Annotated in this window: 49 protein-coding genes (1 of these 49 running past the window's edge); 21 read left to right on the top strand and 28 right to left on the bottom strand. The window is 70.8% G+C overall.

Going from position 1 to position 57,347, the window contains the following annotated elements; all coding sequences use genetic code 11:
* The 3 genes from ACWCV9_RS26315 to ACWCV9_RS26305 all read right to left on the bottom strand — a co-directional run.
* Positions 1-837, bottom strand: partial view of an amidohydrolase family protein gene (locus tag ACWCV9_RS26315; RefSeq protein WP_450790109.1) — the 5' portion only. 270 nt of this gene lie to the left of the window's left edge; 837 of the gene's 1,107 nt are visible here — the first part of the coding sequence; it begins with the start codon at positions 835-837; the stop codon falls past the left edge of the window.
* A gap of 144 nt (positions 838-981) precedes the next feature.
* Positions 982-1,302 (bottom strand): hypothetical protein, encoded by a 321-nt coding sequence (locus tag ACWCV9_RS26310; protein ID WP_450790107.1) that lies wholly within the window; start codon positions 1,300-1,302, stop codon positions 982-984.
* 58 nt (positions 1,303-1,360) lie between these two features.
* A complete protein-coding gene (locus tag ACWCV9_RS26305; RefSeq protein ID WP_450790106.1) occupies positions 1,361-2,332 on the bottom strand; it encodes a heme o synthase in 972 nt (323 codons plus the stop codon).
* A 412-nt stretch (positions 2,333-2,744) separates the two neighbouring features.
* Between ACWCV9_RS26305 and tkt the strand changes: the two genes are divergently transcribed.
* From tkt to ACWCV9_RS26275, 6 genes are all read left to right on the top strand, one after another.
* Positions 2,745-4,832, top strand: coding sequence for a transketolase (gene tkt, locus ACWCV9_RS26300; protein ID WP_450790104.1), 2,088 nt, complete (start codon positions 2,745-2,747; stop codon positions 4,830-4,832).
* Between the two features lie 33 nt (positions 4,833-4,865).
* The gene (gene tal, locus ACWCV9_RS26295; RefSeq protein WP_450790102.1) at positions 4,866-5,984 is read left to right on the top strand and encodes a transaldolase; all 1,119 of its coding nucleotides are present in this window, start codon (positions 4,866-4,868) and stop codon (positions 5,982-5,984) included.
* Between the two features lies 1 nt (position 5,985).
* Entirely contained in the window at positions 5,986-7,524 is a 1,539-nt protein-coding gene (zwf, locus tag ACWCV9_RS26290) for a glucose-6-phosphate dehydrogenase (protein WP_450790100.1), read from the top strand.
* Positions 7,521-8,597 carry a glucose-6-phosphate dehydrogenase assembly protein OpcA gene (gene opcA / locus ACWCV9_RS26285; RefSeq protein ID WP_450790099.1) on the top strand — a complete coding sequence of 359 codons (1,077 nt, stop codon included), beginning with the start codon at positions 7,521-7,523 and terminating at the stop codon, positions 8,595-8,597. The genes zwf and opcA overlap by 4 nt, the downstream gene beginning before the upstream one ends.
* The gene (pgl, locus tag ACWCV9_RS26280; RefSeq protein ID WP_450790097.1) at positions 8,594-9,376 is read left to right on the top strand and encodes a 6-phosphogluconolactonase; all 783 of its coding nucleotides are present in this window, start codon (positions 8,594-8,596) and stop codon (positions 9,374-9,376) included. Before opcA ends, pgl begins: the two co-directional genes overlap by 4 nt.
* Before the next feature lie 130 nt (positions 9,377-9,506).
* Positions 9,507-10,001 carry a lamin tail domain-containing protein gene (locus ACWCV9_RS26275; RefSeq protein WP_450790095.1) on the top strand — a complete coding sequence of 165 codons (495 nt, stop codon included), beginning with the start codon at positions 9,507-9,509 and terminating at the stop codon, positions 9,999-10,001.
* A gap of 25 nt (positions 10,002-10,026) precedes the next feature.
* Here the strand turns inward: ACWCV9_RS26275 and ACWCV9_RS26270 are convergent, their stop codons facing one another.
* From ACWCV9_RS26270 to ACWCV9_RS26250, 5 genes are all read right to left on the bottom strand, one after another.
* Positions 10,027-10,860 carry a carbohydrate ABC transporter permease gene (locus ACWCV9_RS26270; RefSeq protein WP_450790093.1) on the bottom strand — a complete coding sequence of 278 codons (834 nt, stop codon included), beginning with the start codon at positions 10,858-10,860 and terminating at the stop codon, positions 10,027-10,029.
* Positions 10,857-12,215: an ABC transporter permease subunit gene (locus tag ACWCV9_RS26265; protein ID WP_450790091.1), complete on the bottom strand. Its 1,359-nt coding sequence runs from the start codon at positions 12,213-12,215 to the stop codon at positions 10,857-10,859. Before ACWCV9_RS26265 ends, ACWCV9_RS26270 begins: the two co-directional genes overlap by 4 nt.
* Positions 12,216-12,227: 12 nt before the next feature.
* Entirely contained in the window at positions 12,228-13,553 is a 1,326-nt protein-coding gene (locus ACWCV9_RS26260) for an ABC transporter substrate-binding protein (protein WP_450790089.1), read from the bottom strand.
* A gap of 28 nt (positions 13,554-13,581) precedes the next feature.
* The gene (locus ACWCV9_RS26255; protein WP_450790087.1) at positions 13,582-15,192 is read right to left on the bottom strand and encodes a glycoside hydrolase family 13 protein; all 1,611 of its coding nucleotides are present in this window, start codon (positions 15,190-15,192) and stop codon (positions 13,582-13,584) included.
* A 145-nt stretch (positions 15,193-15,337) separates the two neighbouring features.
* Positions 15,338-16,609, bottom strand: a complete 1,272-nt coding sequence (locus ACWCV9_RS26250) for an ABC transporter substrate-binding protein (protein WP_450790085.1) — start codon at positions 16,607-16,609, stop codon at positions 15,338-15,340.
* 130 nt (positions 16,610-16,739) lie between these two features.
* Here ACWCV9_RS26250 and ACWCV9_RS26245 point away from each other — a divergent pair, with 130 nt between their 5' ends.
* From ACWCV9_RS26245 to ACWCV9_RS26235, 3 genes are read left to right on the top strand one after another with little or no spacing between them, the layout of a single operon-like run.
* Positions 16,740-17,246 (top strand): PadR family transcriptional regulator, encoded by a 507-nt coding sequence (locus ACWCV9_RS26245; protein ID WP_450790083.1) that lies wholly within the window; start codon positions 16,740-16,742, stop codon positions 17,244-17,246.
* A complete protein-coding gene (locus ACWCV9_RS26240; protein WP_385843122.1) occupies positions 17,243-17,995 on the top strand; it encodes an ABC transporter ATP-binding protein in 753 nt (250 codons plus the stop codon). The genes ACWCV9_RS26245 and ACWCV9_RS26240 overlap by 4 nt, the downstream gene beginning before the upstream one ends.
* A 25-nt stretch (positions 17,996-18,020) precedes the next feature.
* Complete coding sequence (locus tag ACWCV9_RS26235) at positions 18,021-20,315, top strand: FtsX-like permease family protein (RefSeq protein WP_450790082.1); 2,295 nt, start codon at positions 18,021-18,023, stop codon at positions 20,313-20,315.
* A gap of 40 nt (positions 20,316-20,355) precedes the next feature.
* Here ACWCV9_RS26235 and ACWCV9_RS26230 read toward each other — a convergent pair whose 3' ends face one another.
* The 11 genes from ACWCV9_RS26230 to uvrC all read right to left on the bottom strand — a co-directional run bounded on the left by ACWCV9_RS26230 (position 20,356) and on the right by uvrC (position 32,769).
* Positions 20,356-21,165, bottom strand: coding sequence for a hypothetical protein (locus tag ACWCV9_RS26230; protein WP_450790080.1), 810 nt, complete (start codon positions 21,163-21,165; stop codon positions 20,356-20,358).
* A 91-nt stretch (positions 21,166-21,256) separates the two neighbouring features.
* Positions 21,257-22,909: a glucose-6-phosphate isomerase gene (pgi, locus tag ACWCV9_RS26225; protein ID WP_450790079.1), complete on the bottom strand. Its 1,653-nt coding sequence runs from the start codon at positions 22,907-22,909 to the stop codon at positions 21,257-21,259.
* Between the two features lie 205 nt (positions 22,910-23,114).
* Positions 23,115-23,450, bottom strand: coding sequence for an RNA polymerase-binding protein RbpA (locus ACWCV9_RS26220; protein ID WP_010352468.1), 336 nt, complete (start codon positions 23,448-23,450; stop codon positions 23,115-23,117).
* A gap of 205 nt (positions 23,451-23,655) precedes the next feature.
* Positions 23,656-23,886 carry a preprotein translocase subunit SecG gene (gene secG, locus ACWCV9_RS26215; protein ID WP_385843305.1) on the bottom strand — a complete coding sequence of 77 codons (231 nt, stop codon included), beginning with the start codon at positions 23,884-23,886 and terminating at the stop codon, positions 23,656-23,658.
* 114 nt (positions 23,887-24,000) lie between these two features.
* Positions 24,001-24,777, bottom strand: coding sequence for a triose-phosphate isomerase (tpiA, locus tag ACWCV9_RS26210; RefSeq protein ID WP_450790076.1), 777 nt, complete (start codon positions 24,775-24,777; stop codon positions 24,001-24,003).
* Positions 24,778-24,783: 6 nt separating this feature from the next.
* Positions 24,784-25,995, bottom strand: a complete 1,212-nt coding sequence (locus ACWCV9_RS26205; protein ID WP_450790074.1) for a phosphoglycerate kinase — start codon at positions 25,993-25,995, stop codon at positions 24,784-24,786.
* A 144-nt stretch (positions 25,996-26,139) separates the two neighbouring features.
* On the bottom strand, positions 26,140-27,147 hold the full coding sequence (gene gap, locus ACWCV9_RS26200) for a type I glyceraldehyde-3-phosphate dehydrogenase (protein ID WP_385843115.1): 1,008 nt from the start codon (positions 27,145-27,147) through the stop codon (positions 26,140-26,142).
* A gap of 405 nt (positions 27,148-27,552) precedes the next feature.
* Positions 27,553-28,542 carry a DNA-binding protein WhiA gene (gene whiA / locus ACWCV9_RS26195; protein WP_030605113.1) on the bottom strand — a complete coding sequence of 330 codons (990 nt, stop codon included), beginning with the start codon at positions 28,540-28,542 and terminating at the stop codon, positions 27,553-27,555.
* Positions 28,533-29,624 carry a gluconeogenesis factor YvcK family protein gene (locus ACWCV9_RS26190; RefSeq protein ID WP_385843113.1) on the bottom strand — a complete coding sequence of 364 codons (1,092 nt, stop codon included), beginning with the start codon at positions 29,622-29,624 and terminating at the stop codon, positions 28,533-28,535. The genes whiA and ACWCV9_RS26190 overlap by 10 nt, the downstream gene beginning before the upstream one ends.
* Positions 29,621-30,685: an RNase adapter RapZ gene (gene rapZ / locus ACWCV9_RS26185; protein ID WP_450790072.1), complete on the bottom strand. Its 1,065-nt coding sequence runs from the start codon at positions 30,683-30,685 to the stop codon at positions 29,621-29,623. The genes ACWCV9_RS26190 and rapZ overlap by 4 nt, the downstream gene beginning before the upstream one ends.
* Entirely contained in the window at positions 30,682-32,769 is a 2,088-nt protein-coding gene (gene uvrC / locus ACWCV9_RS26180; protein WP_450790070.1) for an excinuclease ABC subunit UvrC, read from the bottom strand. The genes rapZ and uvrC overlap by 4 nt, the downstream gene beginning before the upstream one ends.
* Before the next feature lie 369 nt (positions 32,770-33,138).
* Here uvrC and ACWCV9_RS26175 point away from each other — a divergent pair, with 369 nt between their 5' ends.
* A complete protein-coding gene (locus ACWCV9_RS26175) occupies positions 33,139-34,086 on the top strand; it encodes a hypothetical protein (RefSeq protein ID WP_450790068.1) in 948 nt (315 codons plus the stop codon).
* Between the two features lie 78 nt (positions 34,087-34,164).
* Here ACWCV9_RS26175 and ACWCV9_RS26170 read toward each other — a convergent pair whose 3' ends face one another.
* Entirely contained in the window at positions 34,165-34,590 is a 426-nt protein-coding gene (locus tag ACWCV9_RS26170) for a Rieske (2Fe-2S) protein (RefSeq protein WP_450790067.1), read from the bottom strand.
* Positions 34,591-34,846: 256 nt separating this feature from the next.
* On the opposite strand from ACWCV9_RS26170, the gene ACWCV9_RS26165 reads away from it, so the two are divergent.
* The gene (locus tag ACWCV9_RS26165) at positions 34,847-35,950 is read left to right on the top strand and encodes a LacI family DNA-binding transcriptional regulator (RefSeq protein ID WP_450790065.1); all 1,104 of its coding nucleotides are present in this window, start codon (positions 34,847-34,849) and stop codon (positions 35,948-35,950) included.
* A complete protein-coding gene (locus ACWCV9_RS26160; RefSeq protein WP_450790063.1) occupies positions 35,931-36,842 on the top strand; it encodes a carbohydrate kinase family protein in 912 nt (303 codons plus the stop codon). The genes ACWCV9_RS26165 and ACWCV9_RS26160 overlap by 20 nt, the downstream gene beginning before the upstream one ends.
* 211 nt (positions 36,843-37,053) lie before the next feature.
* Here the strand turns inward: ACWCV9_RS26160 and uvrA are convergent, their stop codons facing one another.
* Complete coding sequence (uvrA, locus tag ACWCV9_RS26155; protein ID WP_450790061.1) at positions 37,054-40,080, bottom strand: excinuclease ABC subunit UvrA; 3,027 nt, start codon at positions 40,078-40,080, stop codon at positions 37,054-37,056.
* Between the two features lie 225 nt (positions 40,081-40,305).
* On the opposite strand from uvrA, the gene ACWCV9_RS26150 reads away from it, so the two are divergent.
* The 5 genes from ACWCV9_RS26150 (at position 40,306) to ACWCV9_RS26130 (ending at position 44,535) form a co-directional block, all read left to right on the top strand.
* A complete protein-coding gene (locus ACWCV9_RS26150) occupies positions 40,306-40,992 on the top strand; it encodes a maleylpyruvate isomerase family mycothiol-dependent enzyme (protein WP_450790059.1) in 687 nt (228 codons plus the stop codon).
* Between the two features lie 44 nt (positions 40,993-41,036).
* Positions 41,037-41,693, top strand: a complete 657-nt coding sequence (locus ACWCV9_RS26145) for an MBL fold metallo-hydrolase (protein ID WP_385843102.1) — start codon at positions 41,037-41,039, stop codon at positions 41,691-41,693.
* Between the two features lie 294 nt (positions 41,694-41,987).
* Complete coding sequence (locus ACWCV9_RS26140; protein ID WP_450790057.1) at positions 41,988-42,872, top strand: ABC transporter substrate-binding protein; 885 nt, start codon at positions 41,988-41,990, stop codon at positions 42,870-42,872.
* Complete coding sequence (locus tag ACWCV9_RS26135) at positions 42,869-43,780, top strand: amino acid ABC transporter permease (RefSeq protein WP_450790055.1); 912 nt, start codon at positions 42,869-42,871, stop codon at positions 43,778-43,780. Before ACWCV9_RS26140 ends, ACWCV9_RS26135 begins: the two co-directional genes overlap by 4 nt.
* Positions 43,777-44,535, top strand: a complete 759-nt coding sequence (locus ACWCV9_RS26130; RefSeq protein ID WP_450790053.1) for an amino acid ABC transporter ATP-binding protein — start codon at positions 43,777-43,779, stop codon at positions 44,533-44,535. The genes ACWCV9_RS26135 and ACWCV9_RS26130 overlap by 4 nt, the downstream gene beginning before the upstream one ends.
* Before the next feature lie 91 nt (positions 44,536-44,626).
* Here the strand turns inward: ACWCV9_RS26130 and aroQ are convergent, their stop codons facing one another.
* Positions 44,627-45,100: a type II 3-dehydroquinate dehydratase gene (gene aroQ / locus ACWCV9_RS26125; protein WP_450790051.1), complete on the bottom strand. Its 474-nt coding sequence runs from the start codon at positions 45,098-45,100 to the stop codon at positions 44,627-44,629.
* Between the two features lie 209 nt (positions 45,101-45,309).
* On the opposite strand from aroQ, the gene ACWCV9_RS26120 reads away from it, so the two are divergent.
* Complete coding sequence (locus ACWCV9_RS26120) at positions 45,310-46,581, top strand: MFS transporter (protein ID WP_450790318.1); 1,272 nt, start codon at positions 45,310-45,312, stop codon at positions 46,579-46,581.
* Here the strand turns inward: ACWCV9_RS26120 and ACWCV9_RS26115 are convergent.
* Positions 46,571-47,671, bottom strand: a complete 1,101-nt coding sequence (locus ACWCV9_RS26115; RefSeq protein WP_450790049.1) for a calcium:proton antiporter — start codon at positions 47,669-47,671, stop codon at positions 46,571-46,573. The two genes, ACWCV9_RS26120 and ACWCV9_RS26115, sit on opposite strands and share 11 nt — an antisense overlap.
* Before the next feature lie 193 nt (positions 47,672-47,864).
* On the opposite strand from ACWCV9_RS26115, the gene ACWCV9_RS26110 reads away from it, so the two are divergent.
* Positions 47,865-48,389: an EF-hand domain-containing protein gene (locus ACWCV9_RS26110; protein WP_450790047.1), complete on the top strand. Its 525-nt coding sequence runs from the start codon at positions 47,865-47,867 to the stop codon at positions 48,387-48,389.
* Positions 48,390-48,396: 7 nt separating this feature from the next.
* Here ACWCV9_RS26110 and ACWCV9_RS26105 read toward each other — a convergent pair whose 3' ends face one another.
* The 5 genes from ACWCV9_RS26105 to ACWCV9_RS26085 form a co-directional block, all read right to left on the bottom strand.
* Entirely contained in the window at positions 48,397-49,386 is a 990-nt protein-coding gene (locus tag ACWCV9_RS26105) for a TerC/Alx family metal homeostasis membrane protein (protein ID WP_450790045.1), read from the bottom strand.
* A gap of 222 nt (positions 49,387-49,608) precedes the next feature.
* Entirely contained in the window at positions 49,609-51,528 is a 1,920-nt protein-coding gene (locus tag ACWCV9_RS26100) for a TerD family protein (RefSeq protein ID WP_450790043.1), read from the bottom strand.
* Positions 51,529-51,592: 64 nt separating this feature from the next.
* On the bottom strand, positions 51,593-52,171 hold the full coding sequence (locus ACWCV9_RS26095) for a TerD family protein (protein ID WP_385843089.1): 579 nt from the start codon (positions 52,169-52,171) through the stop codon (positions 51,593-51,595).
* Between the two features lie 168 nt (positions 52,172-52,339).
* Positions 52,340-54,487 (bottom strand): excinuclease ABC subunit UvrB, encoded by a 2,148-nt coding sequence (gene uvrB, locus ACWCV9_RS26090; RefSeq protein ID WP_450790040.1) that lies wholly within the window; start codon positions 54,485-54,487, stop codon positions 52,340-52,342.
* An 84-nt stretch (positions 54,488-54,571) separates the two neighbouring features.
* Positions 54,572-55,450 (bottom strand): MHYT domain-containing protein, encoded by an 879-nt coding sequence (locus tag ACWCV9_RS26085; protein WP_450790038.1) that lies wholly within the window; start codon positions 55,448-55,450, stop codon positions 54,572-54,574.
* A 279-nt stretch (positions 55,451-55,729) separates the two neighbouring features.
* Here ACWCV9_RS26085 and ACWCV9_RS26080 point away from each other — a divergent pair, with 279 nt between their 5' ends.
* Entirely contained in the window at positions 55,730-56,713 is a 984-nt protein-coding gene (locus ACWCV9_RS26080) for a glycerophosphodiester phosphodiesterase (RefSeq protein ID WP_450790036.1), read from the top strand.
* Complete coding sequence (locus tag ACWCV9_RS26075; protein WP_450790034.1) at positions 56,644-57,198, top strand: methylated-DNA--[protein]-cysteine S-methyltransferase; 555 nt, start codon at positions 56,644-56,646, stop codon at positions 57,196-57,198. The genes ACWCV9_RS26080 and ACWCV9_RS26075 overlap by 70 nt, the downstream gene beginning before the upstream one ends.
* Positions 57,199-57,347 lie beyond the last annotated feature (149 nt).

Genomic DNA, 57,347 nt, shown 5'->3' with positions numbered 1-57,347 from the left:
ATCGGCGTACACATGCGGGAAGACGCCGGCCAGGTGGGCGGCGTGGCGGTGGTACGGATAGCCGTGCAGCAGGACCAGATCGGTGCCGAGGCCGGCCGTGGCCCGGACGAAGTCGGTGAGCAGCACCGGGTCGGTCCGGTCGATCCGGGAGCCGGACTCGCCGAGTCCCGCGTGCAGCTGGAGCGGGAGGCCGCAGGCCACGGCGACCCACAGCAGATGGCGGAGCAGCACGGGGTCGGTGAGCGCTCCGCCGACGCGCCGGCCGGCCAGCCAGCGGCCCGCCGCGCCGCGCACCTCTCCGGGGCCGGGGGGTTCGGGCGCGAGCGCCAGTCCGTGTCTGAGGCCGGCGACGGAGGTGAAGGCGACCGCGTTCGCGGCGGCGCCGTGCACGGACTCGGCGAGGTTGGCGAGGAAGGACTCGACGGTGCCGGAGGTGTCGGCGACCTGCTCGGCGAGCAGCTCCAGCCGGACGATCTCGCGGGCCTCGGCGTCACCGGCGGAGGCCATCTCGGCGGGGCCGGTGAGATCGCCGGGCAGGCCGGTGTCGACGAGGTAGGTGGTGATGCCGCTGCCGCGCAGCAGCCTGCGGCCCGCCTCCAGGACGCCCAGTTCGCGGCGCCGGGCCAGATAGCGGGCGGGCGCGCAGTGCGGTTCCAGGCCGAGCAGGGGCGGGCACCAGCGGCGGACGGCGAAGCCCGTCTGGGTGTCGAAGAGGGTGGTGCCCGGGGCCGGTGGTCCCTCGGTGCGGGCCAGCTGGGCCTCGAAGGTGCCGAGGCCTAGTTCCGTCCGCAGTACGCCGTGGCAGTACTGGTCCACGAGGGACGGCGTTTCGATCATCGGGACTCCCCCGTGCGGACGCTGTGCTGCCTTGCACGTCCTAACGGGTGAATCACGGTTCAGGTGGCGGCAACCCGCCAAATGGAGCCCGACCAGCCCCGGCGCACCGCCCCGGACCAGCCTGCGAGCCGCCCCGGCCGCCGGCTAGCCGCCGACCTGGATGCCGGCCATCCGCTTCCACTCGTACGCACCGGTCCGCACCTTCGCCGCGAACTCGCCGTCGAAGGACTCGTGGGTGGTGATCCCGGCCTTCTCGACGGCCTTCTGGGCGATCTCGGTGCTGGGGGCCACCAGGTCGCCCCAGCCGCCGTCCTCGCCGACGAGGACGATGCGGGCGCCGCGCCGGCCGATGTGGGCCACCTGGCCCTCCGCGCCGCCGTGCGCCTTCGCGAAGGCGCTGATCTGGTGGGCGAGCCGGGACACCTTGCGCTCGGCCCGCGCGTCAACCTGCTGCGTGTCTGCCATGACCAGGATGCTACTCACGAGTAGATCAGCTGGCGAGGGCAGCCCGCTGTGATGTGCGTCAGCGCAGGAACGGGTCCACCGCGACGGCCACGAAGAGCAGCGACACATAGGTGATGGACCAGTGGAACAGCCGCATCTCCTTCAGCTTGCCGCCCGTGACCTCGGCCTTGGCCCGGTTCTGGAGCGCGTGCGCCTCCCACAGCCACCATCCGCCCGCGGCCAGGGCGACGGCCGTGTAGAACCAGCCGGTGTAGCCGAGCGGGGTGAGCAGCAGGGAGACGGCGACCATGACCCAGCTGTAGATCACGATCTGCCGGGCCACGACCTTGTTGGAGGCGACGACCGGCAGCATCGGCACGCCCACGCGCGCGTAGTCGTCCTTGACCTTCATGGACAGCGGCCAGTAGTGCGGCGGCGTCCAGAAGAACATGACGAGGAAGAGGATGACCGGCGCCCAGGACATCGAGTTCGTCACCGAGGACCAGCCGATCAGCACCGGCATACAGCCCGCGATGCCGCCCCACACGATGTTCTGCGCCGTACGCCGCTTGAGGATCATGGTGTAGACGACGACGTAGAAGAGGAGCGCGCCGAGCGAGAGCCAGGCGCTCAGCCAGTTGACCGTGAGGCCGAAGAGCAGCGTGGAGACGATCGCGAGGGTGAAGCCGAAGGCCAGGCACTCGCGCGGGCTGACCATGCCGGTCACCAGCGGCCGCTGCGAGGTGCGGTCCATCAGGGCGTCGATGTCCCGGTCGATGTACATGTTCAGCGCGTTGGCGCCGCCCGCGGAGAGGTAGCCGCCGAGGCAGGTGAGCAGGACCAGCTTGAGGTCCGGCACCCCCTGCTGGGCCAGGAACATCACCGGCACGGTGGTGATGAGCAGCAGCTCGATGATCCGCGGCTTCGTCAGCGCCACGAACGCCTTGACACGGGCCCCGAACGGCCGGTGAACCGGGCTCTGGCTCGCACCACCGAGCACACCCGATGGACGGGATTCGACGGCCGTCACGCACACCCCTGACAGAGACATCCCAGCAAGCCTCCCGTGTGAGGTCCCGGCAAAGGCTCGCGCGTACCACGCCACTTTAGACGTTGCCCATACTCCGGCCTTCGCGGGGGTGGGTCGTGTTGATGGCGGCCCCCGGAAGGAGGGCCCGGCGGGGCCGGAACAGAAGCCTCCGAAAGCGACCCCCATAAGAGGGGACACCCCCCTCGATTGAGCGCTCAGATGACCGGCTCCGTATTCATGTGCCAAATGGCTTCTCGGCCAGTCGGCAGGCGGATCGCACAGAGTCCCGGCAGTCTGTAAACACTCGAAAAAACGCACGTCCTCACGGGGGTAGGCTCGTGCCGGTCGGCGGGCAGAAGCACGCCGGCGGCCGGGTGGGCGCACGCCCCGAAAGACCGGCGAAATGACATGTGGAGAGGAGCCCTGACCCAGGGTGAGCACCAAGCCGACCACCACAGACCTTGAGTGGACCGACCTGGACCAGCGGGCCGTGGACACCGCCCGTGTCCTGGCCGCCGACGCCGTACAGAAGGTCGGCAACGGCCATCCCGGTACGGCCATGAGCCTGGCCCCGGCCGCCTACACCCTCTTCCAGAAGGTGATGCGGCACGACCCGGCCGACCCGGACTGGGTCGGACGCGACCGCTTCGTGCTGTCCGCCGGCCACTCGTCCCTGACCCTCTACACGCAGCTCTACCTGGCCGGCTTCGGCCTGGAGCTGGACGACCTGAAGGCGTTCAGGACCTGGGGCTCCAAGACCCCCGGCCACCCGGAGTACGGGCACACCAAGGGCGTGGAGACCACCACGGGCCCGCTCGGCCAGGGTGTCGCCAACGCCGTGGGCATGGCGATGGCCGCCCGCTACGAGCGCGGTCTGTTCGACCCCGAGGCGCCGCAGGGCGAGTCCCCCTTCGACCACTTCGTCTACTGCATCGCCGGTGACGGCTGCCTCCAGGAGGGCATCGCCGCCGAGGCGTCCTCGATGGCCGGCCACCAGAAGCTGGGCAACCTGATCCTGCTGTGGGACGACAACCACATCTCGATCGAGGGCGACACCGAGACGGCCGTGTCCGAGGACACCGTCAAGCGGTACGAGGCCTACGGCTGGCACGTCCAGCGCGTGGAGCCGCAGGCCAACGGCGACCTGGACCCGAAGGCGATCTTCGCCGCGATCCAGGAGGCCAAGGCCGTCACCGACCGGCCGTCCTTCATCGCGATGCGCTCGATCATCGCCTGGCCGGCCCCGAACGCCCAGAACACCGAGGCCGCGCACGGCTCGGCGCTGGGTGACGACGAGGTCGCGGCCACCAAGCGCGTCCTCGGCTTCGACCCGGAGCAGAGCTTCCAGGTCGAGGACGAGGTCATCGCCCACACCCGGCAGGCGCTGGAGCGCGGTGCCCAGGCGAAGGCCGAGTGGGAGAAGTCCCTCCAGCTGTGGCGCGACGCCAACGCCGAGCGGGCCGCCGAGTTCGACCGGATCAGCAAGGGCGAGCTGCCCGCCGGCTGGGAGGAGAAGCTCCCGGTCTTCGAGCCGGGCAAGGGTGTCGCCACCCGTGCCGCCTCCGGCAAGGTGCTCCAGGCGCTCGGCGCGGTGATCCCCGAGCTGTGGGGCGGCTCCGCCGACCTCGCCGGGTCGAACAACACCACCATCGACAAGGACAGCTCCTTCCTGCCGAAGGGCAACCCGCTGCCGGAGGCCAACCCCTACGGCCGCACCATCCACTTCGGCATCCGCGAGCACTCCATGGGCGCCGAGATCAACGGCATCGCCCTGCACGGCAACACCCGGATCTACGGCGGCACCTTCCTGGTGTTCTCCGACTACATGCGCAACGCCGTGCGCCTGTCGGCCCTGATGCACCTGCCGGTGACGTACGTGTGGACGCACGACTCCATCGGTCTGGGCGAGGACGGCCCGACCCACCAGCCGGTGGAGCACCTGGCCTCGCTGCGCGCCATCCCGGGCCTGAACATCGTCCGCCCGGCCGACGCCAACGAGACCGCGATCGCCTGGCGCGAGATCCTGGGCCGCTGGACCAAGGAGTTCGGCAAGGGCCAGCCGCACGGTCTGGCGCTCACCCGCCAGGGCGTGCCGACGTACGAGCCCAACGAGGACGCGGCCCGTGGTGGCTATGTCCTGTTCGAGGCCGAGGGCGGCGACGCGCAGGTGATCCTGATCGCGACCGGTTCCGAGGTGCACGTGGCGGTCGAGGCGCGCGAGCAGCTCCAGGCCGACGGCGTCCCCACCCGGGTCGTGTCCATGCCGTGCGTGGAGTGGTTCGAGCAGCAGGACCGGGGGTACCGGGAGTCCGTGCTGCCGCCGTCCGTGAAGGCCCGGGTCGCCGTGGAGGCGGGTATCGGTCTGACCTGGCACAAGTACGTCGGGGACGCCGGCCGCATCGTTTCCCTGGAGCACTTCGGTGCTTCGGCCGACGGCAAGCTGCTCTTCCGCGAGTTCGGTTTCACTGCGGAGAACGTGGCTGCCAAGGCGCGGGAATCCCTCGCCGACGCCCAGCGCTGACGCTCATATACGACACGTAGGAGATGTAATTCCATGACAGACGCACTCAAGCGCCTCTCCGACGAAGGCGTCGCGATCTGGCTGGACGACCTGTCGCGCAAGCGGATCACGTCCGGCAACCTCGCCGAGCTGATCGACCAGCAGCACGTCGTGGGCGTCACCACCAACCCGACGATCTTCCAGAAGGCGATCAGCAGCGGCGACGGGTACGAGCAGCAGCTCGCGGACCTCGCCGCCCGCAAGGTCACCGTCGAAGAGGCCATCCGCATGATCACCACGGCGGACGTCCGCGACGCCGCCGACATCCTGCGGCCGGTCTTCGACGCCACGGACGGCCAGGACGGCCGGGTCTCCATCGAGGTCGACCCGCGCCTCGCCCACAACACCCGGGCGACCGTCGCCGAGGCCAAGCAGCTGGCCTGGCTGGTGGACCGCCCCAACACCCTGATCAAGATCCCGGCCACCCAGGCGGGTCTGCCGGCGATCACCGAGGTCATCGGCCTCGGCATCAGCGTCAACGTCACGCTGATCTTCTCCCTGGAGCGCTACCGCGCGGTCATGGACGCCTACCTGGCCGGTCTGGAGAAGGCCCGCGAGCGCGGCCTGGACCTGTCGCTGATCCACTCCGTGGCGTCCTTCTTCGTGTCCCGCGTGGACACCGAGATCGACAAGCGCCTGGACGGCATCGGCACCGACGAGGCCAAGGCGCTGCGCGGCAAGGCCGCCGTCGCCAACGCGCGCCTCGCCTACCAGGCGTACGAGGAGGTCTTCTCCTCGGACCGCTGGAACGCGCTGGAGAACGCGGGCGCCAACAAGCAGCGTGCGCTGTGGGCGTCGACCGGTGTGAAGGACCCGGCCTACCAGGACACGATGTACGTCACCGACCTGGTCGCGCCGAACACGGTCAACACCATGCCGGAGGCCACCCTGGAGGCCACCGCGGACCACGGCCGGATCACCGGCGACACCGTGCGCGGCACCTACGAGCAGGCCCGTGCCGACCTGGACGCGCTGGAGAAGCTCGGCATCTCCTACGACGACGTGGTGCAGGTGCTGGAGGACGAGGGCGTCGAGAAGTTCGAGGCGTCCTGGAACGACCTGCTGAAGTCGACCGAGGCGGAGCTGGAGCGCCTCGCCCCCACGGAGGGCTGAGTTGTCACCCCTCGCAGGTTCCGGAGCGAACCCGCTTCGTGACCCCGCCGACCGACGGCTCCCGCGTATCGCGGGGCCGTCGGGCCTGGTGATCTTCGGCGTCACGGGCGACCTGTCCCGCAAGAAGCTGATGCCCGCGGTGTACGACCTCGCCAACCGGGGTCTGCTGCCGCCGGGCTTCTCGCTGGTGGGCTTCGCCCGCCGCGAATGGGCGCACGAGGACTTCGCACAGGAGGTCCACGACGCCGTCAAGGCGCACGCCCGTACGCCGTTCCGTGAGGAGGTCTGGCAGCAGCTCATCCAGGGGATGCGCTTCGTCCAGGGCACCTTCGACGACGACGACGCGTTCGAGCGGCTGCGCGCCACCATCGAGGAGCTGGACAAGGCCCAGGGCACGGGCGGCAACTTCGCCTTCTACCTGTCGGTGCCGCCGCGCTCCTTCCCCGTGGTCATCCAGCAGCTGAAGAAGCACGGGCTGGCCGACCAGACCGGTGGTTCCTGGCGCCGCGCGGTGATCGAGAAGCCGTTCGGGCACGACCTGAAGTCGGCCGAGGAACTGAACAAGGTCGTGCACGAGGTGTTCGAGCCGGACCAGGTGTTCCGGATCGACCACTACCTCGGCAAGGAGACCGTCCAGAACATCCTGGCGCTGCGCTTCGCCAACACGATGTTCGAGCCGATCTGGAACCGGTCCTTCGTGGACCATGTGCAGATCACCATGGCCGAGGACATCGGCATCGGCGGCCGCGCCGGCTACTACGACGGCATCGGCGCCGCCCGTGACGTCATCCAGAACCACCTGCTCCAGCTGCTCGCGCTGACCGCCATGGAGGAGCCCGCCTCCTTCGACGCGGACGCGCTGGCCGCGGAGAAGACCAAGGTGCTCGGTGCCGTACGGCTGCCGAAGGACCTGGGTGCCTCGACCGTGCGCGGCCAGTACGCGGGCGGCTGGCAGGGCGGCGAGAAGGTCATCGGCTACCTCGAAGAGGACGGCATCGACCCGAAGTCGAAGACCGACACCTATGCCGCGATCAAGCTGGAGATCGACAACCGCCGCTGGGCGGGCGTCCCCTTCTATCTGCGCACCGGCAAGCGGCTCGGCCGCCGGGTCACCGAGATCGCGGTGGTCTTCCAGCGGGCCCCGCACTCCCCCTTCGACCACACGGCGACGGAGGAGCTGGGGCAGAACGCGATCGTGATCCGCGTCCAGCCCGACGAGGGCATCACGGTCCGCTTCGGCTCCAAGGTGCCGGGCACCTCGATGGAGATCCGGGACGTGTCCATGGACTTCGCGTACGGCGAGTCGTTCACGGAGTCCAGCCCGGAGGCGTACGAGCGGCTCATCCTGGACGTGCTGCTCGGCGACGCCAACCTCTTCCCGCGCACGGAGGAGGTCGAGCTGTCCTGGGAGATCCTCGACCCGATCGAGGACTACTGGGACAAGCACGGCAGGCCCGCCCAGTACCGGTCGGGCACCTGGGGTCCCGCCGAGGCCGACGAGATGCTCGCACGAGACGGACGGAGCTGGCGCCGGCCATGAAGATAGACCTGACCGACACCACCGCCGGAGAGATCAACAAGGCGCTCGTGCAGGGCCGCCGCGCCATCGGCACACCCGCCGTCGGCATGGTCCTGACCCTCGTCATCGTCACCGACGAGGAGAACGCCTACGACGCGCTGAAGGCCGCCAACGACGCCTCGCGCGAGCACCCCTCGCGCACGCTCGTGGTCATCAAGCGGGTCTCCCGCACCCCGCGGGACCGCACCACCTCCCGGCTGGACGCCGAGGTGCGGGTCGGCGCGGACGCGGGCACCGGCGAGACGGCCGTCCTGCGGCTGTACGGCGAGGTGGTCGACCACGCCGACTCGGTGGTGCTGCCGCTGCTGCTGCCGGACGCCCCGGTCGTGGTGTGGTGGCCGGTGAACGCGCCGCTGGACCCGGCGAACGACCCGCTGGGCGCGCTGGCCCAGCGCCGGGTCACCGACTCCTACGCCGCCGAGCAGCCGGTGCGGGAGCTGTCCGCCCGCGCCGACAGCTACACGCCCGGTGACACCGACCTGTCCTGGACGAGGATCACCCCGTGGCGTTCCATGCTCGCGGCGGCGCTCGACCAGGTCTCCTGCCAGGTCACGGCCGTCGAGGTGGAGGGCGAGGAGTTCAACCCGAGCTGTGAGCTGCTGGCGATGTGGCTCGCGGACCGGCTGGACGTGCCCGTCCGGCGCTCCCTGTCCGCGGGTCCCGGCCTCACGGCGGTCCGCATCGACACCGACTGCGGCCCGATCGTGCTGGACCGCGCGGACGGTTCGCTGGCCACGCTGTCCATCGAGGGCCAGCCGGCCCGTGCGGTGGCGCTCAAGCGGCGGGACACCGCCGAGCTGATCGCGGAGGAGCTGCGCCGGCTGGACCCGGACGACACCTACGCGTCGGCGCTGCGCTACGGCGTGAACCGGCTGAAGACGGTTCCGGAACAGGCGGCCGGGGAAGCCGCCGCGCCGGCCGCGGAGCCGGTCGCCGAGCCGGAGCCGGTCGAGGAAGCGGTCAAGGCGCCCGCGAAGAAGGCGGCGGCCAGGACCGCCAAGAAGGCACCGGCGAGAAAGGCGACGGCGAAGTGAGCACTCCGCAGCTGGTCGTCCACCGTGACAAGGAGCTGATGGCGCAGGCCGCCGCGGCCCGCCTGATCACGAAGATCGTGGACGCGCAGACCTCCCGGGGCAGCGCGTCCGTGGTCCTCACCGGCGGCCGCAACGGCAACGGCCTGCTGGCCGCGCTGGCCGCGGCGCCCGCCCGGGACGCCATCGACTGGGGCCGGCTCGACCTGTGGTGGGGCGACGAGCGCTATCTGCCCGAGGGCGACCCGGAGCGCAATGTCACCCAGGCCCGCGAGGCGCTGCTGGACGCCGTACCGCTGGATCCGGAGCGCGTGCACGCCATGCCCGCCTCCGACGGTCCGTACGGCACGGACGTCGAGGCGGCGGCCGAGGCGTACGCGGCCGAACTGGCGAAGGCGGCCGGGCCGGAGAACCACGGCTTTGTGCCCTCCTTCGACGTCCTGATGCTGGGCGTCGGCCCGGACACCCATGTGGCCTCGCTCTTCCCGGAGCTGCCGGCCGTACGGGAGACCGAGCGCACGGTGGTCGGCGTGCACGGCGCGCCCAAGCCCCCGCCGACCCGGATCTCGCTGACGCTTCCGGCGATCCGCGCGGCCCGCGAGGTCTGGCTGCTCGCGGCGGGCGAGGACAAGGCGCAGGCCGCGGCCATCGCCCTGTCGGGCGCGGGCGAGATCCAGGCCCCGGCGGCGGGCGCGTACGGCAGGCAGCGCACGCTGTGGCTGCTGGACGCGGCGGCGGCTTCCCAGCTGCCGAGGTCGCTGTACCCGCCCGCCTCGGCGTGACCGCCTGAGCAATGAACGACTGAGGTCCCCTCTCAATCGAGCTTCACAGTTTCCGCACCGAATATTCATGCAACGGTCAACTTCTGTGTAAGCTCCTGGCGCTGCATCCGCACCAGTGAGGGGGGACCTCATGCGTATACGCTTCACCCTGGCCGCCGTTGCGACGGCCGGCACGCTCGCCGTCGCCGTCGCCGCGCCGGCCCAGGCCACCGAGTACTCCTCCGCCCTGAAGATCAAGGGCGTCCAGTACGACGCGCCGGGCCGCGACTCCAACAGCTGCCGCACCGGCAACACCAGGGACGAGTACCTGACCATCAAGAACTACTCGCGCCGTACGACCGTCAACCTCAAGGGTTACGTCGTGAAGGACGCGGCGGGCAACCGGTTCACGTTCCCGTCGAACCACTACCTCCAGCCCGGCGACTATGTGAAGCTGCGCGGCGGCCACGGCACCGACTCGGACGCGCACAACGTCGTCTACCGCCAGAACTGCAACTTCCTCTGGAACAACGACAAGGACACCATCTACCTCGTCAAGCCGTCCGGCGCCCACGCGGACACGCACTCCTACACCAAGTCCCGTGACGACCGGGACGGCGACGGCTACATCTCCTTCCACGGCTGACCGGGGGCGGGCCCGGCGGGCCCGGTCATTTGACCGAGCCCGCCATCACGCCCTGGACGAAGTGCCGCTGGAAGGCGAAGAACACCACCACCGGCACGATCAGGGAGAGGAACGCGCCCGGTGCCAGGACGTCGATGTTGCTGCCGAACTGGCGGATCTGGGACTGGAGTTCCACGGTGAGCGGCTGGGCGGAGCTGTCGGCGAAGAGCAGCGCGACCAGCATGTCGTTCCAGACCCACAGGAACTGGAAGATGGCGAGCGAGGCGAGGGCCGGGCGGCCCACCGGCAGCACCAGCCGGGTGAAGATGCGCCACTCGCCGCCGCCGTCCATCCGCGCGGCCTCCAGCATCTCCTTCGGGATGTCGGCGAAGTAGTTGCGGAGCAGGAACACCGCGAAGGGGAGCCCGTAGGCCACATGGAAGAGGACGACGCCGGGGATCGTGCCGAACAGGCCGAGCGCGCCGAAGAGTTTGGCCACCGGCAGCAGACCGATCTGGACCGGCACCACCAGCAGGGCCACCACCAGCAGGAAGAGCGGCTCGCGCAGCGGGAAGTCCAGCCAGGCGAAGGCGTATCCGGCGAGCGCGGCCAGACCCACGACGAGGGCCGTGGCCGGCACCGAGATCAGCACCGTGTTCCAGAAGGCCTGGGTGATACCGGAGTTCTTCAGCAGCGCCGTGTAGTTGTCGAAGGACAGCTGCCCCGGCCCGGCCGTCCACCAGCCGCCCTTGGCGGTGTCCTCGGAGGAGCGCAGGGAGGAGACGAACAGGCCTGCCAGGGGGGTCATCCAGATCAGCCCGACCACCACCAGGAACGCCTGGACCAGCCCGTTGCCCAGGCCGCGCCGGATCGCGTTCATCGCTGACTCCTTCGGAAGCGCCGTACGTTGAAGACCATCGCGGGGACCACGAGGAGCAGCAGGAGCACACCGAGGGCGCTGCCGAGGCCCTGGTTGTCGCCGCCGCCGAACGAGACCAGCCACATCTGGGTGGCCAGCACGGTGGCGTCCTCCTGCACCGGCCCCGGCGCGATGATGTAGACGAGGTCGAAGACCTTCATCACATTGATCACGAGGGTCACGAAGACCACGGTGAGCACGGGCGCGAGCAGCGGGACGGTGATCCGCCGGAAGATCTGCCACTCGTTCGCGCCGTCCATCCGCGCCGCCTCCAGCGCGTCCCGCGGAAGGGTCGACAGCCCGGCGCCGATCAGCACCATCGCGAAGCCCGTCCAGATCCACAGGTAGGCGCCGATGATCGCCGGGGTGACCAGGGTCGGGCCGAGCCAGGAGACGCCTTGGTAGGGCTGGGCGAAGTTGGCTGCCGGGAGTCTCACCGTGTACCGGCCCGGGTGCAGGCCGGGGAAGCGGAAGGAGCCGTCGGCGGCGGTGGTGGTGGTGCTCGCGGCCGTGCTGCCGTCGCGCACCGCCTGGACCGTCACCCCGGGCAGTCCGCTCTCCTTCGGGTCGACCCTGCCCGGCCGGCCTTTGCCGCCGGGGGTGAAGTCCAGGTAGACGACACCGCGCAGTTCGCCGGGGGCGGCCGTGCGGGCCGCCGCCGGGCGGGCGGGGGCGGCGTTCTTCGGCAGGTCCTTGGGCAGGACGCCGACCAGCGGGAGCGTGACGGTCCGGCCCGGTGCCGCGGCCGTACGGTACGAGCCGTCCGCGTCCCGGGTCAGCAGTCCCTCGCGGCCGCGGGCCGTCGGGTAGGCCGGGGTGCCGTGGAAGGCGTCGTGCACGGAGACGACGGCCGCGTTCAGGACGCCCTTGTCCGGGTCCTCGTCGTAGGCGAGCCGGAAGATGATGCCGGCGGCGAGGAAGGACACGGCCATCGGCATGAAGAGCAGCAGCTTGAAGGCGGTGGCCCAGCGGACCTTCTCCACCAGCACGGCCAGCACCAGGCCGAGGAAGGTGAGCAGGGCCGGGGCCACGACCACCCAGATCGTGGTGTTCCGGATGGCCGTCAGGGTCGCCGGGTCACGGAACATCTCCGTGTAGTTGTCGCCGCCGACGAACCGGGTGCCGGAGGCGTCGAAGAAGCTGCGGCCGACGGAGAACAGCACCGGGTAGACGACGAGCGCGCCGAGCAGGAGCAGCGCGGGGAAGACGAAGAGCAGGGCGATCAGCCGGGCGCGCCGCCGGCCGCGGCGCGCGGGCGCCGGGCCGGCGGCGGGCCGTGGGCCCGCCTGCTGTTTCACGAGTGCGGTGGCGGTCATGGGGTCGGCCGCTCAGTCCTGGTAGGCCTTGGCCGCCGCGGACTCCAGCTTCGCCGCGGTCGCCTTGGGGTCGGACGGGTCGCGCAGGAAGTCCTGGAGCAGCTTCCACTCCCCCGCGCCCTTGGTGCCACCGAAGGCGGCGGGCGCCTGGTCGGACATGTCGAAGCGGACCGAGTCGCCGGCGGAGACCAGGGACCTGGCGGTGGCGCGGGTGACGTCGTCGGCGTACGCCGTGAGGCCGAGCTTCTTGTTGGGGGACAGGAAGCCGCCCGCCTTCGCCCATACGGCCGCGGCCTCGGGCGTGGCCAGGTACTCGAGGAGCTTCATCCCGGCCGTGGCGTTCTTGCCGTCCTTGAGGACGACCGCCGCGTCACCGCCGCTGACCACCGGTGCCGTGCCGCCGTCGACGGCGGGGAACGGGAAGAAGTCCGCGTCCTTGCCGATGGTCCTGCCGAACTGGTCGTGCGCGACGCCGGCCACGAAGTCGCCCTCGAAGACCATGCCGGCCTCGGGCTTGGGCCCGAACACCTTCTCCACCGAGCCGGGGAAGTCGGTGTTCAGGGCCTCCTTCTGGCCGCCCGCGATCAGCTGCTTGTCCTTGAACAGCTTGCCGAGCGTCCCCAGCGCCTTGACCACGCTCGCGTCGGTCCACTTCAGCTTGTGGGCGGCGAGGGCGTCGTACTTCTGCGGACCGGCCTGGGAGAGGTAGACGTTCTCGAACCAGTCGGTGAGCGTCCAGCCGTCCTCGCCGCCGACCGCGAAGGCGGCGAGCCCGGAGTCGGAGACGGTGTGCCCGTCCTTAAGCATCTCGTCGTACGTCTTCGGCGGCTTGACCCCGGCCTGGGTGAGGGCCTCGGGGCTGTACCAGACGGTGGACTTGTGGGCGGCCTTGAAGTAGAGGCCGTACAGGGTGCCGTCGACGCTGCCGTACTTCTTCCACACGGGGGCGTAGTCGGCGGTGACCGTCGCTCGCGCGGCCGGGGACAGCGGCTTCAGCCAGCCCTTCTTCGCGAACTGCTGGAGCACGCCGACCTGCGGGACCATCACGACGTCGGGCGCGTTGCCGCCCTCGATCTTGCTGCCGACGACGGTGGAGACGTTGTCGCCGGTGGACACGAACTGGGTCTTGGCGCCGGTCTTCGCGGTGAACGCGTCCAGCACCTTCTGGAAGTTCTTCTGCTCGGCCCCGGACCAGACACCGGCCACGGTGACGGTCTGGCCGCTGAGCGCCTTGTCCCCGCCGCCGGCCGAGACGGGTCCGCCGCCGCAGGCGGTGGCGCCGAGGGCGAGGGTGAGGGCGGTACAGCTGGTGAGCAGGGTGGTACGGCGTCGCATCATCGTCGATGTCCCTTCGAGAACCGGTTGTTCAGAGGTCGCTGAGCCACCAGGCCGCCGTGGAGCCGGGCAGGACGCCGGGCGGGCAGGGGCCGCTGGAGAGCAGGGGGGTGCCGGAGACCGGCGCGGGGGTGGGTGCGGTGGTGAAGTTGACGGCGCAGACCAGGCCGTCGCCCCGGACGAAGGCGAGCACACCGGGCGGGGTGTCCAGCCAGTGCAGTGAGCCCTCGCCCAGCTGGGGCAGTTGCCTGCGCAGGTGCAGGCCCTCCCGGTACAGGTGCCAGAAGGAGCGGGTGTCGGCGAGCGCGCGGTCGGTGGCGTACTCGGCGAAGTAGTCGGGCTGCGGCAGCCAGGGCTTGGCGCCCTCGGCGCCGGAGGTGAAGCCGAACGGGGAGGCCTGTCCGGACCAGGGCAGCGGCACCCGGCAGCCGTCGCGGATCCGGGCGCGGCTGCCGGTGCGGCGGAAGATCGGGTCGGTGAGGACGTCGTCGGGCAGGTCGACGACCTCGGGCAGGCCCAGCTCCTCGCCCTGGTAGATGTACGCGGCTCCGGGCAGCGCCAGCATCAGCAGCGCGGCGGCGCGGGCGCGGGCGGCGCCGAGGCCGCTGCCGTGCGGGGCGGGTTCCCCGTAGCGGGTGACGGTGCGGACCTGGTCGTGGTTGTTGAGGACCCAGGTGACGGTGGAGCCGGTGCCCGCGATGTCCTGCATGGCCTCGGAGACGACCTTGCGGAAGGCGTCGGCGTCCCAGGGGGCGCCGAGCAGGTCGAAGAAGAAGGCCTGGTGGAGTTCGTCGGGGCGGACGTAGAGGGCGTGTTCGCGGGCGGTGGGCACGGAGACCTCGCCGACCAGGAGCCGCTCCCGGCCGTCGTGGGCCGTGTATTCCTCGCATATCGCGCGCCACCGCCGCCATATGCCGTGCACCTCGGGCTGGTTCCAGGCGAGCGGGTTGACCGAGTCGCGGGTGCGGGCGTCGGCCTCCGGGTCGTCGGAGTCGGGCAGCTCGGGGTGTTTGAACAGTCCGGCGGCGACGTCGATGCGGAAGCCGTCGACTCCGCGGTCGAGCCAGAAGCGCAGCACGCGGTCGAACTCCGCGGTGACGGCGGGCTCGCGCCAGTTCCAGTCGGGCTGTTCGGGGGTGAACATGTGCAGGTACCACTGGCCGTCGTCGACCCTGCTCCAGGCGGGGCCGCCGAACATCGCGTGCCAGTTGTTGGGCGGCTGCGATCCGTCCGGGCCGCGGCCGTCGGCGAAGTGGAAGCGGGCGCGGGCCGGGCTGCCGGGCTCGCTCGCCAGCGCCTCCCGGAACCACGGGTGCTCGCTGGAGCAGTGGTTGGGGACGATGTCGAGGAGGACCTTGATGCCGAGCCGGTGGGCGGCCGCCATCAGCAGGTCGAACTCGGCGAGGTCGCCGAAGAGCGGGTCGACGTCGCAGTAGTCGGCCACGTCGTAGCCGTGGTCGGCCTGCGGCGAGGGGTAGAACGGGCTCAGCCAGATGCCGTCGACGCCGAGCTTCTTCAGATACGGCAGCCCCGCGCGGACCCCGGCGAGATCGCCGACGCCGTCGCCGGTGCTGTCCAGAAAGCTGCGGACATAGACCTGGTAGATCACCGCGTCGCGCCACCAGCCGTACTTACTCAACATGCATGCATGTTAGGTAGGCGTGTCGCAGAGGTGTCAATGAAAAGAACGGAAGCTACTGCGGAGTTGGGGTGGCAAAGCAGGGGATATTAGGACACTCTGAAGCCAGATGAGATGTCCGCGTTACTTAACAAGTAACTAGAAGAGGTCAGCGGTGGGTGATCGCGTCCAGCTCGTGCGCCAGTCGTCGCACCGCCTGCTCGGGCGTCTGCCGGCCGGTCAGGGCGCCGTACACCACCGCCTGCACCACCAGGCTGACCTGGTCGTAGTGCGCGCTCTTCGGACGCGGCGCGGCGGTGAGCACGGCGGTGCGCAGGGTCGGCAGATAGGGGAACCGCCGGATCAGCCCGGCGTCCTGGTAGAGCGCGGCACGTACGGGAGGCAGCGCGCCCCGGACGAGCACCTGGCGCTGGACCGGTGCGCTGGTGAGGTAGGCGATCAGCCGCGCGGCCGAATCGGGGTGCCGCGCATGGGAGTTGACCGCCAGGTTGGAGCCCCCGAGGACGCTCGTCCCCGGCCCGTCGGGTCCGGGCAGCGGTACGGCGCCGATCTTCCCGGCGACCTCGGAGCCCCGGGCGGAGGCGACCGCGTAGGCGTAGGGCCAGTTGCGCAGGAAGAGCAGCCTGCCGTCCTGGAAGGCCTGTTTGGACTCCTCCTCCTTGTACGTCAGCGCCTGCTTCGGTATCCAGCCCTCGCGCAGCCCCCGGGCGAGGAAGCCGATGCCCTCGCGGGCGGCCGCCGAGTCGACGGTGACCCGGGTGCCCTCGTCGCCGAGGATCGTGCCGCCCGCCGAGTAGACGGCCTCGGCCGCGTTGACGGTGAGGCCCTCGTAGGGCAGGAACTGGCCCGCGTAGCCGCCGAGGTGGTACTTCGGCGCGATCGTCCGCGCGTCGTGCTCCAGCTCGGCCCAGGTGCGCGGCGGGGGCACGCCCTCCTTGGCGAGGATGTCCTTGCGGTAGAGGAGAAGGCCGGCGTTGGTGACGTACGGGACCGCGTACAGCCGTCCCTCGTAGGTCGCCGTGTCCACCACCGGCGGCAGGAAGCTGCGCAGCGGGAAGCGGCTGCGGGGCAGCGGGCGGATCCAGCCGGCCGCCGCGAACTCGGAGGTCCAGTTGACGTCGATGTTGAGGACGTCGAAGCGGCCCCGGTCGCCGCCGCGCAGATCGGTGGTCATCTGCGCATGGGTCTCGTCGGCGGAGTCCGGCAGCTCGACGAGCGTGACCTTCTCGCCGGGATGGGTGCGGTTCCAGCCCTGGAGCAGCGGTCCGAGATAACCGGTGAGATCGCCTGCGGTGGCCAGGGTCAGCGGGCCGCGCCCGCTGTGCGCGCCCCCGTCGGACCGGACCCCGGAGGCGACGTACCCGGTGACGATCACCACGAGAACGAGGAGGCCCCTACCGGCGGCGCGTATCCACCGCATAGGTTCCTCCTTGCACACGTACACACGGCTCCGGGCGCCCTCGCCGGGAGTCAGAGGCCATGTATACCTGTTAGGTATGGGCGATACTAGGGTCTGGAGCACATTGTGAGGGGACAGGAGGACAGTACGCGTGCGCCTGGCTCTCCTGGCACTCCTGGCCCGCGGCCCGGCCCACGGCTATGAGCTGAAGCAGGACCTTGAGCAACTGCTGGGCTCCGCGTACCCTCAGCCGAACGTCGGCCAGATCTACGTCACCCTCGGCCGCCTGGAGAAGTCCGGGCTGATCGAGGGCGAGGACGTCGAGCAGTCCAGCCGGCCCAACAAGAAGGTCTACCACCTCACCGACGCCGGGCGGGAGGCGCTGCACGTCTGGTTCGAGGAGACCGAGGACGAGCCGCGGGTACGGGACGAGTTCTTCATGAAGCTCGCCCTCGCCCCGCAGACCGGTCTCGCCGACCAGATCACCCTCATCAACAGGCAGCGGCGCCAGTACCTGAACACCATGCGCAGCCTGTCGAAACTGGCCGCGGCCGAGGACCGGGACAACAGAATCGCCCATCTGCTGATCGAGGGCGCGATGCTGCACCTGCAAGCCGACCTCGACTGGCTGGAGCGGTGCCAGGAGGAACTGGAATGAGCGAGGACAGTGTTCCGGTGCTGCGCGCCGAGGGGCTGGTCAAGACCCATCACGGCGAGGGCGCGCCCGCGCATGCCGTCCGCGGGGTCGACCTGAGCGTGGCCCGGGGCGAGTTCGTGGCGATCACCGGCCCGTCCGGCGCCGGGAAGTCGACCCTGCTGCACCTGCTGGGCGGGCTGCAACGGCCGGACGAGGGCAGCATCTGGCTGGACGGCCGGTGCACCGACTCCTTCGGTGAGGCCCGCTGGGCAGTGGAGCGGCGCAGGGCCATCGGCATCGTCTTCCAGTTCTTCAACCTGGTGTCCAACCTGTCCGTCGCCGACAACGTCGAACTGCCCGCCCTGCTCGCCGGGGTGCCGCCGAAGCAGGCCCGGGCCGAGCGCGAGGCGCTCCTGGCCGAGCTGGGCCTCGCGGGCAAGGAGCGCAGCATGCCGGGCGAGCTGTCCGGCGGTGAGCAGCAGCGGGTCGCCCTCGCCCGGGCCCTGGTCAACCATCCGCCGCTGCTGCTGGCGGACGAACCCGCCGGGAGCCTGGACAGCAAGGGCACCCGCGAGGTGATGCGGCTGCTGTCCCGCTTCCACGGGCGCGGCCAGACGATCGTCCTGGTCACGCATGACGCCCGGCTGGCGAGCGCGGCCGACCGGGTGATCAGCTTCTTCGACGGCCGGATCGCGGACGACGCCGCGCTGGACACCGCCCCGCCGCCCCGCCGCGGTGGCATCTCCGGTGTGCTGGAACTGAGGGACTGACCATGCCGGACCCGAGGGACTGACCGTGCTGGATCTGAGGGACGTTCGGGCCACCCTGCGCTGGGCCCACTCCGATCTGCGCACCCACCGCGGCGAGGCGCTGTTCCTGGTGCTGGCCACCGCCGGCATCGTCGTCTCGCTGCTGCTGGCCACCGCCCTGTTCGGCTATGCCACCAACCCCTGGCAGCGCACCTTCGCCGCGGCGCGCGGGGCGCATGTCTGGCTGCACACCGTGCCGGCCGCGGACGCCGGCCGGCTCGCCCGGCTGGACGGCGTCACCGCCGTCGCCGGTCCCTACCGCACCGAGTCCGTCACCGTCGCCGTACGCGGCACCCGTGCCTCCGTGGAGCTGCGCGGCACCCCCCGCCCGCCCGCCGTGGGCCGGCCGCTGCTCACCAGCGGGCACTGGCTGGACCCGGCCCGGCCGGACGGGGTCGTGCTGGAGAGCAGCCTGGCCCGCGCCCTGCTGGCCGAACCCGGCGACACCCTCAGCCTGCCCGGCACCGCCCGCACCCTGACCGTCGAGGGCGTCGCCGACAGCGCCGAGGCCCCCTACAGTCCGGGCGAGCAGCCGGGCCTGGTCTGGGCGCTGCCCTCCGCGGTGCGGGCACCCGGCGGCCAGGTCATCGGGCTGCGGCTCGGCGATCCGGCCGACACCGACTACGCGGTGCAGCGCGCCGTCACCGCGCTGGGCGCGGGCGCGGTCGGCGAGGTGTCCACCTGGCAGCAGGCGCGCGCCGCGGCCCAGGGCGACAACCGGCTGCTGGGCCAGGTGCTCGGCCTGTTCGGGCTGGGCGCGCTGATCGCCGCCGGTCTCGCGGTGCACGGGGCGATCGCCACCCGGATCCGCGGACACCTGCGGGACCTGTCGGTGCTGAAGGCGATCGGCTTCACCCCCGGCCAGGTCGTCCGGGTCTTCCTGCTCCAGCACCTCGCCTACGCCCTGCTCGGCGCCCTGGCCGCCGCCGCGCTCACCGAGACACTGGGCAGCCGGATCCCCGGGCGGCTCGGCGACGCGGTGGGCGTGTGGCAGGGGCTGCCCGGGCACACCGTGGCACTGTGCGCGGTGCCCGTGGCCGCGGTGCTCTTCATCGGCCTGACCACGGGCCTCGCGGCCTGGCGGGCGGGACGGGTGCCGCCGGTTCCGGTGCCGCGCCCCGACGCGCCGGCGGGCGGACGGCTCTCCGGTCCGGCCCGGCGGGCGCTGGGGCTGCGGCTGCCGGCCGCGCTGGTCCTCGGCTGCCACAAGCTGTGCGCGGGGCGCGGCCGGTCGCTGGCCACGGTGGCCCGGCTGACGCTGCCGCTGCTGCTGATCGTGGTGGCGCTCAGCGCCTGGACCACGATCGACCGCTTCCACAGCAGCCCGGACCGGGTCGGGCTGCCCACCTCCCTCACCGTCCGCTCGGACGGGCGACCGGACACCGTCCGCGCCCTGCTGGCACACGACTCCCGGGTGGCCGCCGCCTATCCGGGCGTCGAGCTGGCCGCGCTGGTCCCCGGGCAGACCGGGACCATCGCGCTGCGCGGCCTCGGCACCGACGCCCGGCCCTACCCCTGCGCCCTCGCCGAGGGCCGCGCCGCCCACGGGCCGGACGAGGCGGTGGCCGGGCAGGGCCTGCTGGACCTGCTGCACGCGCGGGTCGGCGACTGGGTGCGGCTGACGGTCGGCGACCGGCCGCAGATCCTGCACATCGTCGGCCGCAGCATCGAACCGCAGAACGCCGGCCGGGTCGTCACGGCCTCCCTGGACACCCTCCGGGAGAACGCCCCGGGGCTCGCTCCCGCCTTCTACCAGCTGCGGCTGCGGCCCGGCGCCGACCCGCACCGGGTGGCCGCCGCGCTCACCGCGGCCGGTCACGGCCGTCTGGACGTGCACACCGTGACCAATCCGGCCGACGGACTGTCCCCGCTGCGCGGAGTCGTCGCCGGACTGATCGCCGTACTGGCCCTGATCGGGCTGGTGGAGCTGCTGACCGCGATCGGCGGCAGCGTCCGCGAAGGCGAGCGGGACCTGCTCGCGCTCAGGGCGATCGGCATGTCCCCACGCCAGATCACCGCGATCACCGTCACGGCCACGGGCGGTACGGCGCTGGCCGCGATGCTTCTCGCCACCGCTCTGGGGCTGCCGCTGGCCCACCGGCTGATCGACGCCCAGGGCGCCTCCAGCGGCATCGGCGCGGGGATCGCCCAGTCCCCGCCGGCCGGGCTGCTGCTTCTGCTGGGCTCGGCGGCCGTCCTGGGCGCGGCCGCGCTCGCCGCCCTGCCCGCGGCCCGAGCGGCCCGCCGCCGCCTGGCGGACACGCTGAGCGCGGTGGCCTGAGCGGCGGTGGGCTGAGGGCGGCGGCCTGGGCCGCCGGGCGTCAACGGCCGTAGGGATGAGCGCTGTTGTACGACCCGTAGCCGCTGTTGTACGGCGTCTGGCGCGGGGTGCGCAGCGACGGGTGGGCGGCCAGCCGGATGCCATGCCTCCGCTTGAGCCGAGCCATCTCGTACAGCGCGATGGCCGTGACCGTGACCGGGGCGCCGAGGATGAACACGATGCCCAGCCTCAGTCCGAGACCGTGCAGATCACCGGTGAGCAGATCGGGCAGGGCCATCAGCCAGCTGGTGACGATGGCGAGCAGCGGCGGCAGACAGCGGTGCACGGCCGCCGTGCCGAAGAAGTTGCCGGTGATCCGCAGGGCTCCGGCGCCGACGAACCAGACCAGCCACAGCGTCAGCACACCCACCGGGATCACCAGCAGTCCCCCGCTCAGCGCGGTGCCGTTCTGGAGCAGCAGGAGGGTCACGACGGCCGAGCCGACGAAGGTCACCAGCAGGCCCAGCGCCCGCAGCAGTGCCGGCCGCAGCGGGCGCAGGCTTCCGCCGCGCCGCCAGACCCAGAGCATCACCCCGACCGTGAGCGGGGTGACGACCAGCAGGACGAGCGAGGCGATCAGCAGGTTCTCCAGCATCTCCTGGGGAGCGAAGCCGCCCTCCACGAAGGTGTAGACACCCACCGCTGCGACGGTGCCGGCGGCGACGCGGATCCGCTTGAGCTGCTCGACCGCCGGATCCAGCGGCTCGGGTATCCATCCCGGATGGAACACCGCCGAGGCCGCGTGATGCGCCTTCAGATAGTTCCGGCCGGCCGGACCGGACCCCGTACGTCTCCCCCGCCCACGGGCCACCGCACACTCCCCCGCGTCATGACTCACATGATCATCGGGAGTGTACGGGAGCCGGGCGGTGTGCGCCGCGCCCGGCTCCCGCGGTCCTGGGTCAGCTACGGCCGCGCAGTTCCCGGTACTTGGCGACCAGCGCCGTGGTCGACGCGTCGAGGCCTGCCACCTCCGCCCCCTCGGTCAGCGCCGGCTCGACCCGCTTGGCCAGCACCTTGCCCAGCTCCACGCCCCACTGGTCGAAGGAGTCGATGTTCCACACCGCGCCCTGCACGAACACCTTGTGCTCGTAGAGCGCGACCAGCTGGCCGAGCACGGACGGGGTGAGCTCCTTCGCCAGGATGGTGGTCGTCGGGCGGTTCCCCTGGAACGTCTTGTGCGGGACCAGCTCCTCCGGCACCCCCTCCGCGCGGACCTCGTCGGCGGTCTTTCCGAAGGCGAGCGCCTGGGTCTGGGCGAAGAAGTTGGCCATCAGCAGGTCGTGCTGCGCCTTGAGTTCCCCGCTCAGCTCGGCCACCGGCTCGGCGAAGCCGATGAAGTCGGCCGGGATCAGCTTGGTGCCCTGGTGGATCAACTGGTAGTAGGCGTGCTGGCCGTTGGTGCCCGGGGTGCCCCACACGACCGGCCCGGTCTGCCAGTCGGCCTGCCTGCCGTCCCGTGCTACGTACTTGCCGTTGGACTCCATGTCCAGCTGCTGGAGGTAGGCCGTGAACTTGGACAGGTAGTGGCTGTACGGCAGCACCGCGTGCGACTGGGCGTCGTGGAAGTTGCCGTACCAGATGCCCAGCAGGCCCAGCAGCAGCGGGGCGTTGGCCTCGGCCGGGGCGGTGCGGAAGTGGTCGTCGACGATCCGGAAGCCGTCGAGCATCTCCCGGAACCGGTCCGGCCCGATGGCGATCATCAGGGACAGGCCGATCGCGGAGTCGTACGAGTAGCGGCCGCCGACCCAGTCCCAGAACTCGAACATGTTGGCCGTGTCGATCCCGAACTCGGCGACCTTCTCGGCGTTGGTCGACAGTGCCACGAAGTGCCGGGCGACCGCGGCCTGGTCACCGAGCGCGTCCAGCAGCCACTTCCGGGCGGAGGTCGCGTTGGTGATGGTCTCGATGGTGGTGAAGGTCTTGGACGCGATGATGAACAGCGTCTCGGCCGGGTCCAGGTCGCGGGTGGCCTCGTGCAGGTCGGCGCCGTCCACGTTGGAGACGAAACGGACCGTCAGCTCGCGGTCGGTGAAGCTGCGCAGCACCTCGTAGGCCATCGCGGGGCCGAGGTCGGAGCCGCCGATGCCGATGTTGACGACGTTCCTGATGCGCTTGCCGGTGTGGCCGGTCCAGGCGCCGGTGCGGACCCGGTCGGCGAAGTCGCTCATCCTGTCCAGCACCGCGTGCACCTTCGGTACGACGTTCTCGCCGTCGACCTCGATCACCGCGTCCCGCGCGGCACGCAGCGCGGTGTGCAGCACCGCCCGGTCCTCGGTGACATTGATCTTCTCACCGCGGAACATGGCGTCCCGCAGCCCGAACACGTCGGTCGCCGCGGCCAGCTCGCGCAGCAGCCGGAGCGTCTCCTCGGTGACCAGGTGCTTGGAGTAGTCGATGTAGAGATCGCCGACCTGGAGCGTGTACCCGCTGCCCCGTCCGGGGTCGGAGGCGAACAGCTCCCTCAGACCGGTGTCGGCCAGCTCCTCCCGGTGCTTGGCGAGCGCGGTCCACTCGGGCATCTGGTGGAGCCTGGTACGGCCGTCTGCGTTCATTTCCGACTTCAGCCTTCTTTCGTGCCTGTCCCAGCGGTTCCAACCTAATTGATCACCCCGCCGGTATCAGGGCGGTGTCAGCGGTGTCGAAGAGGCTCTGAAGGGCTGTCAGGGTGAAGGCCGGCACGGTGAGCAGCGGTCGGCCGCACGAGCCGGAATGCGACTCCGGCCCGGCACCCACAGGCGCCCGGCCGGTCTCGAACTTCTAGATCTCGCCCCGCAGTTTGGCGAGCGCCTCGGCGAGGATCGCCTCGCCGTCCGCGTCGCTGCGCCGCTCCCGTACATACGCGAGGTGCGTCTTGTAGGGCTCGGTGCGCGGCGGGGCCGGCGGATTGTCCCGGTCCTGTCCGGCCGGGAAGCCGCAGCGCGGGCAGTCCCAGGTGTCGGGGACCTGTGCGTCGCTGGCGAAGCTGGGCTGCGTCTCATGCCCGTTGGAGCACCAGAAGGAGATGCGCAGACGCGGCGCGGACTCGCCGCGCTCGGCCTCGCCCATCGGCCCCGCCCCGACCCGGCTTCCCCGGATCGCGTTGCCACTTGCCACGGTCGTAACTCCCTGCGTGATGGTGCCGCGAAGCGAGTCGGCGTTTCGCTTCGCTGCGAGCGCCTCAGTCTACGTAAGGCCCAACGCGCGTCCAGTGATTGGAGTTACAAGCCCCCGCACCTAGACGCAAGCCCCATGATAGGCCGCGCTCACGAGCGCGTACCGAACATGGGGCGTTACGTACGGAATGTGCGGATCGTCCGCGTCAGCTGTTCGTCTTCATCAGGATGCCGAGGACGATGATGCACGCGAACCACAGCACACCGATCACGATGGTGATCCGGTCAAGGTTGCGCTCGGCGACCGAGGAGCCGCCGACGGAGGACTGCATGCCGCCGCCGAACATGTCGGAGAGGCCGCCGCCCTTCCCCTTGTGCATCAAGACCAGCAGCATCAGCAGCAGGCTGAAGATGATCAGGGCGATCGAGAACCCCAAAACCACGGCTGGACCAACTTCCTCGGATTCGGATGGGACGACGGGGCCCAGCACACAGCGCTGGACCCCGCAAGGGTACGACGGATCGCGCCTACCGCATACTCACAGCTCGGATCACTGGTCGCGGAAACGCACGATCTTGACGAACTCGTCGGCGTCCAGCGAGGCGCCGCCGACCAGAGCGCCGTCGATGTCGGCCTGCGCCATGATCTCGGCGACGTTGCCCGACTTGACGGAACCGCCGTACTGGATGCGCACCTTCTCGGCCAGGTCCTGCGAGTACAGCTCCGCGAGCTTGGCGCGGATGGCGGCGCAGACCTCCTGCGCGTCCTCGGCGCCGCAGACCTTGCCGGTGCCGATGGCCCACACGGGCTCGTAGGCGATCACGACGGTCTCGGCCTGCTCCGCGGGCAGGTCCTTGAGACCGCCCTCGACCTGGGCGAGGGTGTGGGCGACGTGGTTGCCCGCCTCACGGACCTCCAGCTCCTCGCCGACGCACAGGATCGGGGTCAGGCCGTGCTTGTAGGCGGCCTTGACCTTGGCGTTGACCAGCTCGTCGGTCTCGTTGTGGTACTGGCGGCGCTCGGAGTGGCCGATGGCCACGAACGTGCACTTGAGCTTGGCCAGCATCGAGCCGGAGATCTCGCCGGTGTAGGCACCGGAGTCGTGCTGCGAGATGTCCTGGGCGCCGTACTTGATCTTGAGCTTGTCGCCGTCGACCAGGGTCTGCACGGAGCGCAGGTCGGTGAAGGGCGGCAGGACGGCGACCTCTACGGCCTCGTAGTCCTTGTCGGCCAGGGCGAAGGCGAGCTTCTGGACGTGGGCGATGGCCTCGAGGTGGTTGAGGTTCATCTTCCAGTTGCCCGCCATCAGCGGCGTGCGAGTGGTCATGCGGGGTCAGTCCTCCAGTGCGGCGAGGCCGGGGAGCGTCTTGCCCTCGAGGTATTCGAGGGAGGCGCCGCCACCGGTCGAGATGTGGCCGAACGCGTTCTCGTCGAAGCCGAGCGTGCGCACGGCCGCGGCCGAGTCACCGCCGCCGACGACGGTGAAGCCCGGCGAGTCCAGCAGTGCCTGCGCGACGGCCTTGGTGCCGTTCGCGTAGTCGGGGTGCTCGAAGACACCCATGGGGCCGTTCCAGAAGACCGTACCGGCGTCGGCCAGCTTCGCGGCGTACAGCTCACGGGTCTTCGGACCGATGTCGAGGCCCTCCTTGTCCGCCGGGATGGCGTCCGCGGAGACGGTGTCGGGGTGGGCGGGCGCCTTGGTCTTCAGGTCCGGGAACTCGGACGCGACCAGGACGTCGACGGGGAGCACGAACTCCACGCCACGCTTCTCCGCCTCCGCCAGGTACTCCAGGCACCGGTCCTTCTGGTCCTCCTGGAGCAGCGAGATGCCCACCTCGAGGCCCTTGGCGGCGAGGAAGGTGTACGCCATGCCGCCGCCGATCAGGATGCGGTCGGCCTTCTTGAGCAGGTTGTCGATGACGCCCAGCTTGTCGGAGACCTTGGCGCCGCCCAGCACGACCACGTACGGGCGCTGCACCTCGTCGGTGAGCTTCTTCAGGACGCCGACCTCGGTGGCGATGAGGTAGCCGGCGTAGTGCGGCAGCTTGGCCGGGAGGTCGTAGACGGAGGCGTGCTTGCGGTGCACCGCGCCGAAGCCGTCACCGACGTACACATCGGCGAGGGCGGCGAGCTGCTCGGCGAAGGCGGCGCGCTCGGCGTCGTCCTTGGACGTCTCGCCGGGGTTGAAGCGGAGGTTCTCCAGGACGGCGACCTGGCCCTCCGTCAGGCCGGCGACCGCGTCCTTGGCGGACTGTCCGACGGTGTCGGCCGCGAAGGCGACGGCGGAGCCGATGATCTCGCCCAGTCGCGAGGCGGCCGGGGCGAGGGAGAAGGCGGGGTCCGGGGCGCCCTTGGGACGGCCCAGGTGCGAGGCCACGACCACCTTGGCGCCCGCGTCCGTGAGGGCCTTGACGGTGGGCGCGACGGCGCGGATACGGCCGTCGTCGGTGATGGTCGTACCGTCCAGCGGCACGTTGAGGTCGGCGCGGACGAAGACCCGCTTGCCGCGCACACCGGCGGCGAGAAGTTCGTCGATCGTCTTCATTGAGTGGACTCCTGGGGAGGGCTCGTGGTGCACCTGATCGTAAAAGGACGTGGTCCGTACGCGAGACAGGGCCCGGACAGCGCGACGGCGCGCTGCCCGAGCCCTGTACTCACTTCGAGGTCCTGCTGCGGTGATCTACGGCGATCAGAGCTGGCCGCCGACGAAGACCGTGAGGTCCACGAGGCGGTTGGAGTAGCCCCACTCGTTGTCGTACCAGCCGATGACCTTCACGTTCTTGCCCTCCTGGACCATGGTCAGGGAGGAGTCGAAGGTGCAGGACGCCGGGGCGTTGACGATGTCGGAGGAGACGATCGGGTCCTCGGTGTAGTCGAGGAGGCCCTTCAGCTCGCCCTCGGCGGCCTTCTGGAAGGCGGCGTTGACCTCTTCCTTGGTGACCTCGCGGGAGAGCTCGACGACCAGGTCGGTGACCGAGCCGGTCGGGACCGGGACGCGCATGGCGATGCCGTCCAGCTTGCCCTTGAGCTGCGGCAGCACCAGAGCGGTGGCCTTCGCGGCACCGGTGGTGGTCGGGATGATGTTCTCGGCGGCGGCACGGGCGCGGCGCAGGTCCTTGTGCGGGAAGTCCAGGATGCGCTGGTCGTTCGTGTACGCGTGCACCGTGGTCATCAGACCCTTGACGATGCCGAAGTTCTCGTCCAGGACCTTCGCCATCGGCGCCACACAGTTGGTGGTGCAGGAGGCGTTGGAGATGACGTGGTGGTTGGCCGCGTCGTACTTGTCCTGGTTGACACCCATGACGATGGTGATGTCCTCGTCCTTGGCCGGAGCCGAGATGAGGACCTTCTTGGCGCCGCCGGCGATGTGCTTGGCGGCGTCGGCCTTGCTGGTGAAGATGCCGGTCGACTCGATGACGATGTCGACGCCCAGCTCACCCCAGGGGATGTCGGCCGGGTTGCGCTCGGACAGCACCTTGATGGTGTGACCGTCGACGGTGATCGTGTCGGCGGTGTGGGTGACCTCCTGCTTGAGGCGACCCAGGATCGTGTCGTACTTGAGCAGGTGAGCCGTGGTCGCGGTGTCACCCAGGTCGTTGACAGCCACAACCTCGATGTCCGCACCCTGCTCCAGCAGCGCGCGGAAGTAGTTACGCCCGATGCGGCCGAAGCCGTTGATGCCTACGCGGATCGTCACGAACCGATCTCCTCGTTGGTACGCCGGCCATGCGGTGCCGGCGAGCTCTGTTTGGGATGTCCCCGACCACCACCGACCCTACCTCTCTGAGGGCCCCGAGGTGACATCGAGATGGCCCATACACGGGCAGGCGTTCCGTACCCGTCAGTAGAGGTACGGACCGTCTCGGATCGGCAATGGATTCACCCGTTTTTGGTACGGAATGCGGGGCACTCTTGACGCCTTTTTCACTCGTTCGTGAGCCGGTTGGCTCACTTGATGAGTACCCCATTCCTGCACCCTTGAGAGGGGGTTCCGCTCACCTGCCAAATTCGGCTGCCGAAAGGTGTGAAAAACGCCGGTGCCGAGATCCATGACGGATCTCGGCACCGATGTTTTTTCGCGTTTTTCGTGTCGGAGAGGCCGTCAGCCGGCCAGATTCTCCGCCAGCTCCTCGGTGAGATTGGCTTCCGTGCCCGGAATGCCCAGATCGGCGGCGCGCTTGTCGGCCATGGCCAGCAGCCGGCGGATACGGCCGGCGACCGCGTCCTTGGTCAGCGGCGGGTCGGCGAGCGCGCCCAGCTCCTCCAGCGAGGCCTGCTTGTGCTCCATCCGGAGCCGGCCGGCCGCGGCGAGGTGCTCGGGGACCTCGTCGCCCAGGATCTCCAGGGCGCGCTGCACCCGGGCCCCGGCGGCCACGGCGGCGCGTGCCGAGCGGCGCAGGTTGGCATCGTCGAAGTTGGCGAGCCGGTTCGCCGTCGCCCGCACCTCGCGGCGCATCCGGCGCTCCTCCCACGCCAGCACCGACTCGTGCGCGCCGAGCCGGGTCAGCAGCGCGCCGATCGCGTCCCCGTCCCGGACGACCACCCGGTCCACCCCGCGCACCTCGCGCGCCTTGGCGGCGATGGACAGTCTGCGCGCGGCACCGACCAGTGCGAGCGCGGCCTCCGGGCCGGGGCAGGTCACCTCCAGGGAGGAGGAGCGGCCGGGCTCGGTCAGCGAGCCGTGCGCCAGGAAGGCACCGCGCCAGGCCGCCTCCGCGTCACAGGTGGCCCCGGAGACCACCTGCGGCGGCAGACCGCGGATCGGGCGGCCCCGGCCGTCGACCAGACCGGTCTGGCGGGCCAGCTGGTCACCGCCCGCGACCACCCGCACGACATAGCGCGAGCCGCGGCGCAGTCCGCCGGGCGCCATCACGATCAGCTCGGAGCTGTGGCCGAAGATCTCCAGGATGTCCCGCTTGAGACGGCGGGCCGCCATCGCGGTGTCCAGCTCCGCCTCGATCACGATGCGCCCGCTCACCAGGTGGAGGCCGCCGGCGAACCGCAGAATGGCGGAGACCTCCGCCTTCCTGCAGCAGGTCCGGGTGACGGGGAGCCGGGAGATCTCGTCCTTCACCGCTGCCGTCATCGCCATGGGCCGATCCTTCCATGCATCCGAAAAATACGGTCGTACGCGGCGGCCAACAGCTCCGGGTCGTGCCGGGGCGATCCGTCGGTCCGGGCCACCGGCGCCAGCTCGACCGCGGCTCCCAGCCGCTTGGCGGCCTCGGTGAGCGAGTCGCGGTCGGGCACCGCGGCCTCGTCGGCCAGCACCACGTCCAGGGCGAGTTTAGGGGCGTGTCGCCCCAAAACCTCCAAATGACGCTGCGGTGAGAAGCCCTCGGTTTCTCCCGGCTGCGGGGCGAGGTTCAGGGACAGGACCTTGCGCGCCTTGGTCTCGGTGAGCGCGTCCAGCAGGTCGGGGACGAGCAGATGCGGGATCACCGAGGAGAACCACGAGCCGGGGCCCAGCACCACCCAGTCCGCGTCCAGCACCGCCGCGACGGCCTCCGGCACCGCGGGCGGGTCGTGCGGTACGAGGTGCACCGACTGCACCTCGCCGGGGGTGAGCGCGACCGTCGCCTGCCCGCGCACGGTGTCCACGTCCTCCGGGCGCGCCGGGTCATGCCCCTTGACCAGGGCCTGGAGCTCCAGCGGTACGGCGGACATCGGCAGCACCCGCCCGTGCGCGCCCAGCAGCTTGCCGACCAGGTCCAGGGCCTGGACATGGTCGCCGAGCTGCTCCCACAGGGCCACGATCAGCAGATTGCCGACCGCGTGCTCGTGCAGGTCGCCCTGGGACTGGAAGCGGTGCTGGATGACGCGGGCCCAGGTCTGTCCCCACTCGTCGTCCCCGCACAGCGCGGCCAGCGCCTTGCGCAGGTCCCCGGGCGGCAGCACGCCCAGCTCGTCGCGCAGCCGGCCGCTGGAGCCGCCGTCGTCGGCCACCGTGACCACGGCGGTCAGATCGCCGGTGATCCGGCGCAGCGCGGCGAGCGAGGCGGACAGGCCCATGCCGCCACCGAGTGCGACCACCTTGGGCTGTGTGCCCCGGCGGCGCGGCCGCCCGCCGCGGGACTCGGCAGGGCGGCCGGAGCGGCTCTCGGCGGGACGGCCGGCGCGCGCTTCCGGCACCATCCGGCGCAGCCTGCTCAGCCGCGGTGTACGTTCCGTCATTCCCGTCCCATGTCCCGGTGCACGACCACCGTCTCCACGCCCTCGGCCGCGAGCCGTGCGGCGAGCTTCTCCGACATCGCGACCGAGCGGTGCTTGCCGCCGGTACAGCCGATGGCGATGGTCACATAGCGCTTGCCCTCCCGCCGGTAGCCGGCCGCGATCAGCCGCAGCAGTTCCGCGTACCGGTCGAGGAACTCCTTGGCGCCGGGCTGGTTGAAGACGTACGCGGCGACCTCCTCGTTGACGCCGGTGTACGGGCGCAGCTCCGGGACCCAGTGCGGGTTGGGCAGGAACCGCATGTCCGCGACCAGGTCGGCGTCGACCGGCAGGCCGTACTTGAAGCCGAAGGACATCACGGTGGCCCGCAGCTCGGGCTCCTCCTCGCCGGCGAACTGGGCGTCCATCTTGGCGCGCAGCTCGTGCACGTTGAGGCTGGAGGTGTCGATCACCAGGTCGGCGTCGCCGCGCAGCTCGCGCAGCAGCTCGCGCTCGGCGGCGATGCCGTCCACGATGCGGCCGTCGCCCTGGAGCGGGTGCGGCCGGCGCACCGACTCGAACCGGCGCACCAGGGCGTCGTCGGAGGACTCCAGGAAGACGATCCGCCGGGTGACGCCCCGGGTGTCGAGGTCGGCGAGGGACTCGCGCAGGTTGTCGAAGAAGCGTCTGCCGCGCACGTCCACGACGACCGCGATCCGCGCCACGTTGCCCTGGGAGCGGGCACCCAGCTCCACCATGGTGGGGATCAGGGCGGGCGGGAGGTTGTCCACGACGAACCAGCCGAGGTCCTCCAGACACTTCGCGGCCGTCGACCGCCCCGCCCCGGACATGCCGGAGATGATCACCAGCTCGGGAATGGCCGCGTCCGCGGTCCCGGCTGCCTCGCTGCCCGTACTCACCTGTGCTCCGTTGTCCTGACCCGCGTCCTGGCCGGTGACCTGCCCGGTGTCCTGGCCCGCGTCCAGGACTCTGTCCTGGTCCGTGTCGCGCCGGACGGCTGCGTCGCCCGGGGCGCTGTGCGTCTGATCTCGCCCCGCTGTGGGCTGTGCCTCGTGCTCGCTCATGTCTCCTGCCCCCGTCGTTCGTCCGGGGGGCCCGCGGTGACGGGCTCCCCCGAGGAACCCGCCGTCGTATCGGGTTCCTCGTCTTCAATGATCTCTCCGGTCGCCGTGTTCACGGCGGGTGCGGCCGGGGCCGCCTGGGCGAGGGCCGCGGCGATGGTCTCGGCCGTCTTCCGGCCTATGCCGGGCACTTCCTGGATCTGCTCGATTGTGGCGGACCGAAGCTTCTTCACCGAGCCGAAATGCTTGATCAACGCCTGTTTGCGGGTGTCGCCGAGGCCGGGGACGTCGTCCAGCACCCCGGAGCGGAAGCGCTTGGCCCGCTTGGCGCGCTGGTAGGTGATCGCGAACCGGTGGGCCTCGTCCCGGACGCGCTGGAGCAGATAGAGGCCCTCGCTGGTACGGGGCAGGACCACCGGGTCGTCATCGCCGGGCAGCCAGACCTCCTCCAGGCGCTTGGCCAGACCGCACACGGCGATGTCGTCGATGCCCAGCTCGTCCAGGGCCCGCCGGGCCGCCGCGACCTGCGGCTGCCCGCCGTCGACCACGACCAGCTGGGGCGGGTAGGCGAACTTCCTGGGCCGGCCGTCGTCGTCCTTCAGGGAGGTGGTGATCGGCTCGCCGTCGGGCAGCGCGCTTCCGCCGTCCGAGGCGCTCTCCTCCCCGTCGGTCCACTCCCCCGTCCGCTCCTTCTCCGCGAGGTACCGCTTGAAGCGGCGGGTGATCACCTCGTGCATGGAGCGCACGTCGTCCTGCCCGGCGAAGCCCCTGATCTGGAAGCGGCGGTACTCGCTCTTGCGCTGGAGGCCGTCCTCGAAGACCACCATCGAGGCGACCACGTCGTCACCCTGGAGATGCGAGATGTCGTAGCACTCGATGCGCAGCGGGGCGCTGTCCAGGTCGAGGGCCTCGGCGATCTCCTCCAGCGCACGCGAGCGCGTGGTGAGGTCGGAGGCGCGCTTCGTCTTGTGCAGGACGAGCGCCTGCTGGGCGTTGCGCTGCACGGTCTCCATGAGCGCCTTCTTGTCGCCGCGCTGCGGGATGCGCAGCGACACGCCCGCCCCGCGGCGGCCGGCCAGCCACTCCTGGACCGGCTCGACCGGCTCGGGCAGGGCCGGGACGAGCACCTCCTTGGGGACGGCGTCCCCCGTCTCCTCGCCGTACAGCTGCTGGAGCGCATGCTCGACCAGGGCCCCGGTGGTGACCTCCTCGACCTTGTCGGTCACCCAGCCGCGCTGTCCGCGCACCCGGCCGCCACGCACATGGAAGATCTGCACGGCCGCCTCCAGCTCGTCCTCGGCGACGGCGATGAGATCGGCGTCGGTCGCGTCGGCGAGCACGACCGCGTTCTTCTCCATGGCCTTTCTCAGGGCCTCGATGTCGTCGCGCAGGCGGGCGGCCCGCTCGTACTCCATCTCCTCGGCCGCCTCCATCATCTGCTTCTCCAGACGGCGGAGGTAGGTGCCGGTGCGCCCCGCCATGAAGTCGCAGAATTCCTCGGCCAGGTCCTGGTGGTCCTCGGCGGTGATCCGGCCGACGCAGGGGGCGGAGCACTTGCCGATGTACCCGAGCAGACAGGGCCGGCCGGTGCGGGCGGCGTTCTTGAAGACGCCGGCCGAGCAGGTGCGCACCGGGAAGACCCGCAGCATCAGGTCGACGGTGTCCCGGATGGCCCACGCGTGCCCGTACGGCCCGAAGTAGCGCACGCCCTTCTTCTTGTGACCGCGCATCACCTGGACCCGCGGGAACTCCTCGTTCATCGTCACCGCGAGGTACGGGTAGCTCTTGTCGTCCCGGTACTTGACGTTGAACCGGGGGTCGTACTCCTTGATCCAGGAGTACTCCAGCTGGAGCGCCTCGACCTCCGTGGACACCACGGTCCACTCCACGGACGCGGCGGTGGTCACCATCGTCCGGGTCCGGGGGTGCAGGTTCGCCAGGTCCTGGAAGTAGTTCGCCAGGCGCTGGCGCAGGCTCTTCGCCTTTCCGACGTAGATCACCCGGCGGTGCTCGTCACGGAACCGGTACACCCCGGGAGAGTCCGGGATGTCTCCCGGCCTGGGGCGGTAGCTGGAGGGGTCGGCCATGTCTCACACCCTACTGGCGAGCACCGACACCGCGTCGGGCCTGTGGGCAACGCCCGCGCCGCGCGCGCCGCCGGCCTTCCCGGACCCCGCGCCCGGGGCGGGTTTCCGGTCGTGCTGTGCCCGCTTTCGCACGCTTCCCCCGCTCCGGAGGGACGAGGTCCGGCCAGGAACGGACGGCGGCCGAGTCCGAGGTGTTGTCGGGGTCTGGTCAACACGCTTCAATGCGGGGGAACTCGGGGCCGCGTACGCCCGCCTCAGGGCAGCGGCATGCGCAGCCACGGCGTCGACGACGCCCACGGGGGGTGGCCCCGCACATCCGCGCAGCGGCCTGACCAGCCGTAGTGACACCACACAGAAAGGCGCCTCGGCATGCTGCATGTCACAGAGCACGCGGACGTCCCCACCGCGGAACTGGACGTGGTCCTGCGGGGCGGCCCCTTCCATGTGGCGCTGCGCGCCGCGATCGCCGCACGCGGCCTGCCCCTCCAGCGCGTCCAGCACCATCTGTCGCGCCACGGGGTCAAAGTCGGCGTCACCAGCCTGAGTTACTGGCAGCAGGGCGCCCGCCGCCCGCAGCGCCCGGAGTCCCTGCGCGCCGTACGGGCGCTGGAGGAGATCCTCCGGCTGCCGGACGAGTCGCTGATCCGGCTGCTCGCCGAGACCGGCGAACACCAGGGGACCGGCCGCCCGGCGGGCCGCTCCTACCGCTCCCTGCTCGCGGCATCGGACGCCTCCGACCGGCTCCGCGCCGAACTGGGCTGGTCCCTCGACGGCGGGCTGCACACCCTGGGCCACCACGAGTGCGTCCGCATCGGCGCCCGGCGCGAGCTGGCGGTCCGCGAGTCCCACCACATCGTGCGGGCCCACCGCGACGGCGTCGACCGCTTCGTGGCCGTGCACCGCGGCGACCCCGGTTGCAGCCCGCGCGACATCAGGGTGCGGGCCCTGGAGAACTGCCGCACGGGCCGGGTCCGCTGGGACCAGGACACCGGGGTGCTGTCGGCCGAGCTGCTCTTCGGCACCCGGCTGCGCTCCGGCGACACCTTCCTCTTCCGGTACGGCTTCGAGGACGGCACGGCCGGGCCCTCCCGCGAGTACCTGCACCGCTTTCACTCCCCCGGCGGCCAGTACGCCCTCCAGGTGCGGTTCGACCCCACCGCCCTGCCCGTGCGCTGCCACCGCTTCACCCAGCACTCCCCCGCGGCCCCGCGCGGCAGCCGCCGGGACCTGTCCGTCACCGGACCGCACCACTGCGTCCATGTCGTCGAGCCGCGGATCCGGCCCGGTCTCATCGGCATGGCGTGGGAGTGGGACTGACGTGACGGGACTGACGTAACCCACCGGCGAGCGCCCGCCCGCGGGCCCGCACCGGGACAGTCGCCCCGGAGCCTCCCGTCAGGCGGCCGGGCCCGCGACGATCCTGCCGTTCGCGTCCTTCACCGACAGCTCCGTCAGCGGCGCGGTGGCCGGAGACTGGACCACCTTGCCCGTCACGGCGTCGAACTGGCTGCCGTGGCAGGGGCAGATCAGGGTCGTCCCCTCCAGCTTGTTGATCGGGCAGCCCGCGTGCGTGCAGATCGTGCTGTACGCCTTCAGCGTGCCGTCCCGGTCACGGCTGACGACCACGTTGTGGTCGCGGTAGAGCTTGGCGCCGCCCTTGGCGACCTCGCTCTCGGCGCCGAGATCGACCGGCGCGGTCGGCGCGGCGGCCGCGCCCCCCTCTCCCGGCGCCGCGCACGCGGCCAGGCCGAGCCCGGCGACCGGCGCCACGGCGGCCCCTCGAAGGACGGTACGACGACTCGCGGACGGGCGGGCGGGCATCTGGACTCCACTGGTCAAGGGGCGGTGCAGGGCGACGATACCCGGGCAGAACGGCCGGACCCGGGGCGGGGCCTCACCCGGCGGGAGGGTGGGACGGCTGGGCGGGAGGGGGGTGAGGTCAGGGCTGGGTGGGGGTGGGCAGAGGACGTAAACGCTTGCGTAAGCGTTTACGTACGGGTGGCCGATGGGATAACTTCCCGGCCGGAAGGCCGCGGCGGCTCGGCGCGGAAGGGGCTCGGCTCGGGAGGGGGACGCGATGCCCACCATGGCGGACGTCGCCCGCAGCGCCGGGGTCTCCGTCGCGACGGTGTCCCATGTCCTCAACGGGACCCGTCCGGTCCTGCCCCACACCCGCCAGGCCGTGCTGGACGCGGTCGACGCCCTCGGCTACACCCCCAACACCCTGGCCCGCTCCCTGGTGACGTCACGGACCCGCTCCATCGGTCTCGCGGTGTCCGCGATCAGCAACCCGTACTTCACGGAGATCCTCCAGGGTGTCGAGGCCGCCGCGCTGGAAGCCGGCTACAGCCTGCTCATCGCCGATCCGCACGACGACCCCGGGCATGAACGCACGGTCGTCCAGCTCCTCCACGAGCGCCGGGTGGACGGCATGATCGTGGCCCCCTCCGCGCACCCGCACGACCTGGTGGCCTACCTGCACCGCCACGCCGTACCGACGGTGATCCTGGACCGGTTGATCGACCCGCTCGCGCTGGACGGCGCGGTGCGCTTCGACCAGGTCTGCGCCGAGAGTGCCGAACCGACGGCCCGGCTCGTCACCCACCTCGCCGGGCTGGGCCACCGACGGATCGGCCTGGTCGCGGGGCTGCCCGGGCTCAGCACGACCAGCGAGCGCATCGCCGGCTACCGGGACGGACTGACAGCCGCCGGTCTGGCCCACGACGACGGCCTCCTGGTGTCCGGCAACTCCGAGTCGGCCGGTGCCGAGCAGGCCACCGCCGCCCTGCTCGCCCTGCCGGATCCGCCCACGGCGCTGGTCACCGCCAACAACGCGATGACCATCGGTGCCCTGCGGGCCCTGCGCCGGCTCGGCCGGTCGGTGCCGGACGACATCGCGCTGTGCTGCTTCGACGACTTCGCCTGGGCCGATCTCTTCTCGCCCCGGCTCACCGCCATCGCCCAGCCCAGCAGGGAACTGGGCGCCCAGGCGGTCCGGGTGCTCCTGGACCGCCTGGCCGAGCCGCACCGGCCGGCCCGGACGCTGCGCCTGCCGTGCGCGTTCGTCCACCGCACCTCCTGCGGGTGCCCGGAGGAGCCGGGCGCGCCCGAGGAGTCCGAGCGCACCCCAACATCCACGCAGTACGAGAAGGGAACCGCCCGTGATCGTCGTCGCCGGTGAGGCACTGATCGACCTGGTACCGCAGGGCCCCGGGGCTCTCGCGGCGCTGAAGCCGACGCCCGGCGGCGGCCCGTACAACACCGCCGTGGCCCTCGGGCGTCTCGGCTCGCGCACCGCCTTCTGCTCCCGCACGTCGACCGATGCCTTCGGTGAGGCCCTGCTCGACGGGCTGCGGCGGGCCGGGGTCGAGGTGTCGGGCGTACAGCGTGGGCCGGAGCCGACGACCCTCGCGGTGGCCACCGTCGACGGGACCGGTTCGGCCGCCTACTCCTTCTATGTGGACGGCACCGCCGACCGTCTGTTCACGGCGCCCGCCGAGCTCCCGGCGGGAACACGCGCGGTGTCCTTCGGCACCTGCTCGCTGGTCCTGGAGCCGGGGGCGAGCGCCTATGAGGAGCTGATGCGCACGGCGTCCGCCCAGGGGCTGTTCACCGCGCTCGACCCCAACGTCCGGGCGGGACTGATCCCGGACGCGGACGCCTACCGGGCGCGTTTCAAGAGCTGGCTGCCCTCGGTGACGCTGCTGAAGCTGTCCGCGGAGGATGCCGCGTGGCTGGGTGGCACGCCGGACGAGTGGCTGGCCGCGGGACCGTCGGCGGTGGTGGTCACCCGGGGCGGTGACGGCCTGACCGTGTTCACCCGGGACGGCGGGGAGTGCTCCGTGCCGGGTGAAGAGGTCGATGTCGTGGACACCATCGGCGCCGGTGACACGGTGAACGCGGCGCTGTTGCACGGGCTGTCCGCCCTGGACGCGCTGTCGGAGGAAGCGCTCGCCGCCCTGGGGACTCAGGGCTGGACGCGGCTGTTGCGCTTCGCGGCACGCGCGGCGGCGATCACCTGCTCACGGGCGGGGGCGGAGCCGCCGTACACGGCCGAGCTGGGTGCGCTGTGAGCCGGCCGCTTCCCTGGTGATCCTTCTCTGGAGCCTTTTTCCTCCATCCGTTTCCCTGTGCTCTTGTCAAGGTGCGGCCAGGCCCGGGCTGCGGGGACCGGTCGAGCCGCAGGGCCTGGGTGGCTGATGGTGGAACGAACGGCGCCCCGCGGGAAGTTCCCGCGAGGCGCCGGTTTTTGAAGAGATGTCAGGCCTTGTCCGGTGTGGGCACTCAGGCCTTCCGGGCCCGCGTCGTCTTCTTCGCGGGCGTGGCCTTCTTCGTGGCGGTGGCGGCCTTCTTGGTGGCCGTGTCGTTGGCCTTGGCCGTCACCGTCTTCTTCGCCGTCGACCTGGCCGCGGCCGTCTTGCGGGCAGCGGTGGCGCGGGGCGCCTGCACCGGCTCGGCGTCGCTGATGCGGTCGGCGCCGAGGATCTCGCGCAGGAACTTGCCGGTGTGGCTGGCCGGCACCCCGGCGACGTCCTCGGGGGTGCCTTCGGCGACCACGAGGCCACCGCCGGCGCCGCCCTCCGGGCCCATGTCCACGATCCAGTCGGCGGTCTTGATCACGTCGAGGTTGTGCTCGATGACGATGACCGTGTTGCCCTTGTCGACCAGGCCGCCCAGGACGGTCAGCAGCTTGCTGATGTCCTCGAAGTGCAGACCGGTGGTCGGCTCGTCCAGCACGTAGACCGTGCGTCCGGTGGACCGCTTCTGGAGCTCGCTGGCGAGCTTGACCCGCTGGGCCTCACCGCCGGAGAGGGTGGTGGCCGACTGGCCGAGGCGGACATAGCCGAGGCCGACGTCATGGAGCGTCTTCAGGTGACGCGAGATCGCCGGGACCGCCTCGAAGAAGTGCATGGCCTCCTCGATCGGCATGTTCAGCACCTCGGCGATGGACTTCCCCTTGTAGTGGACCTCCAGGGTCTCCCGGTTGTACCGGGCGCCGTGGCAGACCTCGCACGGGACGTACACGTCCGGGAGGAAGTTCATCTCGATCTTGATGGTGCCGTCGCCCGCGCAGTTCTCGCAGCGGCCGCCCTTGACGTTGAAGGAGAAGCGGCCGGGCAGGTAGCCGCGGACCTTCGCCTCGGTGGTCTCGGCGAACAGCTTGCGGATGTGATCGAAGACGCCGGTGTACGTCGCCGGGTTGGACCGCGGGGTGCGGCCGATCGGCGACTGGTCCACGTGCACGACCTTGTCGACCAGGTCGTCGCCCGCCACGCGCGTGTGCCGGCCGGGGACGGCCCGGGCGCCGTTCAGCTCGCGGGCCAGGTGCGTGTAGAGGATGTCGTTGACCAGCGTCGACTTGCCGGAGCCGGAGACGCCGGTGACGGCCGTGAAGACGCCCAGCGGGAAGGACACGTCGATGTCCCGCAGGTTGTTCTCGCGGGCGCCGTGCACGGTGAGCTGCCGGGACGGGTCACGGGGCCGGCGCACGTCCGGGAGCGGGATCGACTTGCGGCCCGAGAGGTAGGCGCCGGTCTGCGACTCGGTATTGGCGAGCAGCTCCTTCAGGGAGCCGCTGTGCACGACCTTGCCGCCGTGCTCGCCGGCGCCGGGGCCGATGTCGACCACCCAGTCGGCGACCTTGATGGTGTCCTCGTCGTGCTCCACGACGATGAGCGTGTTGCCCATGTCGCGCAGCCGGACCAGGGTCTCGATCAGCCGGTGGTTGTCCCGCTGGTGCAGACCGATGGACGGCTCGTCCAGCACGTACAGCACGCCGACGAGGCCCGAGCCGATCTGGGTGGCCAGCCGGATGCGCTGCGCCTCGCCGCCGGAGAGGGTGCCGGCCGCGCGGTTGAGCGAGAGGTAGTCCAGGCCGACGTCGACCAGGAAGCGCAGCCGCTCGTTGACCTCCTTCAGCACCCGCTCGGCGATCTTCTTGTCGCGGGCGTTCAGCTTCAGCTTGCCCAGGAAGTCCGCGCAGTCGCTGATCGACATCGCGGAGACCTCGGCGATCGACTTCTCCATGATGGTGACGGCGAGGACGATCGGCTTCAGGCGCGTGCCCTCGCAGGTGGGGCAGGGCACCTCGCGCATGTAGCCCTCGAAGCGCTCGCGGCTGGCGTCGCTCTCGGCCTCGCTGTGCCGGCGCTTGACGAAGGGCACCGCACCCTCGAAGGGCGTGGTGTACACACGCTCGCGGCCGTACCGGTTGCGGTACCGCACCTCGATCTGGGTCTTGTGGCCGTACAGCAGGGCCTTCTTCGCGCGCTGCGGCAGGCCCGCGAACGGGATGTCCGTGCGGAAACCGAGGGCGTCGGCGAGGGCGCCGATGAGACGGCCGAAGTAGTCCTTGGTGTGTCCGTGCGACCAGGGGTGGATGGCGCCCTCGTCCAGGGACTTGTCGGGGTCCGGGACGATCAGCTCGGCGTCGACCTCCATGCGCGTGCCGATGCCGGTGCACTCGGGGCAGGCGCCGAAGGGCGAGTTGAAGGAGAAGGAGCGCGGCTCCAGCTCCTCGAAGGACAGGTCGTCGTACGGGCAGTACAGGTGCTCCGAATACATGCGCTCGCGCTCGGGGTCGTCCTCGGGGAGGTCGACGAAGTCGAGCACGACCATGCCGCCGGAGAGCCCGAGGGCCGTCTCGACGGAGTCGGTGAGGCGGCGCTTGGCGGAGTCCTTCACCGTGAGGCGGTCGACGACCACCTCGATGGTGTGCTTCTCCTGCTTCTTCAGCGTGGGCGGCTCGGAGAGCTGGATGGTCTGGCCGTCCACACGCGCGCGGGAGTAGCCCTTGGTCTGGAGGTCGGCGAAGAGGTCGACGAACTCGCCCTTGCGCTCGCGGACCAGCGGGGACAGCACCTGGAAGCGGCTCCCCTCCGGCAGCTCCAGGACCTTGTCCACGATGGCCTGCGGCGACTGGCGCGAGATGGGGCGGCCGCACTCGGGGCAGTGCGGCTTGCCGATCCGCGCGAACAGCAGTCGCAGGTAGTCGTAGACCTCGGTGATGGTGCCGACGGTCGAGCGCGGGTTGCGCGAGGTCGACTTCTGGTCGATGGAGACCGCGGGCGAGAGACCTTCGATGAAGTCGACGTCCGGCTTGTCCATCTGGCCGAGGAACTGCCGGGCGTACGAGGAGAGCGACTCCACGTAGCGGCGCTGGCCCTCCGCGAAGATCGTGTCGAAGGCCAGGGAGGACTTGCCCGACCCGGACAGGCCCGTGAAGACGATGAGCGAGTCACGAGGCAGGTCGAGCGAGACATTCTTGAGGTTGTGCTCGCGCGCGCCACGGACGATGAGACGGTCGGCCACGCCGGTCCGCACCTTTCTTGAGAGAAGTGACAGGGGCGGGGCCCCCGTCCTTCTTCAGACTAGGGGGAGCCACTGACAACGCCGGTCGGATTGCCCCGGTTGCATAACAACCCCCGGCCCTCCAGCATGCCCGACGCCGCCTTCGACGATATAGCACGTGCTTTCGATTTGCGGACGTGCTTCACCACCTTCACCCAAAGGTGTGACGGGGCTAGGGTCAGGCCCATGACTGATCACGCGCATGACCTGGCCTGTGTACGGGAAGCGACCGAGCGGCTCCTCACCGCGGTCGCCGCACTGGACAACGCGGCGCTCGCCGAGCCGTCACGCCTTCCCGGCTGGACCCGGGGCCACGTCCTCGCCCATGTCTCCCGGAACGCGGACGCCCTCGTGAACGTCCTCGAAGGCCGTCCCATGTACGCGAGCGCGGAGGCACGCGACGCCGACATCGAGCGGGACGCCCGGCGGTCCCTGGAGGAGCAGCTCACCGACCTGCGCGAGAGCGCGGCCCGCTTCCAGGCGGCGGGGGACGCGCCGGCGGACTGGACGCGCACGGTCGAGCTGCGCAACGGCGTCACCGACTCCGCGGCCGGCGTGCCGTTCCGCCGGTGGGTCGAGGTGGACCTGCACCACGTCGACCTCGGGACCGGGTACGACCTCGAGGATCTTCCGGCGGAGTTCCTGGAGCGGGAGACCGACTTCCTCACCCGGCGGTTCTCCGGGCACCCGGACGTCCCCGCGACCCGGATCACGGACGGCACGCGCGCATGGAGCACCGGCCGGGCGGCGGAAGAGCCGGAGGTCACCGTCAGCGGCGCGCCCGCGGACCTGGTGGGCTGGCTCGCCGGACGCCGTGACGGCGCGGCCCTGAAGGTCCAGGGCGGGGCGCTGCCGAAGCTGCCTCCGCTGTAAGGCCGTACGGGCCCCGCAGGGCTTCCCGCTATAGGCTGATCGCCATGACGTACAGCGGACAGGTCAAGGTCGGCGGACCGGCGGACGTGCACGAGCTGAAAGACCTGATGATCACCAAGATCGCGGTCGGCCCGATGGACAACAACGCCTATCTGCTGCGCTGCCGGGCCACCGACGAGCAGCTGCTGGTCGACGCCGCGAACGAGGCGGGAACGCTCCTCGGCATGATCGGTGACGACGGCATCGCGTCCGTCGTCACCACCCACCAGCACGGCGACCACTGGCAGGCGCTCGCCGAGGTCGTCGCCGCCACGGGCGCGCGTACCTATGCAGGCCGTGCGGACGCGCCCGGCATCCCGGTGCCCACGGACGTCCTCGTCGACGACGGCGACGTCATCCGCGTGGGCCGGGTGGAACTCACCGCACGCCACCTCGTCGGGCACACCCCCGGTTCGATCGCGCTGGTCTACGACGACCCGCACGGCCATCCGCATGTCTTCACCGGCGACTGCCTGTTCCCCGGCGGGGTCGGCAACACGCGCAAGGATCCCCAGGCGTTCGCCAGCCTGATCCACGACGTGGAGACGAAGATCTTCGATGTGCTGCCGGACGAGACGTGGGTCTATCCCGGGCACGGCAACGACACCACGCTCGGCGCGGAGAGGCCGCATCTTCCGGAGTGGCACGCGCGCGGGTGGTAGGGGGCCGGGCACGCACCCCGTGTGAACCGTTCGCACGTGCCGAAGGCGTGCGAACGCTGGCCCCGCGCTTCTGTCGTGCAGTCAACTGGTGGCGGCCCCGCGCGGGATGACGGCTCCCGCGCGGCTGTGGCCGCCGGTCCGCGACCCTGCCCTCGGCCGGCGGCCCGGTCCGGGCCGGTCTTCGCGGGCGGGCTGCGCGGCCGGCGTTCACATCACCGCAACACTCGTTCCCACCATGCGGACAAACACCGCTGTGACGTCGACAAACGCGGCGTTCGCTGCCACTCTCCCGCCATGAACCCTGCTCCTCACACCCTGCGCCGCGCGGTAGCGGCCGCCACGATCGCTCTGCTCGCCACCGCCGTCGGCTGTGCTCCGCAGCCCGAGGAGAAGTCGTCGGCCGCCTCGTCCGGTGCGGCCGCCAAGAGCTGCGCCAAGGGCAAGCTGGCCACCCAGACGTCCGGGAAGCTGACCATCGCGACGGACGAACCGGCGTACGAGCCCTGGTTCAAGGACGACAAGCCCGCAAACGGCAAGGGCTTCGAGTCGGCGGTCGCCTACGCCGTGGCCCGTCAGCTGGGGTACGACAAGAGCGCGGTCGTGTGGCAGAGCGTGCCGTTCAACAAGGCGTTCGCGCCTGGTGCGAAGACCTTCGACTTCGACATCAACCAGGTGTCGATCAGCGCCGAGCGCAAGAAGGCCGTGGACTTCTCCTCGGGCTACTACGACGTGCGGCAGGCCGTCATCGCGCTCAAGGGCAGCAAGGCCGCGAAGGCGGCGGGCATCGCCGACCTGAGGAACCTGAAACTGGGCGCTCAGGTGGGTACGACCAGCCTGGACTACATCACCGACGTGGTGAAGCCCAAGCAGGAGGCCGCCGTCTACGCCAAGAACGACCAGGCCAAGTCGGCCCTGAAGAACGGCCAGGTGGACGCCATCGTCACCGACCTGCCGACCGCCTTCTACATCACCGCCGCCGAGGTGACGGACGCGAAGATCGTCGGCCAGTTCGAGAACCAGGGCGGTACGCCGGAGCAGTTCGGGCTCGTGCTGGACAAGGGCAGCGCGCTGACCCCCTGCGTGAGCGGCGCCGTCGACGCCCTGCGTAAGGACGGCACCCTGGCGGAGCTCGAGAAGCAGTGGCTCTCCGACGCCGTCGACGCTCCGGTGCTCAAGTGACCGTCACCAAGGGCGAGTCCGCGCGGGAGGGGGCGGACGACAAGAGTGACATGCCCGGCGGCGGCTATGTGCCCTCCGCACGGCGGCTGGAACGCGAGCGCCACAAGCGGGCGCGGGCCCGGCGGGCCACGGCGATCGCGGCGCTGTCCACCCTGGTGACGGCCGTCGTGCTGTATCTGGTCGTGGTCAGCGCGCCCGGCTGGCCGCGCACCAAGGAGACGTTCTTCAGCGCCCGGTACGCGCGCGAGGCGTTCCCGAAGGTGCTCGAAGGGCTGTGGCTGAACGTCCAACTGCTGGTGGTGTGCGGAGTCGCCGTCCTGGTCCTCGGCATGGTGATCGCCGTCGCGCGGACGCTGCGCGGCCCGGTGTTCTTCCCGCTGCGGGTCCTGGCGGCCGCCTACACGGACTTCTTCCGCGGCCTTCCGCTGATCATCAACCTGATGATCGTGGTCCTGGGCGTGCCGGCGCTGCGGTTGCAGGGCGTGACGGTGGATCCGGTGCTGCTGGGCGGTACGGCGCTGACGCTGACGTACTCGGCGTACGTGGCCGAGGTGTTCCGGGCCGGCATCGAGTCGATCCACCCCTCGCAGCGCGCGGCGGCCCGCTCGCTCGGGCTGACGAACCGGCAGGCACTGCGCTACGTGGTGCTGCCGCAGGCGGTACGGCGCCAGGTGCCGCCGCTCCTCAACGACCTGGTGTCGTTGCAGAAGGACACCGGCCTGGTGTCGATCGGCGGCGCGGTGGACGCCGTACGCGCGGCCGACATCATCGTGGGCCGCAGTCTCAACTACACGCCGTACATCGTCGCGGGGGTGGTGTTCGTGGCGCTGACCATCCCGATGACCCGTTTCACCGACTGGGTGACGGCCCGGATGGACCGGCAGCGGGCCCAGGGAGGATCGCTATGAGCGACGCACACACGCCGGTCCTGCGCATGGAGTCCGTCCGGAAGACCTTCGGCGGCTCGGTCGTGCTGCGGGACGTCGATCTGGAGGTCGCGCCGCACACGGTGACCGCGCTGATCGGCGCCTCCGGCTCCGGCAAGTCCACGCTGCTGCGCTGCGCCAACCTCCTGGAGGAGATCGACGACGGCGCGATCTGGCTGGACGGCGAGGAGATCACGGATCCGCGTGCCGACCAGGACGCGGTGCGGCGCCGGATCGGTGTGGTCTTCCAGGCGTACAACCTCTTCCCGCACATGACGGTGCTGGAGAACATCACGCTCGCGCCGCGCCGGGTGCACGGCGTCTCCCGGGCCGAGGCCGAGGAGCGGGCCAGGGAGCTGCTGGAGCGCCTCGGGCTGGCCGCGAAGGCCGATGCCTATCCGGACAGGCTCAGCGGCGGCCAGCAGCAGCGTGTGGCGATCGTGCGGGCCCTTGCCGTACGGCCCCGGCTGTTGCTGCTGGACGAGATCACCGCGGCGCTCGACCCCGAGCTGGTGGGCGAGGTGCTGGAGGTGGTCCGGGGGCTGAAGGACCAGGGGATGACCATGGTGCTGGCCACCCACGAGATGGGCTTCGCGCGGGACGTCGCCGACCAGGTCTGTTTTCTGGACGGCGGGGTCGTCCTGGAGCACGGCACCGCGGAGCAGATCTTCGGCGACCCGCAGCAGGAGCGCACCCGGCGGTTCCTGCGGCGGATCGTGGAGGCCGGCCGCCTCTAGGGCCTCTCTTTCGGATCAGGTCGGCTGCGGCGCCGGCGCCTTTCTGGACGCCGGCAAGATCCGAAAGAGAGGCCCTAGGCCGCGCGGGCCGCTACGCGTCGGCCTGCGCGGCGCCCACCAGGGCGGCGACCCGCTCCACACCGAACACGTATCCCTGCACTCCGCAGCCCGCGATCACGCCGTCGGCACGGAGTGAGACGTAGGAGTGGTGCCGGAACGACTCGCGCTGGTGGATGTTGGAGATGTGCACCTCCACCACGGGCATGCCGTCGCAGGTGTTGAGCGCGTCCAGGATCGCGACCGACGTGTGCGAGTAGGCGCCGGGGTTGATGACGATCCCGCAGTGGTTCAGCCGGGCCTCGTGGATCCAGTCGACCAGCTCGCCCTCGTGGTTGGACTGCCGGAGGTCCACCGTGCCGCCGTGCGCGGCCGCCGCCTTGGCGCACATCGCCTCCACGTCGGCCAGTGTGTCCCTGCCGTAGATCTCGGGCTGGCGCTGCCCGAGCAGGTTCAGGTTGGGCCCGTTGAGGATCATGATCGGGGCGTTGGCCAGGGTGCGGGGCACGGTTCCTCCGGTCCGTCGGGGCGGTTGTCTACGACCGCTGCTCGCACCCGGTGTATCACGGTGACCGGCGGCGGGTACCGGGCCCGGTGCGCCGGTGGCCACGGCGCGCGCCGCACCCGCCGATCACCCCCGAGCGCCCCCGTAACCCGCGATTACAGCGTGTGGTTGAACAGAGCATGGCCGATGCACTTACCGTGAGCACCCCGTCCTTGCCGCGGCTCGCCGCCGCCTCGCTCGTCGGCACCGCGATCGAGTACTACGACTTCTTCGCCTACAGCACCGCGGCGGCCCTGGTGCTGGGGCCGCTGTTCTTTCCGACGTTCTCGACGCTCGCGGGGACACTGGCGGCGTTCGGGACGTTCGGGGTGGGTTTCGTGGCCCGGCCGTTGGGCTCGGTGCTGTTCGGGCACATCGGGGACCGGCGCGGACGGCGGCCGGTGCTCGTGGCCTCGCTGCTGCTCACCGGTGCCTCGACGGTGGCGGTGGGCTGTGTCCCCTCGTACCGGACGATCGGTCTCGTCGCGCCCTTGCTGCTGCTCGTGCTGCGCTTCCTGCAAGGACTGGGGCTGGGCGGCGAGTGGGGCGGTGCCGTCCTGCTGGCCGGGGAGCACGCGCCGGCCGGGCGGCGCGTGCTGTGGTCGAGCATCCCGCAGATGGGGTCCGCGGTGGGCTTCGTCCTGGCCAACGGGGTGATGCTCGCGCTGTCGGCGGCGCTGTCCGACGCGGAGTTCGCGCGGTGGGGCTGGCGGGTGCCGTTCTGGGTGGCCGGGGTGCTGGCGGTGGCCGGGCTGTGGCTGCGCTCGTCGCTCGCGGAGAGCCCTCGGTTCCTGGAAATCGACGACCACGCGCGCGTGCCGCTGGTGGAGGTCGTACGGCGTCACGGGCGGCTGGTGCTGCTGGCGGCCGGGGCGCTGTCGGTCGGGTACGCGGTGTTCTACGCGGTGACGACCTGGTCCCTGGCCTACGCGACGGAGCAGCTCGGGGTGGGCCGCGGGGTCATGCTGGGCTGTGTCATGGCCGCGGTGGTGGTGAACGGCGCGTGCACGCCGGTCGCGGCCGTGCTCGGCGACCGGTACGGGCGCCGGATCATGTGTCTGACGGGGTGTGCCGCGTGTGCCGTGTGGATGCTGCCGATGGTCGCGCTGCTCGCGACCGGCAGGCCGCTGCCCATGTTCCTCGGCATCCTGGGCGCGCTGCTGGCCTTCGTCACCATCGTCGCGGTGACCGCCGCCTATCTGCCGGAGCTGTTCGAGGCGCGGGTGCGCTGCACCGGCGCGGCGGTCAGCTACAACCTGGGCGGGGTCCTCGGTGGCGCGCTCACCCCGATCGTGGCCACCGCTCTCGCGGCGCACGGGGGCCGTGTGCCGTGGGGGGTGGGCCTCTATCTGACGGGGGTCGCGCTCTTCAGCCTGGGGTGCTTCGCGTTGCTGCCGGAGACCAGGCCGGCGCCGGTGCCGGCGGCGGAACCGGTCATGGGCTGACCGCCAGTTCCAGATAGGCCGCGAAGACGATCAGGTGGACGCCGCCCTGGAGGGGCGTGGCGCGCCCCGGCACCACGGTCAGCGTGCCGACCACCATGGTGAGCGCGAGCAGCAGCATATGGCTGGCGCCGAGCCCGAGGACGAGGGGCCCGGACAGCCAGACGGTGGCGAGCGCCACGGCCGGGATGGTGAGGCCGATGCTGGCCATCGCGGAGCCGAGGGCGAGATTGAGACTGGTCTGTACACGATCGCGCCGGGCCGCGCGCAGTGCGGCGATCGTCTCGGGCAGCAGGACGAGCAGGGCGATGATCACGCCCACCACGGCGTGCGGCAGGCCCGCCGCCTTCACCCCCGACTCGAGGGCGGGCGAGACGCCCTTGGCCAGGCCCACCACGCCGACCAGTGCGAGCGCGAGCAGCCCGAGGCTGGTCCAGGCGGTGCGCGCGGAGGGGGGTTGGGCGTGGTCGTCGGCGGTGATGACCTCGCCCTGGCGGGTGACGGGCAGGAAGTAGTCGCGGTGGCGCACGGTCTCGGTGGCCACGAACAGGCCGTACAGGGCGAGTGACGACACCGCGGCGAACGTCAGTTGGCCGGCGGAGAACTCAGGGCCGGGCCTGCTGGTGGTGAAGGTCGGCAGCACCAGGCTGAGGGTGGCCAGCGTGGCCACGGTGGCCAGGGCGGCGCCGGTGCCCTCGGGGTTGAAGACGGCGATGCCGTGCCGCAGGGAGGCGAAGAGCAGGCACAGCCCGAGGATGCCGTTGCAGGTGATCATCACGGCGGCGAAGACGGTGTCCCTTGCCAGGGTGGCACTCTTGGGTCCGCCGTCGGCCATCAGGGTGACGATCAGGGCCACCTCGATGATCGTGACGGCGATCGCGAGAACCAGGGAACCGAAGGGTTCGCCGACGCGGTGGGCGACCACCTCGGCGTGGTGCACGGCCGCCAGGACCGAGCCGGCGAGCACCACGCTCACCAGGGCGACGACAGCGTCGGGCAGAGGACGGCCCCAGGTGAAGGCCAGCAGGACGACGGCGAGCACCGGCGCGAGGGTCGTCCACTGCACGGCGGGCGATCGCGGCCGAGTGATCATGTGGTGATCGTCGCAGAGCCGTGCGGGGTTCGCATGTCGCTCGTTTCGGGCGGTCTTCGGTGGGCGGGGCGCTCGGCTGGTCCGGTCCACCCACCGGGTAACTCCTCGGAGTGAAGCTTCGGCGCGTTCGGCCTCATGGACGGCTCCGCATGATCGACTCGGCTGTGTTGCAGGACTGACAGAGGTGAGACGCATGACTGAAGCAAGCGCCGTTTCGGTGTCCGACTCCGCCAAGCACCGCATCTTCGCCATGCTGGACGTGGACGGTGACGGTCTGATCACCACGGCGGAGTACCTCGCCAGGGTGGACCGCGTGGCCGCGGCCACGGGCCGCGACGCCGGTCACCCGGTCGTCACGGCCGCACGCGCTGCTCATGAAGCGGTCTGGCAGGACATGGACGCCGACGGCGACGGCCGGGTGAGCTTCGAGGAGTACCGGACGTGGGCGGGCCACGACGCGTTCGAGCGCTCCTGCCGGCCCGCCCTGGGTTCGCTGTTCGACCTCGCCGACCTCGATGGCGACGGGCGGTTGAACCGGGAGGAGTTCACCCGTCTGCGGGTGGCGGCCGGGAACACGGGGACGCACGCCGACGCCGCCTTCGACGATCTCGACACCGACGGCGACGGATTCGTCGACCGCGACACCTACCTGACGGGAATCCGGGAGTTCGTCACGACGGGTGTCTCCCCGATGGCCGCCGTGTACGGCGACGACTGACCGGCGCTCAGCCCGCTGAAGCCCGGTCGCGGACGAGGGGCTCCTCCTCGGCGGCCGCCTGCTTCCGGGAGGCCAGCAGGCTGGTGATCGTCGTGACCACCAGGACGGCGCAGATCACGCCGAGCGAGACCGGGATGCTGATCTCGGGGACAGGGACCCCGGACTCGTGCAGTGCGTGCAGCACCAGCTTGACGCCGATGAAGCCCAGGATGATCGACAGGCCGTAGGAGAGGTGGACCAGCTTCTTCAGCAGGCCGCCGATGAGGAAGTACAGCTGTCGCAGACCCATCAGGGCGAAGGCGTTGGCGGTGAAGACGATGTACGGGTCCTGGGTCAGGCCGAAGATCGCGGGTATGGAGTCGAGGGCGAACAGGACGTCGGTGGTGCCGATGGCGAGCATCACGACCAGCATCGGGGTCATGACCCGCTTGCCGTTCTGCCGGATCCACAGCTTGGTGCCGTGGTACCGGTCCGCCACGCCGAACCTGCGCTCGGCGGCCTTCAGCAGCTTGTTCTCCTCGAACTCCTCGTTCTCCTTGTCCGCGCGGGCCTCCTGGACGAGCTTCCAGGCGGTCCAGACGAGGAAGGCGCCGAAGAGGTAGAACACCCAGGAGAAGCTCGCGATGATCGCGGCTCCGGCGGCGATGAAGACAGCCCGCAGGACCAGGGCTATGAGGACGCCGACGAGCAGGACCCGCTGCTGATACCGGGTCGGCACGGCGAACTTCGCCATGATCAGGACGAAGACGAAGAGGTTGTCGACGCTCAGCGACTTCTCGGTGATGAAGCCCGCGAAGAACTCGCCGGTCGGTCGTCCGCCGCCGAAGACGAGCAGACCGAGGCCGAAGAGCCCGGCGAGGACGATCCAGACGACGGTCCAGATTCCGGCTTCCTTAACGGACACCTCATGCGGCTTGCGGCCGATGAGGAAGTCGACGGCGATCAGGGCGGCGAGGCCCACAACGGTAAGGACCCACAGGGTCAGGGAGACTTCCACGGCACCTCCGGCAGTGCGTCACGGCAAACACGTCAGCGTTGTCGCTGCCGGAGGTCTCTTCCACCCGTGCGGGGCCGGCGCCCCGGGACCGGAACCGGTCCGTACTGACGGGTGCGCCGCAGTCAGGGAGTACTCCCCTCCGTACGGAAGACAGTACCCCAATCACCAAGGAAAGGTAAAGGCAAAGGCAAAGAAAGAATCAAACTCGCTGATCAGAGCGCTTTACCTGTCCTTGATTCTCGCTGTGGCGACCTCGGTCAGCACCTGCTCCAGGATCCGGCTGCCCCTCGGCACCAGAGCGGGTTCGTAGGTCCATGCATGGCCGACCCAGGGGTCGGCGAGGTGGTCGTCGGGGACGGGGGTGAGTCGCATCAGCGAACGCCACAGCGGGTCGAGCAACGGGCCGTAGGCAGCGGAGTCCTCCCGGTCCGCCACCAGCAGCAGGTGCACACCGACGGCCGGACCCTCGTCGGCGAGATAGCGCAGCCGGGTCACGGCCCGGTCGTCGAAACCGTGCGGGAAGTCATTGACGATCAGCAGCTGCCGGGCGGTGTCGAGATCGTCGGGCAGTGCCTCCGGCGCGCCGCCCCGCACCGCCATCTGCACCAGGTCGACCCGCCGGGTGAGCCTCTCCAGCGCGGCGGTGACGCCGGCCGCCCCGGCCGCGGGCGGGGCGGCCAGCACCCGCGCCCGGGTCAGCGGGAACAGCGCCCGCGCCCCGGCGCCGGCCGGGTCGACGACCTGCACACCGAACTCGCCCGCCGGATGAACGGCGAGCAGCCGCGCCGCGACCGACACCGCCGCCTCCATGGCCAGATGCCGCAGCTCCGCCGAGTCCGGGACGGAGCCGGTGAGGGCCGCCGGGCCGCTGTCGATCCACAGGCCGCGCTCCAGCGGCAGCCGCACCAGCAGGGGAATGCGCAGCGGGGTGCTCTCCGGGAGGTGGAGATCGCCGAGCCGGAGAGCCATCGGCGGCTCGGTGGGCACCCGGTAACCGTGCCAGACCGGGTTGTCCCAGCGGGCGTAGGCGGGCGGAAGCGCGGGCTCGACCACCTCGGACTCCGCGGTGAGCTGGGCGAGGTCACGGTCGAGAGCAGCGCGCGCCTGGTCGACGAGCTGGGCCCGGCGGGCATGGGCCGCATCGCGTACGGTGTCGCCCCCGGCTCCGAGCCGGACGGCCGGGTCGGCGAGGGCCTGCTCCAGCTCCTTGTCCAGACGGGAGTCGGCGAAGTCGACGGCGCTGCGGTATGCCGCCGTGGTGCGGGCCAGGTCCTCGAACATGCCCCACACCTGGTTGTACAGCCGCTCCTCCATCGACCAGCCCACGGCATCGCCCGCGACGGGCGCGCCGGGCTGCGCGTCGCTGTCCGGGGCGGCGGGCGGCGGGGTGGTGGAGAGACGGCGGCCGGGGTGCGTGTAGTCGACCGGCATGCCCGTCGCGTGCGCATCGGTGCCCGGCGCCTGGGTGTCGAGGGGGCTCCGGCCCGTGTCGTACGGGTGCTGCGCGGGCCGGGAGTCGTACGACGGCGTCGGCATCGCGGCAGTTGCCCCCGCGGTCGGAACGTCCTGGGGTGTGGGCACGGCGGACGGTGCGGGTGCCGCGGGGGCGGTCTGGACGGTGGCTGCGAGCCGGTCCGCCTCGGGCAGTCCCCGGTCGGTGAAGAGCGCCGGGAGACCGCCGGCATAGCCCTGGCCCGTGGCGCGCACCTTCCAGCCGCCCTGCCGGCGGTACAGCTCCAGGGCGAGCACGGCCGTCTCGGTGTCGAGGCCGGTGAGGGTGAAGCAGGCGACTTCGGTGCCGTCGGGCCCGTTGACGGTGGTGTGCGGGGCGGGCGCGGCACCGAACCGGAGCGGGCCGCCGGTCCCGGTGGGCAGGGCGAGGAACACGTCGACGCGGTGCACGGCCTCGGGTACGGCGGTCAGGTCGACGGCCAGGCGATGCTCGGCGGCGATCCGGTGGGACACCACCACCCCGGGCAGCTCGGGGGCGCCGGGGTGGGCCACCCATTGGGGGCCGTGTACCGTGCCGCTCTCGTCGCCGAGCGTCGCTCCGACCAGGACCGGCACTCCGGCCGAGATCCGGATCTCCAGCCGGTTCTGGGACAGCGGGTGGTTCTGCCCCCGCACCAGCTCGGCCGTCATCGCCGTGGCCCCCCCCCGTGTCGTGTTGTCGTCGCGCCTGCCCGCCGGTGCGGGCGGTGTGGTGTCAGAGAAGCGGCAGGATCGCCGGCATGAGGTCCTGGAACGTGCGGCCCTGGGCCGGGTTGCCGAGCGCGGTCATCGTCCAGCCCGTGCCGGCACGGTGCACCTTGGCCATGATCTGGGCGGTGTAGTCGCCGCCGCCGTCCAGCGTGTAGCGGGCCAGCTCCTGACCGGTGGTCTCGTCCACGAGGCGGCAGAACGCGTTCTGCACCTCCTGGAAGGTCTGGCCCGTGAAGGAGTTCACGGTGAAGACGATCTGGTCGACGTGGACCGGGACCCGCTGGAGGTCCACCAGGATCGCCTCGTCGTCCCCGCCCTGGCCGACGCCGCCGACCAGGTTGTCACCGGTGTGGCGCACGGAACCGTCGTCGCTCACCAGGTGACGGAAGAAGACGACGTCGACCGGCTGCTTCTCGGCGAAGAGCACCGCGGAGGCGTCCAGGTCGATCTCCTTGGTGCGCGAACCGAACAGACCGCGCCGCTTCGCCGCCTGCCAGCCGAGTCCCATGCGGACCGCGGTCAGGGAGCCTCCGTCCTTCTTCTCCAGGCTGATGGCCTGACCCTTGGTCAAGTTGACGGACACGGCTGAATCCCCTCTCGATGGTCCCCTGTTGCCGCGCACTGCGCGGTTGTCCAGAACCCTACGCAGGGGCACCGACAGTGCCGAACCCCGGCCCGCGCTTTGTGTCGGTGTTGCAACACTTGACACCTGACATACGCAAACGCCCGAGGTCCGGCACGGTGGCGGGGTTCAGGCGATGCCTGCCTCCCGCATCTGGCGCAGCTCCTTCTTCATCTCCGACACCTCGTCGCGCAGCCGGGCGGCGATCTCGAACTGGAGCTCCGCCGCCGCGGCGCGCATCCGCTCGGTCATCGCCTCGATCTGCTCGGCGAGTTCGGCCGCCGGTCGGTCCGTGGGCACCGCCTTGCCCTGAGCCGATTTGGTGGCCTTTCCGGTCTTCGCTCCCTTTGCCGCCTTGTCGCCCAGCGACGGTACGGGTGCCTTGGCGCCCTTGCCGTCCTTGGACTTGCGGTAGCCGGAGCCGAGGAGCTGCTCGGTGTCGATCTCCTCGCGCGCGATCTGCGCGACGATGTCGTTGATCTTCTTGCGCAGTGGCTGCGGGTCGATGCCGTTGGCCTTGTTGTAGGCGATCTGCTTCTCCCGGCGGCGGTTGGTCTCGTCGATGGCCCGCTCCATCGCCGGGGTGATCTTGTCGGCGTACATATGGACCTGGCCGGAGACATTGCGCGCCGCGCGGCCGATGGTCTGGATCAGCGAGGTGCCGGAGCGCAGGAAGCCCTCCTTGTCGGCGTCGAGGATGGCCACGAGGGACACCTCGGGCAGGTCGAGGCCCTCGCGCAGGAGGTTGATGCCGACCAGGACGTCGTACTCACCGGAGCGCAGTTCGCGCAGCAGCTCGACCCGGCGCAGGGTGTCGACGTCGCTGTGCAGGTAGCGCACCTGGATGCCGAGTTCCAGGAAGTAGTCGGTGAGGTCCTCGGCCATCTTCTTGGTCAGCGTGGTGACCAGGACGCGCTCGTCCTTCTCGGTGCGCTTGCGGATCTCGTGCACCAGGTCGTCGATCTGGCCCTCGGTGGGCTTTACCACGACCTCGGGGTCGACCAGGCCGGTCGGGCGGATGATCTGCTCGACGACGCCGTTGGAGCGCGAGAGCTCGTAGGCGCCCGGGGTGGCCGAGAGGTAGACGGTCTGCCCGATGCGCTCCTGGAACTCCTCCCACTTCAGGGGGCGGTTGTCCAGTGCGGAGGGCAGGCGGAAGCCGTGATCCACGAGGGTGCGCTTACGAGAGGCGTCGCCTTCGTACATGGCGCCGATCTGCGGCACGGTGACGTGGGACTCGTCGATGACGAGCAGGAAGTCGTCCGGGAAGTAGTCCAGCAGGGTGTTGGGTGGGGAGCCGGGCGAGCGGCCGTCGAAGTGCATCGAGTAGTTCTCCACGCCGGAGCAGGTGCCGATCTGGCGGAGCATCTCGATGTCGTAGGTGGTGCGCATCCGCAGCCGCTGGGCCTCCAGGAGCTTGCCCTGCTTCTCCAGCTCGGCGAGGCGCTCCCCCAGTTCCTTCTCGATGTCGTTGACGGCCCGCTCCATGCGTTCGGGACCGGCCACGTAGTGGGAGGCGGGGAAGACGTAGAGCTGCTGGTCGTCGCTGATGATCTCGCCGGTGAGCGGGTGCAGGGTGGACAGCGCCTCGATCTCGTCGCCGAACATCTCGATGCGGACGGCCAGCTCCTCGTAGACCGGGAAGATCTCGATGGTGTCGCCGCGGACCCGGAAGGTGCCCCGGGCGAAGGCCATGTCGTTGCGCGTGTACTGGATGTCGACGAAGCGGCGCAGCAGTTCGTCCCGGTCGATCTCGTCGCCGACCCTCAGCGGGACCATCCGGTCCACGTACTCCTGCGGAGTGCCGAGGCCGTAGATGCAGGACACCGAGGCGACGACGATGACATCGCGGCGGGTGAGCAGGGAGTTGGTCGCCGAGTGGCGCAGGCGCTCGACCTCCTCGTTGATCGAGGAGTCCTTCTCGATGTAGGTGTCCGACTGCGGAACGTAGGCCTCGGGCTGGTAGTAGTCGTAGTACGAGACGAAGTACTCGACCGCGTTGTTCGGCAACAGCTCGCGGAACTCGTTGGCCAGCTGGGCGGCCAGGGTCTTGTTCGGTGCCATCACCAGGGTGGGCCGCTGGAGCTTCTCGATCATCCACGCGGTGGTGGCGGACTTGCCGGTGCCGGTCGCGCCCAGCAGGACGACGTCCTTCTCACCGGCCTCGATGCGCTTGGCCAGGTCGGCGATGGCTGTCGGCTGGTCGCCGCTGGGCTGGTAGGGGCTGACGACCTCGAAGGGCGCCACCGTGCGTTCGATGTGGGAAACGGGCCGCATGCCATCCACCGTACGACCCCGCACTGACAACAGGTCCCGATCAGCGGTTCCGCTCGGGTCCGGCCCCGGTTCCGCGGGTTGGGATCAGCGGTTCTGCGGGGTGCGGGAGCCGTGGTGCTCGGGGCGGCGGACCGGCCTGGCGCCTTCGGGTGGCGCCGGGCGGCGCTCCGGGTGGGAGGCGACGGCGGCGGCCGGAACGCCGGGCTTGTGTTCGGCGGGCCGGAGACCGGGCCGGCCCGCGACCATCGACGGATCGAAGACCACGACGACTCCGGCGAGCAGCAGGAAGGCGAGCGGGCCGATCAGCATGGGCGCGAGCACGGACGGCTCCGGTGCACCGGCGGTGCCGTGGGAGACGCCGTCGAGATGGACGCCGAGGGCCGCCATTCCGGTGTAGTGCATGCCGCTGACGGCGAGCCCCATGACCAGGCTCGCTCCCACGCTCCACAGAAAGCCGCGGACGCGGCCGGCGGCCCACAGCGCGGCGGTGGCGGCGACGACGGCTATGACGACGGAGATGGCGACGGTGACGGTGTTGTAGGTGAACCGCCCGTGGAAGCGCACTCCGGCCATGCCCAGGTAGTGCATCGAGGCGACGCCCAGACCGGTGATCGTGCCTCCGGTGAAGAGGGCGGTGCCGGTGGCGCCGCGGTAACCGACGATGAAGATCCCGATGCCCACCATCACGATGGCCAGGCCGAGGCTCGCATAGGTGATCGGTTTGTCGTAGTGGATCGGCGCTTCCTTGATGGAGAAGCCCATCATCGCGACGAAGTGCATGGTCCATATGCCGGAGCCGATCGCGGCCGAGCCGAGGGCCAGCCAGGCGGGCCGCCGCGCGTGTGTGACCAGCAGGGACCGGGTGGTGCACCGCAGGCCGAGGGCACCGCCGAGGCAGGCCATCAGATAGGCGACCAATGGGGTGACGGCCCCGTAGCTGAATCCGTCGACCGTGCCTTGCATCCGCGGCTGCCCTTCCGCCCTCTTCTGTCCCGGAATACCCGAAAACGCCCCCCGTCCCAGGACCGCGTCGGCGGCCAGGGTTGTCGCAGAGAGTATGACCCCCACCAGAATGGTCGAACGATTTTCCGGCAAAGAAACACGCCCTTGCCCCAGATGTGCGGCAGCGGTGAGCGGGCCTGGACATCTTCGTGCGATCTGTGGCGGTCGTGCGCCCAGGTGCCGTTGACCCTCTGCTGTCAGTCTGGTGCTGTCGGTGTTTGCTCGACGCGAGGAGTACGGATGCACGCGCGCGTAGTTGCCGCCACGGTCGCGGCGGTCCTCGGCACGGTGGCCCTGCTGGCCTCCGTCTCCGGATCCGACGCCCGGGCGGGTGAGGTCGGCGAGCCCACGGTGATCGCCCATCGGGGTGCTTCCGCCTACGCGCCGGAGAACACGCTGGCCTCGATCGACAAAGCCGCGGAGATGGGCTTCTCCTGGGTCGAGAACGATGTGCAGCGCACCAAGGACGGCGAGCTGGTCGTCATCCACGACGCCGGCCTCGCCCGGACCACCGATGTCGAGCAGGTCTTTCCCGGCCGGGCGCCGTGGAAGGTGAAGGACTTCACCGCCGCGGAGATCGCCCGGCTGGACGCGGGCAGCTGGTTCTCGTCCGCCTACGCGGGCACGCGCGTGCCGACGCTCCGGCAGTACATGCGCCGGATCGAGCACAACCACGAGAACCTGCTCCTGGAGGTCAAGAACCCGGAGCTCTACCCAGGCATCGAGCAGCAGATCCTCAAGCTCCTCGGGGACGAGGGCTGGCTGGACCGCGCGCACCTGCGGCGGCTCATCGTGCAGAGCTTCAGCGCCGACAGCGTGCGCACGGTCCACCGGCTGGATCCCGACGTGACCACCGCCTACCTCGGCGCACCCACCGCGGCGCAGCTGCACGGGTACGCGCGCTTCACGGATCTGATCAATCCGTCGTACACCTCGCTCTCGCGGGGGTACGTGGCGGCGGTGCACGCCTTCGACGGGCCGCACGGCAGGCCGCTTCGGGTCTTCGCGTGGACAGTGAACGACGCGGCCACCGCCCGCAGGGCCGCGGGCCTGGGTGTCGACGGGGTGATCACCAACGAGCCCGACGTGGTCCGGGCGGCGCTGGCGGACCGGGCCGGGCAGGCGTTGTCAGTGGGGGGCCGTACCGTGGGCGCATGGACAGCCATGGGCAGGATGAGCAGCGGATCGTATGGGCGGTGGCCGGTACCGACATCGGTCCGCTGATGCTGGTCGCGACCCGGGACGGCCTGGTCAACGTCGTCTTCCATGCCACCGAGGCGGTGCGCGAGCGGACCCTGGAGCGGCTGGCGGCCCGGCTGGGCGCCGACCCCGTGGAGGACCCGGACGCACCGCTGCTGGCCGAGGCCATGGGCCAGCTGCGGGCGTACTTCGCGGGCGAGCGGCATGACTTCGACCTGCCGCTGGACTGGTCGCTGATCTCCGGTTTCAACCGGCAGGTCCTGCGGGAGCTGGCCTCGGGCGTCCCGTACGGCACCGTGGTGGGGTACGGGGATCTGGCCGGCCGGGTCGGGCAGCCCGGTGCGGCGCAGGCGGTGGGCGCGGCCATGGGCGCCAATCCCCTGCCGGTGGTCGTGCCGTGCCACCGGGTGGTGGAGAGCGACGGCGGCATCGGCGGCTTCGGGGGCGGTCTGGAGACCAAGCGGAAGCTGCTCGCCCTGGAAGGCGTGCTGCCCCAGCCGTTGTTCTGACCTCCGCCAGGGAGGGCCCACGACGCCGGCAAGATCCGAAAGAGAGGCCCTAGTTGTTCTGTCCTGGGAGGTTGTGGACGGGTGGGCCAGGTCTCGGCTGAGGGGTCTTGAACGGGTGAGGGCCTTCCGGTTCGGTGTGGATTGCGACG

Source organism: Streptomyces sp. NPDC001606 (assembly GCF_053596835.1).
The sequence above is the reverse complement of the archived record's forward strand: the minus strand, read 5'-3'. Positions and strand labels throughout refer to the sequence as shown.

Coding starts and splice junctions, on each gene's coding strand:
- ACWCV9_RS26130 (WP_450790053.1), top strand. CDS start 43,777: ATGAGCGACGCACACACGCCGGTCCTGCGCATGGAGTCCGTCCGGAAG.
- ACWCV9_RS26075 (WP_450790034.1), top strand. CDS start 56,644: ATGGACAGCCATGGGCAGGATGAGCAGCGGATCGTATGGGCGGTGGCC.
- ACWCV9_RS26150 (WP_450790059.1), top strand. CDS start 40,306: ATGACTGATCACGCGCATGACCTGGCCTGTGTACGGGAAGCGACCGAG.
- tpiA (WP_450790076.1), bottom strand. CDS start 24,777: ATGACCACTCGCACGCCGCTGATGGCGGGCAACTGGAAGATGAACCTC.
- ACWCV9_RS26260 (WP_450790089.1), bottom strand. CDS start 13,553: ATGATGCGACGCCGTACCACCCTGCTCACCAGCTGTACCGCCCTCACC.
- ACWCV9_RS26085 (WP_450790038.1), bottom strand. CDS start 55,450: ATGCAAGGCACGGTCGACGGATTCAGCTACGGGGCCGTCACCCCATTG.
- opcA (WP_450790099.1), top strand. CDS start 7,521: ATGAAGATAGACCTGACCGACACCACCGCCGGAGAGATCAACAAGGCG.
- whiA (WP_030605113.1), bottom strand. CDS start 28,542: ATGGCGATGACGGCAGCGGTGAAGGACGAGATCTCCCGGCTCCCCGTC.
- ACWCV9_RS26240 (WP_385843122.1), top strand. CDS start 17,243: ATGAGCGAGGACAGTGTTCCGGTGCTGCGCGCCGAGGGGCTGGTCAAG.
- ACWCV9_RS26170 (WP_450790067.1), bottom strand. CDS start 34,590: ATGCCCGCCCGCCCGTCCGCGAGTCGTCGTACCGTCCTTCGAGGGGCC.
- ACWCV9_RS26275 (WP_450790095.1), top strand. CDS start 9,507: ATGCGTATACGCTTCACCCTGGCCGCCGTTGCGACGGCCGGCACGCTC.
- ACWCV9_RS26265 (WP_450790091.1), bottom strand. CDS start 12,215: ATGACCGCCACCGCACTCGTGAAACAGCAGGCGGGCCCACGGCCCGCC.
- ACWCV9_RS26205 (WP_450790074.1), bottom strand. CDS start 25,995: ATGAAGACGATCGACGAACTTCTCGCCGCCGGTGTGCGCGGCAAGCGG.
- rapZ (WP_450790072.1), bottom strand. CDS start 30,685: ATGAGCGAGCACGAGGCACAGCCCACAGCGGGGCGAGATCAGACGCAC.
- tal (WP_450790102.1), top strand. CDS start 4,866: ATGACAGACGCACTCAAGCGCCTCTCCGACGAAGGCGTCGCGATCTGG.
- uvrC (WP_450790070.1), bottom strand. CDS start 32,769: ATGGCCGACCCCTCCAGCTACCGCCCCAGGCCGGGAGACATCCCGGAC.
- ACWCV9_RS26110 (WP_450790047.1), top strand. CDS start 47,865: ATGACTGAAGCAAGCGCCGTTTCGGTGTCCGACTCCGCCAAGCACCGC.
- ACWCV9_RS26250 (WP_450790085.1), bottom strand. CDS start 16,609: ATGCGGTGGATACGCGCCGCCGGTAGGGGCCTCCTCGTTCTCGTGGTG.
- ACWCV9_RS26190 (WP_385843113.1), bottom strand. CDS start 29,624: ATGACGGAACGTACACCGCGGCTGAGCAGGCTGCGCCGGATGGTGCCG.
- uvrB (WP_450790040.1), bottom strand. CDS start 54,487: ATGCGGCCCGTTTCCCACATCGAACGCACGGTGGCGCCCTTCGAGGTC.
- ACWCV9_RS26255 (WP_450790087.1), bottom strand. CDS start 15,192: ATGTTGAGTAAGTACGGCTGGTGGCGCGACGCGGTGATCTACCAGGTC.
- ACWCV9_RS26270 (WP_450790093.1), bottom strand. CDS start 10,860: ATGAACGCGATCCGGCGCGGCCTGGGCAACGGGCTGGTCCAGGCGTTC.
- ACWCV9_RS26175 (WP_450790068.1), top strand. CDS start 33,139: ATGCTGCATGTCACAGAGCACGCGGACGTCCCCACCGCGGAACTGGAC.
- ACWCV9_RS26100 (WP_450790043.1), bottom strand. CDS start 51,528: ATGACGGCCGAGCTGGTGCGGGGGCAGAACCACCCGCTGTCCCAGAAC.
- ACWCV9_RS26145 (WP_385843102.1), top strand. CDS start 41,037: ATGACGTACAGCGGACAGGTCAAGGTCGGCGGACCGGCGGACGTGCAC.
- pgi (WP_450790079.1), bottom strand. CDS start 22,909: ATGAACGCAGACGGCCGTACCAGGCTCCACCAGATGCCCGAGTGGACC.
- ACWCV9_RS26140 (WP_450790057.1), top strand. CDS start 41,988: ATGAACCCTGCTCCTCACACCCTGCGCCGCGCGGTAGCGGCCGCCACG.
- ACWCV9_RS26080 (WP_450790036.1), top strand. CDS start 55,730: ATGCACGCGCGCGTAGTTGCCGCCACGGTCGCGGCGGTCCTCGGCACG.
- ACWCV9_RS26305 (WP_450790106.1), bottom strand. CDS start 2,332: ATGTCTCTGTCAGGGGTGTGCGTGACGGCCGTCGAATCCCGTCCATCG.
- ACWCV9_RS26115 (WP_450790049.1), bottom strand. CDS start 47,671: ATGATCACTCGGCCGCGATCGCCCGCCGTGCAGTGGACGACCCTCGCG.
- ACWCV9_RS26310 (WP_450790107.1), bottom strand. CDS start 1,302: ATGGCAGACACGCAGCAGGTTGACGCGCGGGCCGAGCGCAAGGTGTCC.
- ACWCV9_RS26165 (WP_450790065.1), top strand. CDS start 34,847: ATGCCCACCATGGCGGACGTCGCCCGCAGCGCCGGGGTCTCCGTCGCG.